Genomic DNA, 56,018 nt, shown 5'->3' with positions numbered 1-56,018 from the left:
ATCCGGTGATCTTCCTGCACCGGGTCCGCGACTTGCAGCAGATCGAGGACCGGGGGGACAGCCTGAAAATCGGCGCCGGGGTCAGCATCGCCCGGCTCTGGCCGTTGATGGCGGAACTCTATCCCAGCCTGGGCGAGCTGTTCCGCCGCTACGGCTCGGTCCAGGTACGCGAAGCCGCGACCCTCGGTGGCAATATCGCCAATGGCTCGCCCATCGGTGACAGCCCGCCGCCGCTGATCGCCCTCGGCGCCCGGCTGCACCTGCGCCGGGGCGAGGCCCGCCGCGACATCGCGCTCGAGGAGTTCTTTCTCGACTACGGCAAGCAGGACCGCGCGCCCGGCGAATTCGTCGAGGCGGTCACCCTGCCCAAACACCAGCCCGGCTTCCGCTGTTACAAGATCTCCAAACGCTTCGATCAGGATATCTCGGCGCTCTGTGCCGCCTTCAACCTCAGCATCGAGGCCGGCCGGATCACCGCCGTCCGCACCGGCTTTGGCGGCCTGGCCGGCATTCCGAAACGCGCGCGCGCCTTCGAGGCCGTGCTCACCGGCGCGCCCTGGTCGGAAGACAGCCTCCGGGCGGCCGCCGCCGCGCTGGAACAGGATTTCACGCCGCTCACCGACATGCGCGCCTCGGCCCGCTATCGCATGGAGGCGGCGAAAAACCTCGCCCTGCGCTATTTCCACGAGATCGAGGGCCGCGAAACCTCCGTCCTGAAGGTGCTGCCATGAGCGTCGCCAGACCCCTGCCGCATGACGCCGCCGCCCTGCATGTCACCGGCGCCGCGCGCTATGTCGATGACATTCCGACCCCGCGCGGCACGCTGCATCTGGCCTTCGGCCTGAGCCAGATCGCCCGCGGCCGCATCACCGCGATGGATCTGGCGCAGGTGCGCGCCCTGCCCGGCGTCATCGCCGTATTGTCGGCCGATGACCTGCCTTTCGCCAATGATGTCTCGCCGTCGATCCACGACGAGCCGCTGCTCTCGGATGGCCGCATCCATTACCTCGGCCAGCCGCTCTTTCTGGTGGTGGCGACAGAGCATCACATCGCCCGCCGCGCCGCCCGGCTGGGCCAAATCGAAACCGAGGAGGAGGCGCCGCTTCTGACCATCGAGCAGGCGCTCGCGGCCGACAGCCGTTTCGAGGACGGCCCGCGCATCTACAGCAAGGGCGACGCCGCCAGCGCCATCGCCGGCGCGCCGCATCTGCTGAAAGGCACGCTCACCATGGGCGGGCAGGAGCATTTCTACCTCGAAGGTCAGGCCGCGCTGGCGCTGCCGCAGGACAATGGCGACATGCTGGTGCACAGTTCCACCCAGCATCCGACCGAGATCCAGCACAAAGTGGCCGAGGCGATCGGCCGCCCGATGCACGCCGTCCGCGTCGAGACCCGGCGCATGGGCGGCGGATTCGGCGGCAAGGAGAGCCAGGGCAATGCGCTGGCCGTGGCCTGTGCCCTGGCGGCGCAGGTGACGGGCACAGCCTGCAAGATGCGCTACGACCGCGATGACGACATGGTTGTCACCGGCAAGCGGCATGATTTCCGCATCGACTACGAGGTCGGCTTCGATGACAGCGGCCGCATCGCGGGCATCGATTTCGTGCAATATGCCCGCTGCGGCTGGGCCCAGGATCTGTCGCTGCCGGTGGCCGACCGCGCCATGCTGCATGCCGACAATGCCTATCTGCTGGATCATGCCCGCATCGAGAGCCACCGGCTCAAGACCAACACCCAGAGCGCCACCGCCTTTCGCGGCTTTGGCGGGCCGCAGGGGATGCTGGGGATCGAGCGGGTGGTCGACCATATCGCGCATTACCTCGAGCGCGACCCGCTCGAGGTGCGCCGGGTGAACTATTACCACGCCCCAGCCGGGACCGGCCCCGGCAGCGGCCAGCCCTTTTCCGGCCCCAACGCGGGCAAGGGCCACCGCTACGCCGCACCGGGCCCCGCCACGGCGCCGCATGAGGATCTCGCCTCGCGCGGCGCGGCGGCGAATGTCGCCCCGCCCGAGGTGCCCGAGCCGCCCGAGGGCGCCCAGACCACGCCCTACGGCATGGAGGTCACCGATTTCATCCTGCACGAGATGACCGACCGGTTGGCAGAGCAGGCCGGTTACTCCGACCGCCGGGCGAAAGTGGCCGCATGGAACGCCGCCAATCCGATCCTGAAACGCGGGCTTGCGCTGACCCCGGTCAAGTTCGGCATTTCCTTCACCCTGACCCATCTCAACCAGGCCGGGGCGTTGGTGCATGTCTATCAGGACGGGTCGGTGCATCTCAATCACGGCGGCACCGAGATGGGACAGGGGCTGTTCCAGAAGGTGGCGCAGGTCGCCGCCAGCCGCTTTGGCCTGCCGCTCGAGTCGATCAAGATCACCGCCACCGACACCGCCAAGGTGCCCAACACCTCGGCCACCGCCGCCTCCTCCGGCTCGGATCTGAACGGCATGGCGGTCAAGGACGCCTGCGACACGATCCGCGCCCGGATCGCCGGCCACCTCGCCGAACTGCACCAGCAGCCGGTGGAATCGGTGCGCTTCGCCGACGGCGAGGTGCAGGTCGGCGCCGAAAGGATGAGTTTCGCCGCGGCCGCCAAGCTGACCTATGAGGCGCGCATCAGCCTCTCGGCCACCGGCTTCTACAAGACGCCCGATGTCGCCTGGGACCGGATCAAGGGGCGCGGCCGGCCGTTTTTCTACTTTGCCTATGGCGCCGCGCTCACCGAATGCGTGATCGACACGCTGACCGGAGAAAACCGCATCCTGCGCACCGATATCCTGCATGATGCCGGCGCCTCGCTGAACCCGGCCATCGACATCGGCCAGATCGAGGGCGGCTTTGTGCAGGGCGCCGGCTGGCTGACGATGGAAGAGCTGGTCTGGGACGACAAGGGCCGGCTGACCACCCATGCACCCTCGACCTACAAGATCCCCGCCTGCCCCGACACGCCCGACATCTTCAACGTCGCGCTCTGGGACGGCGAGAACCCGGCCGAGACGATCTATCGTTCCAAGGCGGTGGGTGAGCCGCCGCTCATGCTGGGCATGTCGGCCTTCTTTGCCCTGTCCGACGCGGTGGCCGCCTGCGGCCCGCACTACCCGGCGCTAAGGGCCCCGGCGACGCCGGAAGAGATCCTGCACGCGGTGCAAAGGGCGCGCGGATGAGCGACTGGATTCGCATCACCCTCACCGAGGCGCGCGGCTCGACCCCGCGCGAACCGGGCACCACGATGCGGGTCTGGGCCGATGCGCAAAAGGGCAGCATCGGCGGCGGCACGCTGGAATGGCAGGCGACGCAGATCGCCCGGGCGATGCTGGCCGAAGGCACCGCCGAGGCCCGACGCAAGATGGCGCTGGGCCCCGACATGGGCCAATGCTGCGGCGGCGTGGTCACCCTGAGCTTTGCCCGCAATGCCGCCGTCCGCACCGCCTTGGCCGCACCGCTCTGGATCTGGGGCGCGGGCCATGTCGGCCGCGCCATTGCCGCCACCATGGCGCCGTTGCAGGACCGCGAGATCACCCTGGTCGACACCAGCGCCGCGCGCCTGCCCGACCCGATCCCCGAGGGCGTCACCCCGCTTGTCGCCGCCGATCCGCTGCGCGCCGTCGCGCTGGCGCCGCCCGACGCCAGCCACATCATCGTCACCTATTCGCATGATCTCGATCTGCGGCTCTGCGACGCGCTGCTGCGCCATGGCTTCGGCGACTGCGGGCTGATCGGCTCGGCCACCAAATGGGCCCGCTTTCGCAAACGGCTGGCCGCGCTGGGCCATGCCACCGCTCAAATTTCCCGCATTGCCTGCCCGATCGGCGATCCGGCCCTGGGCAAGCACCCGCAGGCAATTGCGGTGGGCGTGGCGGCGGGCTATCTCGCCCGGGCCGCAGAGCCACCCGCCCTGAAGGAGAGACACGCGTGAGAGAAACCTTGTTGGAGATCAAGGGGCTGACCAAGGCCTATCCCGGCGTCATTGCCAATTCCGATGTCTCCTTTTCGATCGGCCGCGGCGAGGTGCATGCGCTTCTGGGCGAAAACGGCGCCGGCAAATCGACCCTGGTCAAGATGATCTACGGCCTGGTCAAGCCCGACAGCGGCAGCATGCGTCTCAACGGCAGCGCTTTTGCGCCGCAGGATCCGCATGCCGCCCGTGCCTCCGGCGTTGCTATGGTGTTCCAGCATTTCTCGTTGTTCGAGGCGCTGAGCGTGGCCGAGAATGTGGCGCTCGGCATGGAGAACCCGCCCAAGCCGCGCGATCTGGCGCGCCAGATCCGCGAGGTCTCGGAGACCTACGGCCTGCCGCTCGACCCCGACCGCACCGTCGGCGGGCTCTCGGCCGGGGAACGCCAGCGGGTCGAGATCATCCGCTGCCTGTTGCAGGAACCGAAACTGCTGATCATGGACGAGCCGACCTCGGTGCTGACCCCGCAGGAGGTGGAGATCCTGTTCCAGACCCTGCGCAAGCTCTCGGCCGAGGGCACCGCGATCCTCTATATCTCGCACAAGCTCGAGGAAATCCGCAGCCTTTGCGAAACCGCCACCATCCTGCGGCTGGGCAAGGTGGTCGAGACCTGCGATCCGCGCGACACCACCGCGCGGCAGCTGGCCGAACTGATGGTCGGCGCCTCGTTTGACGCCGTGACCCGCGAGGCGCGGGCCCCGGGCGCGGTGCGGCTGGCGGTGCACAACCTGTCGGCGCGTTCGCCCAATGCCTTTGGCACCGCGCTCAAGGACGTCTCCTTCGAGGTCCGCGCCGGCGAGGTGCTGGGCATCGGCGGGGTTGCCGGCAACGGCCAGGACGAGCTGCTCGCCGCGCTCTCGGGCGAGATCGTGACCAGGCCCGAGATGGTGGAATTCGACGGCACGCCGGTGGGGGGCCAGGGCCCCGAGGCACGGCGCACCGCCGGGCTGCTCTCGGCTCCCGAGGAGCGGCTGGGCCATGCCGCCGCCCCCGACATGAGCCTGACCGAGAACGCGATCCTGACCGCCGCCGCCCGCGAGGGGCTGATGAAGAACGGTTTTCTCGACTGGTCCGGCGCCCGCGGTTTTACCGAAAAGGTGATCAAGGCCTTCGACGTCCGCACCCCCGGCCCCGGCACCGCCGCCCGGGCGCTGTCGGGGGGCAACCTGCAAAAATTCGTCATCGGCCGCGAGGTGATGCAGCGCCCCGAGGTGCTTGTCGTCAACCAGCCCACCTGGGGGGTCGACGCCGCCGCCGCCGCCGCGATCCGCCAGGCGCTGCTGCATCTCGCAGGTGAGGGCGCGGCCGTCGTCGTCATCAGCCAGGATCTCGACGAGCTGATGGAGGTGGCCGACAGGTTTGCCGCACTGAACGAAGGCCGGCTGTCGGATATCCGCCCGGTGCAGGGCCTCACCGTCGAACAGATCGGCCTGATGATGGGCGGCGCACATGACATGGAGGTGGCCCATGTGGAGGCCTAGAGAAGCTGGCGGGGCGCGCCTGGCCGGCGTCGCGGAGCGTATTTTGCAAGAGAAGAAGCGCAGGACGGCGCAATTGGGGGGAGGTCGCGCATGATCCATCTCGTCAAGCGCCCGCAGCCGTCACGGGTCTGGACGGCGGTGACGCCGCTGCTGGCCGTTGTGCTGACCATGATCGTTGGCGGCATCATGTTCGCCGCGCTGGGCAAGCCACCGCTCGAGGCGATCCGCACGATCTTCTGGGATCCGCTGTTCCATCCGCAGTTCGCCGCCTATTCGCGGCCGCAGCTCTTGGTCAAGGCGGGGCCGCTGATCCTGATTGCAATCGGCCTGTCGATCGGCTTTCGCGCCGGCATCTGGAACATCGGCGCCGAAGGCCAGTACATCATGGGCGCGATCACCGGCGCCGCGGTCGGGCTGGCCTTCTACCCGCTCGACAGCTTCATCGTCTTTCCGCTGATGGTGATCGCCGGCGCGCTTGGCGGCTGGGCCTGGGGGATGATCCCGGCGCTGCTCAAGGTGAAATTCGGCACCAACGAGATCCTGGTCTCGCTGATGCTGGTCTATGTCGCCGAGGCCTGGCTGGCCTCGGTCTCCTCGGGCCTGCTGAAGAACCCGGAAGGCCGCGGCTTTCCCGGCTCGCGCAACTTTCAGCAATATGACGCCGGCGCCAATACCGAGGTGATCGCCGGCACCGGCATGCATTGGGGGGTGGTGGCGGCCTTTGTCGCGGTGATCTTTGCCTATGTGCTGCTCACCCGCCACATCCGCGGCTTCCACATCCGGCTGACCGGCGAGGCGCCGCGCGCCGCCCGTTTCGCCGGGGTCAACCCGGGCCGGGTGGTGATCTTCTGTCTCGGGCTCTCGGGCGCGCTGGCCGGCATGGCCGGGCTCTTCGAGGTGTCCGGCCCGGCCGGCCAGATCACCATTGATTTCAACTCGGGCTACGGCTTTACCGCGATCATCGTGGCCTTCCTCGGCCGGCTGCATCCGGTTGGCATCCTGTTGGCTGGCTTGCTGATGGCGCTGACCTATATCGGCGGCGAGCTGGCGCAGCTCATGCTAGGCTTGCCCGGCGCCTCGATCCAGCTGTTCCAGGGGATGCTGCTGTTCTTCCTGCTGGCGACGGATGTGTTCACCAATTACCGGCTGCAATTCGGACAGGGGGAAACCGCCTGATGGATCTCGGAACGATCAATCCCATCCTTCTGGTCGCCTCGCTGATGGTCTCGGCCACGCCGATCCTGCTGGCTGCCATCGGCGAGATGGTGGTGGAGAAATCCGGCGTGCTCAACCTCGGCGTCGAGGGCATGATGATCACCGGTGCGGTGGTGGGCTTTGCCGTGGCGGTCAACACCGGCAGCCCGGGTCTCGGCTTTGCCGCCGCGGCACTGGCCTCGGCGCTGCTGTCGCTCAGTTTCGGGGTGCTGACCCAGTTTCTGCTGTCCAACCAGGTGGCCACCGGCCTCGGGCTGACGCTGGTGGGCCTCGGGCTCTCGTCGCTGATCGGCAAGCCCTACGAGGGCATGAAATCCCCCACCCTGCCCGACCTGCCGCTGCCGCTGCTGGCCGATATGCCGGTCATCGGCCCGATGCTGTTTCAGCATGACCTGATGGTCTATCTCTCGATCGCGCTGGTGGCTGCCGTCTGGGCCGGGCTGAAATTCACCCGCGCCGGGCTGATCCTGCGGGCTGTCGGCGAAAGCCATGATGCCGCCCATGCCCTGGGCTACAAGGTGGTGCGCATCCGGCTCATGGCGATCTTCTTCGGCGGGGCCTGTTCCGGCCTCGGCGGCGCCTATCTCAGTCTTGTCCGGGTGCCGCAATGGACCGAGGGCATGACCGCCGGCGCCGGCTGGATCGCGCTTGCCATCGTGGTCTTTGCCAGCTGGAAGCCCTGGCGCGTGCTGATCGGTGCCTACCTTTTCGGCGGCGTCACCGTGCTGCAACTGAACCTTCAGGCGGCCGGCACAAGGCTGCCGGTCGAATACTTGTCGATGTCACCGTATCTGATAACAATTCTCGTGCTGGTCATCATTTCAGCACGGGGCTACCACGGCGCGCCGGCCTCGCTCGGCCGGCCGTTCCATGCCTCGCACTGAGGCCAAACCCAAAACAAGACAATCCAAAAGAAGACTCAGGGAGTATCCACATGAACCGCAGAACCCTTCTTGCCAGCGCCGCGCTGGCGCTTGGCCTCGCCGGAACGGCGATGGCGCAGGACGACACGACCAAGGTCGGCTTCATCTATGTCGGACCCGTCGGCGATGGCGGCTGGACCTATGAGCACGAACAGGGCCGCCTGGCCGTCGAAGAGCACTTCGGCGACAAGGTCGAAACCGTGTTCCAGGAAAGCGTGCCCGAGGGCGCCGACAGCGAACGCGCGATGACGCAGATGGCACTGTCCGGCGCCGACATCATCTTCACCACGTCCTTCGGCTACATGGACCCGACGATCAACGTCGCCAAGAAATTCCCCGACGTGAAGTTCGAACACGCCACCGGCTACAAGCGCGCCGACAACGTCTCGACCTATTCCGCCCGGTTCTACGAAGGCCGCGCCATCCAAGGCCTGATTGCGGGCCACATGACCGAGACCAACAAAATCGGCTATATCGCCTCCTTCCCGATCCCCGAGGTCATCCGCGGCATCAACTCGGCCTATCTGCACGCCAAGGAGGTGAACCCCGATGTCGAGTTCTCGATTGTCTGGGCCTACACCTGGTTCGACCCGGCGAAAGAGGCCGACGCCGCCAATGCGCTGATCGAACAGGGCGCCGACGTGATCCTGCAACACACCGATTCCACGGCGCCGCAGGCGGCCGCCGAAAAGGCCGGCAACGTGATCACATTCGGCCAGGCCTCGGACATGGGCGATTACGCGCCGATGCCGCGGGTCTCCTCGATCATCGACAACTGGGCGCCTTATTACATTGATCGCGTGCAGGCGGTGATGGATGGCACCTGGGAAAGCAAGGACACCTGGGACGGTATCGGGCCGGGCATGGTGGGCATCGGCGAAATCACCGACGCGGTGCCGGAAGAGGTCAAGGCCGAGGCGCTGGCGATGAAAGACGCGATTGCCGCGGGCGAGTATCACCCCTTCACCGGGCCGATCAACAAGCAGGACGGCACGCCCTGGCTGGCCGAAGGCGAAGTGGCCGATGACGGCACGCTCGCGGGCATGGATTTCTACGTCGAAGGGCTGACCGGCGAGATCCCGAACTGACCGCTGCCGACAGGCGACGGGAACCCTCGCCCCCGGGCGGGGGTTCTCTGTTTGTCGCGCCTGCCGAGAGGCGCCCTGACAAGAGGTTGACCATGCCCCGGACCCCCATCGTCTATCACATCCCGGTCTGTCCGTTCTCGCAACGGCTCGAGATCATGCTGGCGCTGAAAGGCGTGCGCGACGCCGTTTCCTTCCAGGTCGTCGACATCACCAGACCGCGCGACCCGGAACTGCTGGAAAAGACCCGTGGCACCACCGCGCTGCCGGTGCTCGAGATGCCGGGCGGAGAGATCCTCAAGGAAAGCCTGGTGATCCTGCGCTACCTTGACGAGACGGTGGGCGACACGCCGCTGCGCCGCGCCGATCCGCTGGAACATGCGACGGAAAGCATGCTGATCGCCAAGGAAGGCGCCTTCACCATGGCCGGCTACAGCTTCGTGATGAACCAGGATCCCGACCGGCGCGACACGCACGCCGAAAAGATGCGGGGCCTCTACCGCGAGATCGACGATTTCCTGCGCCATGAGGGCAAAGGCGAGGGGCCCTGGCTGTTCGAGGATTTCGGACTGGCCGAAACGGTCTTCACCCCGATGTTCATGCGCTTCTGGTTCCTCGAGTATTACGAGGGCTTCGACGTGCCGGCCACCGCCGAATATGCCCGCGTGCGCGCCTGGCGCGAAGCCTGTCTGGCCCATCCGGCGGCGCAGCAGGTGAGCCGCGAGGAGATCGTGAAACTCTATTACGACTACGCCCTCGGCGCCGGCAACGGCGCCCTGCCCGAGGATCGCAACGTCTCGAGCTTTGCTTTCGAGCCGGCTTGGCCGGACCGGCCCTGGCCGCCGCGCGACAAGTACCTGACCCATGCCAGCGACGCCGAACTGGGGCTGGTGGCGGCCTGACAACGGCCCGCGCCGCCGCTTCCTCTCGCCTTTTTCCGCCGTGCGGCTATCCTTGCGACAAGGAGGACCGACACATGCGCAAACTTCAGGTTCAGGGCGTGCATCACATCACGCTGACCGGGGCCGACCGGCAGACCAGCCTCGATTTCTGGGAGGGCGTGCTGGGCATGCCCTTCATCTTCGATCAGCCCAACCTCGACAATCCCGACGAGGGCCACCTTTATTTTGATCCCGGCGACGGGCGGTTGATCACCATCTTTACCAACGAGGCCCGCACGCCGGTTCACCGGCGCACGCCCACCGATCCCGGCTGCGTGCACCACCTGGCGTTCAACGTCTCCAAGGCGACCTTTTCGCAGACCATCGACCGGCTCGATGCGCGGGGGATCGGCCATTCCGGCGTCAAGGACCGGGGGTTCATGGATTCGATCTACTTCAAGGATCCCCTCGGATTGCTGATCGAGCTGGCCTGTTACCGGTTCGAACCGCCGATGGGCTGTTCCCATGCCGACGTGATGATCGAGGCGCATCGGCGGCGGGTGGCGCAGGGCGATCACCACATCGCCGAAGTGCACCTGGCCGACGCGATCGAAGCGCTGGTCGCGCGGCGCCAGCAGTCTCTGAGCGAGGACCGCTCGGCAAAAGACCCCTACGGCCGGGGCTGACCCCGTCCCCCGACTGACAGGCCCGGTTGCCTCGCCACCCGGTCCCCGCTTTCCCGGCCCGGCGGGCGTCGGCCGGCGGCCTGTCGGCTTATCTCTGCAACCGCTCCACCGCCCAGCGTGCGGCATCCGCGATCTGCGGATCGGCGTCCTCGCACAGCGCCTGCGCCGCCGGCAAGAGCCGCGCCTCGCCGGAATTGCCGATGGCGTAAAGCACGTTGCGCACGAAACGCCCGCGCCCGATCCGCTTGATCGGCGAGCCCGAGAACCGCGCCCGGAACGCCGCATCCTCCAACCCGGCCAGCTCCGCCAGATCCGGCGCCATCAGGTCGTCGCGGGCATGGTATTTCACCTCGGCCGCCCGTTCGGCGAACTTGTTCCAGGGGCAGACCGCAAGACAATCGTCGCAGCCATAGATCCGGTTGCCCAGCAGCGGCCGCAAAGCCGCGTCCACCGGCCCCTTGTGCTCGATCGTCAGGTAGGAAATGCAGCGCCGCGCATCGAGCTGATAGGGCGCCGGAAAGGCTGCGGTCGGACAGATATCGAGACACTTCCGGCACGAGCCGCAATGATCCACCTCGCCCGGGTCCACAGGCAGCTCCAGCGTGGTGAATACCGCTCCGAGAAAGAACCAGGACCCAAGCTGCCGGCTCACCAGGTTGGTGTGCTTGCCCTGCCAGCCCAGCCCCGCCGCCTGCCCCAGCGCCTTTTCCGGCACCGGCGCGGTATCGACAAAGACCTTCACCTCGGCCGGCGGATCGGTGTCGGCCTCGGCGATCAGCCAGCGCGCAAGCCGCTTCAGCCGCTTCTTCACCACGTCATGGTAATCGCGATGCTGCGCATAGACCGAGATCGCCGCCCGGTCGCTCTGCTCAAGCACCGCCAGCGGATCATGCGCCGGCCCGTAATTCTCCGCCAGCATGATCACCGAGCGCGCCTCGGGCCAGAGCGCCGCCGGATCGCCGCGCCAATGGCTGCGCTCGGCCAGCCAGGACATCTGCCCCTGATAGCCCGCCGCGAGAAACCCGGCCAGCCGCTCGGCCACCTCCGGCACCGCCTCCGGCCGACAGATTCGCGCCGCGGAAAACCCCTGGTCCCGCGCCTCGCGCAGCAGTCTGTCCTTCAGCGCATCCATGGCTTCTTCTGTTCAGAAATACCCGCGGGGGTCCGGGGGCAGAGCCCCCGAAACCGCCGAGGCCCGATCTCAGAAATCGAGGTCATTGTAATGCCGCGGCGGCGGAAATCCGGGCACCTGATCGGCCAGGATGCGGCGAAACGCCGGCCGCGACTTGATCTTGGCATACCAGTCCTTGACCACCGCCGACCGGTTCCAGTCGACGTCGGAGATATAGTCGAGCGACGACAGATGCGCCGCGGCGGCGAAATCCGCCAGCGTCATCACATCGCCGGCCAGCCAGCGCCGGTGGTCGAGCAGCCAGGTCATGTAATCCAGGTGATACTTGATCGCTTTGGCCCCGGCCTTGACGTTCTTGCTGTCGGGAAACCCCTGGCCCTGCACCTTCTTGTTGACCCGCTCGTAGAGCAGCTTCGAGGTCACCTCATGGTGGAACTTGTCGTCGAACCAGGCCACCAGCCGGCGCACCTCATAACGCGCATCGGCGGATTTCGGCATCAGGCTCGGCTCGGGGTACTTCTCCTCCAGCCATTCGCAGATCGCCGCGCTCTCGGCCATGGTCTTGCCGTCGATGCGCAGCACCGGCACCTTGGCGGCCGGATTGCGGCGCAGGAAATCCGGCTCCTGCTCCCAGTAGCGTTCCTCGACCAGCTCGCATTCGATCTTCTTCTCGGCAAGGCTGAGTCGCACCTTGCGGCAGAACGGCGAGAGGGGAACGTGATAAAGCTTGGCCATGAAGGGCAATGTCCTAAGGGGGAAGTGCCCAGCTTCTTTGCCGTGAAACCGGCGCCAGTTCAACCACCCCCGCCCGGATCGGCAACAGCCCGCGGCCCCGGCCGGTTCCCCTTGCGCGCCGAATCCGCTATGGCCGCCGCAGCCTTCACGCCGCAAGGACGCGCCATGATCCTGAGTGTTCTCGACTATGCATCGGTCCTTGTCTTTGCCCTGACCGGGGCGCTGGCGGCCTCGCGGGCGCAGCTCGATATCATCGGTTTCGCCTTTCTCGCCAGCCTGACGGCGGTGGGCGGCGGTACGCTGCGCGATCTGCTGCTCGATCGCAACCCGGTGTTCTGGATCGCCGATCCCGGCATCGTCCCGACCGCCTGCGGCGCGGCCCTGCTGGTGTTCTTCACCGCACACCGGATGGAAAGCCGGCTGCGCTGGCTGCTCTGGCTCGACAGCTTCGCGCTGGCGGTGGCGGTGGCCGCCGGCACCGGGGTGGCGCTGGCGCTGGATCAGCCACCGGTGATCGTGTTGATCATGGGGGTGGCGACGGGCTGTTTCGGCGGGCTGATGCGCGACGTGGTGGCCAACGAGGTGCCGGTGATCCTGCGCCAGGGCGAGCTTTACGCCACCGCCGCGCTGGCCGGTGCCGGCGCCGCGCTGGGGCTGCTGGAGCTGGGTCTCGGCCGCGACGTCGCGCTTCTGGGCTGCGCCGGCGTGACCTGGGCGTTGCGCGCCGGCAGCCTGCGCTGGGGCTGGATGCTGCCGGTCTACAAAAGCCGCCCGCCGCGCGAGAAATAGCGCCCCACCGTCCCGGACCCGATCCGGGACCTCTCCGCCGGTTCGTCGCCCCCGCCCTAAAACGGTTCCGGGCGAAACCCCTCCGGCACCCGGTCGCGACCCTCGAGCACCAGATCCGCCATCACCTCGCCCACCAGCGGCGCCATGCCGAAGCCGATCTTGAACCCGCCGTTGGCGATGAAGGTCCCCGGTCGAAGGGGATGCCCCCCGAGCAGCGGCGCCCGGCTGCGCGCCCGCGGCCGCACCCCGGCCCAGCGCGCCACCACCGGCGCCCCGGCCAGCACCGGAAAGGCCGCCACCGCCCGCGCGATCACCGCCTCGAGCTGATCGTCCACTGCCGCGCCATCGTCGTATTCGCGCTCCGAGGTCGAGCCCACGGCCACCGTGCCGTCGCCATGCGGCACGATATGCAGCGCATCGGCAAAAAGCTGCGGGCGGTCCTGCGCCGCGAATCGCAACAGCGCCGCCTGCCCCTTGACCCCGTTGCCGAGGCTGCGCCCCGCCGCCCGGCTCATCGCCGCGAGATCCTGCATCCCGGTGGCCCAGACCACGGCCCCCCGGTCTTCCCCCTCCGGGGTCACGGTGACCCCGCGCGCCGCCAGCGCCGCCACCAGCGCGGCACAGGCCCGGCGCGGATGCACCCGGGCGCTGAGGCTGTCCTCGACCAGCAATCCCGTCGGCGAGGCCGGGGCCCAATCGCCATAGCCCGCCGCATCGACCACGCGCCACACCGCCTTGCCTTGCCAGAGTTCGGCCGCCGTCCCGGCCCGCTGCCGGGCCAGGTCGACCGCGCGGTCATCGGCCAGGGGCTGCAACCGGCCCGAGCGCAGATAGCCGGGCTCGCGCCCGCCGGCCTCCGCCACCTCGGCCCAGAAACCCTCGGCCATCAGCAGGCTCTCGAACTGGAAGGCCTTCTTGGCGTTCCAGTTTTCCGGCACATGCGGCGCCAGCGCGCCGACGATGCCGCCGGAGGCGCCCGCCGCCGGGCCGAAGGGATCGATCACCCGCACCTTGGCGCCGCGCCGGGCGCAGGCCCAGGCCACTGACAGGCCGAACACGCCCGCCCCCCGCACTGTCACGTCGTCCATTGCATACCCCTCCGTCAGGCTTTAGGCCTCGGGGGAAACCCTTAAGGCAGCCGAAAATGACAGACCAGAGCGCAGAGCTGGAATGGCGCGACGGGCGCGTGCCTGTCTCGACCCGATTCGACGATCCCTATTACTCGCTCGACAATGGCCTGGCCGAGACGCGGCATGTCTTTCTGGCCGGTAACGACCTGCCGGCGCGTTTTGCCGATGGCTTTCACATCGCCGAACTGGGCTTCGGCACCGGGCTGAACCTGCTCTGCGCGCTTTCGGCCTTTCGCGCCGCCGGCCCGCCCGGCCGGCTGCATTTCACCAGTTTCGAGGCCTTCCCGATGCAGGCCGACGACATGATTGCCGCGCAGGCCGGTTTTCCCGAACTGGCCGCGATCGCGGCGGAGCTGGCACCGCAGTGGCAGGCCGGCGCGCGCCACTTCGAGACGCCCGACCTGACCTTCACCCTGGTCCAGGGCGATGCCCGCGAGACCCTGCCGCACTGGTCCGGCAAGGCGGATGCCTGGTTTCTCGACGGGTTTTCGCCGGCCAAAAACCCCGAACTCTGGGGCGAGGCCCTGATGATGCAGGTCGCGCGCCACACCGCCCCTGGCGGCACGGCGGCCACCTATACCGCGGCGGGCCATGTGCGCCGCGCGCTCGCCGCGGGCGGCTTTGCCGTCACCCGCATCCCCGGCTTCGGCCGCAAACGTCACATGACAAGGGCCACCCTATGACCCAGAACGATACGGTGCGCGGCATCTGGCTGATGGTGGCCACCACCTTTGTCTTTGCGGTGCAGGACGGGCTGAGCCGGCATCTCGCCTCGGAATACAATGTCTTCATGGTGGTGATGATCCGCTATTGGTTCTTTGCCGCCTTCGTGATCGCCCTGTCGGCGCGCAAGGCCGGCGGGCTGCGCGATGTGGCGCGCACCGATCAGCCGCTGGTGCAGATCTTCCGCAGCGTGCTGCTGGCGCTGGAGATCTGTGTCATGGTCGCCGCTTTCACCTATCTCGGGCTGGTCGAGAGCCATGCGGTCTTTGTCAGCTATCCGCTGCTGGTCGCCGCGCTCTCGGGCCCGGTGCTGGGCGAACAGGTCGGTTGGCGGCGCTGGTTGGCGATCGCAGTGGGCTTTGTCGGGGTGATGATCATCATCAATCCCGGCGCAGGGGTATTCTCGATCTATGCGCTGATCCCGCTGGCGGCGGCTTCGATGTTCGCGCTCTATTCGCTGCTCAACCGGTATGCCGCACGCCGCGACACCGCCGCCACGTCGTTTTTCTGGACCGGTACGGTGGGCTGCGTGGTGATGACGGCAATCGGCATCTGGTTCTGGGTGCCGATGACCGGGCCCGACTGGATCTGGATGGCAGCGCTCTGCGTGACCGGGGTGACCGGGCATTACACGATGATCAAATGCTACGAGGTTGCCGAAGCCAGCGCGGTGCAGCCCTTTGCCTATCTGCAAATGCCCTTTGCCGTGGCGATCGGCCTGCTGATCTTTGGCGAAAGCCTGCGGGCCTCGGTGGTGGTGGGCGCGGTGCTGATCGTGGGCGCCGGGCTCTTCACCCTGTGGCGCGAACGGCAGAGGATGCGGGTGGCCCGGCGGGTGGCGCCGGTATGAAGCGCGGGCGGTAGGTTGAAAACCCGCCTTACGGCGTTTGGTGCAGGATTGGCCCGGCCCGCGCAACTCGGGCCGCAACTTGCCGCCGAAGGCTCATTCGGGCAGCAGGGTCGATCCCACCAGCTCCTCCGAGAAGGGCACCGGATGCGGATCCTTGCCCAGCCGCGCGCGATAGACCGGCAGGCTCTCTGATACCCGCATGACGTAGTTGCGGGTCTCGTTGAAGGGGATCATCTCGATCCAGTCGACGATGTCGATATCGCCCCGGATCGGATCGCCATAGGCGTTCTTCCAGCTCCGCGGCCGCCCCGGCCCGGCATTGTAGCCGGCCGACATCATGATGACATTGCCGTCGAACTCCTCAGCCAGCCCGCGCAGGTAATCCGCGCCGAGACGGGAGTTGTACAGCCAATCGCCGGTCAGCCGGGACTGGCTGTAATCCAGCCCGACCCGCCGCGCCACGAGTTGCGCCGTCGCCGGCATCACCTGCATCAGCCCGCGCGCGCCGGCGTGGCTGACCACCGAATGGTCGAACTCACTCTCGCGGCGGGCGATGGCCAGCACCATCTCTGTCGGCACCGGATGATCGCGTTTTGCCACCGGATGCACCGCATAATAGGGCGCCGCGATCTCGTGCCCGGCCTGCGCCGCGCGTTTGCCCAGCAGCACGGCGATATGCGGCTGGCCCAGATCCTCGAGCATCTTGCCCATCAGGTGCAGGTTTTCCTCGTCCTGGCTCTCGGCCAGATGGGTCCAGAACCGCTTGGCCAGCCAGCCCTCGCCCGCCGCCAGAAGCAACAGCGCCGCCTCATGCACCCGGGATTTGGTGAATGCGGCCTCGCGCCAGTCCTCGACCGGGCGGAAACCGCCGAGATTGCTGTTGAACGGCAGGCCGCCGCGCTCGGCCGCCAGCAGCCCGTAGAAGCTGGTCTGATAGGCCGCGCCCAGCGCATAGGCGCCCTTGGCGGCATCCTCGTTTCCCAGTGCCTCATAGGCACGCCCCAGCCAATACCCGGCGCGGCCGAGCGAGATCGGCGTAAAGACGTCACCCTTGAAACGGGTGAAATGCGCCAGCGCCCGGCTCGGGTCCTTCTGGAACCGCAGGGCGAGATAGCCCGAGAGCCATTCCAGCTCGGCGAAATTGCGGCCGGTCACGGTGTAATGCGAGGCGGCGATGCGATAGGCCAGCACCGGATCGCCGTCGCGCATGGCGCGATGCGCCAGCGTGTGGCGTCGGCGCGCCCAGTGCTCGGGCTCACCCAGGCTCTCGGCACTGGTCGAACGGTCGAGCAGCAGTGAAATGGCACTGTCGCGCAGCCCCTTGGCCATCCGCCATTCAAACCGCTCATAGGCCAGACCCGGATCATCGGCCAGCACCGCCGGCACGGCGGCGATCAGCGGATCGGGATTGCCATTGCGCGCGCGCAGCGCCATCCGCGCGGTGGCGAGCTTTTGCCAGCCCTCGGAGACCAGGGGCAGCATCCGCGTGGCGTTGATCTCCCAGCCTTCCCAGAGCGCCCGGTCGAGACGCGCCTCGTGATGCGGCTTGAGCAGGCTGCCATATCGGTCGAGAAACCGCGCCTGTTCGCTGTCGGACAGCGCCAGGGTCAGCCACGCCTTGACGATGCCGGCCTGCGCCGCGCCGGTTTCGCCGCTGGCCTCCAGTGCCTCGGCATGGGCCAGCGCGCCGGTGCCGGTCTGGGGCTCCTGCTCCTTGAAAAAGGCGAGGCGCGCCGCGACCGAGGCCCCGGCCATGGCGTCTTCGGATTTCTCGCGCAGATAGGGCAGGCCGGGCCAGTCGCCGCTGCGGGCGAGAAATTCCATCACCTCGCCCGAGCTGCCGCTGCCGCTGCGCAGAAAGTGCCACATGATGACATCGCGCGCCGGCGAACCTTCGGGGCCGGCAAGGCGAAGGGCCTCGTCCCAGCGGCCATCGCGCATCGCGGCGAGCCCGGCCTTGAAGCCCGGATCGGCCGCAGGCACGCGCAGCCCGAGCGGCTCTGTATCCAGCCCCTTCGGCCTGACCCTGGGGCGCAGCCCGGCGAGGTCTTCTTCCAGCTCTTCCAGCGGCTCGGGCACGGCGGCATCCTCACCCGCCGCGATCGCTTCGGGTTCGGCGGCGGGCAGCCCGTCCTCGGCCTCGGCGGCGGGTTCGGCATCGCCCTGCGCACCAGAGCTTCTGGCCCGCGGGCGCAGGCTTGTCGTCAGGTCGACAGCGGCCCCGGTATCAGAGGTTTGCTGAGCGGGCACCGGCGAAGCGGCCAGTGCCAGAAGGCATAAAAGCGCACGCATCATCACTTGCAATTTCTGTTCTGAAAAGGAATAGACACGATCCAGAAGATAACCCGTCCGCCGCATCCTTCAACTCACGATGCTGACACTGGCGGACATGCGGCGCGCCCTCGGGGCGGGCCTGTTGACAGAAAAGGAGCGTCACCATGTTCAAAGGGTCCATGCCAGCCCTGGTCACGCCGTTCAAGAACGGCGCGGTCGATCTGGAGACGCTGCGAAAACTTGTGGACTGGCATGTCGATCAGGGCAGCCATGGTCTGGTCCCGGTCGGCACCACCGGCGAAAGCCCCACCCTGACCCATGGCGAGCACGAGCTGGTCGTGTCGGAAGTGGTCAAGGCCGCCGCCGGCCGCATCCCGGTGATTGCCGGCGCCGGATCGAACAACACCACCGAAGCGATTCGTCTGATGGCCCATGCCAAATCGGTCGGCGCCGATGCGGGCCTCGTGGTGACCCCCTATTACAACAAGCCGACGCAGGCCGGGCTGATCGCGCATTTCACCGCCATCACCGAGGCCGTCGACCTGCCGATCATCATCTACAACATCCCGCCGCGTTCGGTGATCGACATGCTGCCCGCTACCATGGGCGAGCTGGCGAAACTGAAGAACATCATCGGCGTCAAGGACGCCACCGGCGATCTCGCCCGGGTCTCGGCCCAGCGCATCACCTGTGGCGCCGATTTCCTTCAGATCTCGGGCGAGGATGCCACCGCGCATGGTTTCAACGCCCAGGGCGGCGTCGGTTGCATCTCGGTCACCGCCAATGTGGCGCCGGCGTTGTCCAGCGCCTTGCAGAACGCCTGTCTGGCCGGCGATTACGCCAAGGCGTTGGAAATCCAGGACCGACTGATGCCGCTGCACCAGGCAATCTTTGCCGAACCGGGGCTCTGCGGCGTGAAATACGCGATGTCGCGGCTTGGGCTCTGCGAAAACGAGGTGCGGCTGCCGCTCCTGCCGGTCAGCGAGCCGACCCGCGCCCTGATCGACGCCGGGCTGCGCCAAGCCGGTCTGACCGGCTGAGGCTCTGACCGCTGCGGAATTGAAAGGCCCGGCCGCGAGGGATCGCGCCGGGCCTTTTTCGTGCTGCAATACGGCCCCGGGGCCGCGCCGGTCATTGCGTCTCCAGCCCCTCGGGCTGGCCCACCACCACGAAATGCAGGGCCTCGGGGTCGTAAAGCTCGGCGGCCACCCGGTTGACCTCGTCCAGCGTGAGCGCCTCGACCAGCGCATTGCGCTCGGTCACATACTCCGGCCCCAGACCGTCCATCTGCATGCCGATCAGAATATTGGCGATCGGCCCGTTGCCATCAAAGCGCAGCGGATAGGCCCCGGTCAGATAGGTCTTGGCCGCTGCCAGCTCCTCGGCCGTCAGACCGTCCTGCCCCAGCTTGGCCCATTCCTCGCGGATCACCGCAATGGTCTCGGCGACGCGGTTGTTGGCCGAGGCGACCGAGCCCATCACCAGCGCCGCGTGATCCTTGGGCACCAGATAGGAATAGACGCCATAGGTCAGACCGCGCTTTTCACGCACCTCGGACATCAGCCGGCTGGTCAGCCCGCTGCCGCCGAAGACCTCGTTGATCACATAGGCGGCGAGGAAATCCGGGTGATCGCGTTCCAGCCCCCGGTGCCCGAAAAGAACCACCGATTGCGGCGTGTCGAAGGGCTCGACCGTCAAGCCGCCCTCGAGCAGGAAGGGCGCCGTGCCGGGCAGGGGCGCACCGGTTTCGGGCAAGTCACCCAACAGCTCATCGAGCAAGGCCGACAGCTCCTCGGCCGAGATGTCGCCCACCGCGCTGACATAGACCCGGTCGCGCGCAAAGGCCGCCGCATGCGCCGCGACGATATCCTCGCGGCTCAGCGCCATCACGCTGTCGCGGGTGCCATCAAGCGAGGTGGCATAGGGGTGATCGCCAAACGCCAGCCGGTCGAAAGTGCGGCCGGCAATCTTATCGGGGTCGGACAGGTCCGAGGCCAGCCCGGACAGCACCTGCGCCTTGACCCGGTCGATGGCCACCTGGTTGAACGCCGGCGCTACCAGAGAGCCGCGCAGCAGCGCCATGGCCGCGTCAGTGGTGTCGGTCAGGAACTTGGCCGACACCGAAATCGTGTCGTCGAACGTGTCGTAATCGAAGGACGCCGCCAGGCTTTCGAGTTCGCGGGCAAAGGCCCGCGCATCCATCTCGCCGGTGCCTTCCTCGAGCAGGCCGACCATCAGATTGGTCGCCCCGCGCTTGTCCGGCGCATCGAGCGAGCCGCCGCCCTTGAAGCGCAGTTCGAGCGCGACAAAGGGGATCGACGGCTCTTCGACCAGCCAGGCCGAGATGCCGCCGGGGGTGGTGACCTCCTGGATCTCGATCTCGGCACGGGCCGGCAGCGCGGCCATCACCAGCGCGGCGGCGGCAAAGGCCCATGTTTTCACCAGCGGGGCGTTGAAGAGCGCGGTCATTGGGTCACCTCCTGCGGGCGCATGAGCCAGCTTGTCACGCTGGCCTTGTCGTCGAACACCTCGCGCGCGGCGGCAAGGATATCCTCTTCGGTCACCGCCGCCACGATTTCTGGCCAGGCGTGCACATCCTCGACCGTCAGCCCCGAGGTCAGCGCCCGACCATATTGATTGGCCACCCGCTCGACATTGTCGCGGGCGTAGATCCGGCTGGCCTCGAACTGCCGCTTGATCCGGTCCAGCTGTTCGGTGTCGACGCCTTCCTCGAGAAACTCGGCCACCGCCGCATCAAGCGCCGTTTCCGCCGCCTCGAGGCTCACGCCCTCGACCGGCACCACAACCAGCGAGAACGTCGTGTCATCCAGCGAGACGCCGCCATATCCGGCACCCGCATAGACCACAAGCTTCTGGTCGAATTGCAGCTTTTCGTTCAGCACCGAGGTCTGGCCGCCGCCCAGCACTTCGGAGAGCAGCATCAGCGCCGCCGCCTTTTCCTGGGCGCCGGGGTCCCGTTCGGGCGCCAGGTAGGTGCGGATCACATAGGGCTGGGCCACCCGCGGGTCTTCGAACACCAACCGCCGCGGTGCGGTCTGCGGCGGCTCTTGCGGGCGGTCGCGCGGCGCCAGATCGGGATTGGCCGCAATCGGGCCGTAATGCTCTTTGGCCAGCGCCAGAACCTCGTCGGGCGTGACGTCGCCGGCCACGATCAGCAGCGCATTGTTGGGGGCGTAGTTGGTCTGGTAATACTCCAGCGCCGCCTCGAGATCGAGGCCCACCATCTCGTGCCGCCAGCCGATGATCGGCACGCCGTAGCGGTGATTGAGATATTGCGCCGCGCGGGCCTGCTCGCGCATCAGCGCCGCCGGGTCGTTCTCGGTGCGCATGTTGCGCTCTTCGATGATCACCTCGCGCTCGGTGCGGATTTCCTCGGGGCCAAGCTGAAGGTTGACCATCCGGTCGGCCTCCATCTGCATCATCAGCCCCAGCCGGTCGGCGGCGACGCGCTGGTAATATCCGGTCTGATCGTAGCTGGTAAAGGCATTGTCGGTGCCGCCGTTCTCGGCCACCACGCGGCTGAGCTCGCCCGGGGCCATGTTCTTGGTGCCCTGAAACAGCAGATGCTCGAGAAAATGCGCCACGCCAGAAACCCCCGGCGTCTCATCGGCGCTGCCGGCGCGATACCACAGCATGTGGACCACCACCGGCGCGCGGTGATCCTCGATCACCACCACCTCGAGGCCATTGTCCAGCGTCGCGGTGGTCACCTGATCTTCGATCGACGTCTGGGCCAATGCGGCCCCGGCCCAGAGCAGGGCGATCCCGGCGGCGAACGCGCGCAGGCTGGGGGTCAGTCGGTCAAACGGGGGTGCGGACATGTGGCTCTCCTGAATGGGTGTCAGGCCTTACTAATGGCCGCTCCCCCCCGGAGTTCAAGAAAAACCGCGTGACAGTTGCGTGAGCCGGCTCAGCCGCCCACGCGATTGTCGTTCCGCTCTTCCGTCGGATCGGCGGCGGGGGTTCTGACCCCGGCCCGGCGGAACAGGCGCAGCACCTCATAGGGGTCGATCGCAAAGCGTTCGTAGGCGTCGTAATACTTGTCTTCGCGCATCAGCTGCCAGGTGAACCGCGAGGCCCGCTTGCGAAACTCCAGGTCTTCGGCGGCAAGCTGGGCGCGGATCCCCGGCTGCACGCCGTTGCGGGCGGCATAGCTCACCAGCGCGCCATCGCCGGCTGCCGCGCCCGCGGCCCGCGGCGCCACGCGGGCGCCATCGCCGCCCAGCGCCGCGACGGCATCGGCCTCGGGCGTCGGATCGGTGCGGTTGGCCGCGCCCGGTGTCGGCGGCGGCAGCGCGTCAAAGCTCTCCGGCGTCTGCAACGGCTTGGGCGGGACGATGGCAAATTCTTCCGGGCCGTCGCCGCGCACCCGCAGCTCGTGCAGGGTGATGTCACGCTCGCCACATGCCGCCAGCCCGAGGGCCAACGCCAGCAAAACGCACCGCTTTGCAATTGGCGAGACTGTCATGCGTATTCACTCCACCTGCTCACGCGCCCAGACTTAACGGATTGTTCCAGAGAGGTCACGTGCCCTTTTTCCGCTTTGGCGAGCCCTTGCCGCTGCCCGATCCGGGAAACAGCACCAGCCCGAAGGCGCCGGCAAAGATCGCGATATCGGCGACGTTGAAGGCATAGGGATTCTCGATGCCACAACACGACATGTTGAGAAAATCCGCCACCGCGCCATACAGCACCCGGTCGAGCACATTGCCCAGCGCGCCGCCGATCAGGAGGCCGGCCGCAATCCGGCCGGTCCGTCCCGGAGGATCGCGCCAGACCCAGACCAGCACGAACCCGACGATCAGCAGCGCGATGGCGATGAGCACCATCCGCGCCGCATCGGAATGGCCGGAAAACAGGCCGAAATTGATGCCCGAATTCCACGCCATCCGCAGATTGACGAAGGGCGGCAGCACGTCGATCTCGCCCAGGGTGCGCAGATCGAGCAGATGCACGACAACGATCTTGCTGACCTGATCCAGCAGAAACACCCAGAAGGCTGCCCAGAACACCGTTCGCATCTGCCCGCTCCTGCCCTTAGTGCCGGAAGTGGCGCATGCCGGTAAAGACCATCGCCAGCCCGGCCTCGTCGGCCGCGGCGATCACCTCGTCATCGCGCATCGAGCCGCCCGGCTGGATCACGCAGGTCGCGCCCGCCGCCGCCGCTTCCATCAGCCCGTCGGGGAAGGGAAAGAAGGCATCCGACGCCACGGCGGAGCCCTGGGTCAGCGGCGTGTCGAGGCCCAGCGCCTCGGCCATGCGCTCGGCTTTCTTCGCTGCGATCAGCGCCGAATCCACCCGGCTCATCTGGCCGGCGCCAACCCCAACGGTGGCACCATCCTTGACATAGACGATGGCGTTCGACTTGACGTGTTTCGCCACTTTCCAGGCAAACAGCAGGTCGCGCATCTGTTCGTCGGTCGGCGCGACCTTGGTCACCACCTTGAGGTCATCGAGCCCGACAAAGCCCACGTCCTTGTCCTGCATCAGGAAGCCGCCGGCCACCTGCCGCAGGGTCTGGCCGCCGGCGCGCACATCCGGCAGGCCCTCGGTGGTCAGCAGACGCAGGTTCTTCTTCTCTTTGAAAATACGCATTGCGCCGTCCGAGGCGCCAGGCGCAATCACCACTTCGGTAAAGATGCCGGTGATTTCCCGTGCGGTCTCCTCGTCGAGCGGCCGGTTGAAGGCGACGATGCCGCCAAAGGCCGAGGTGCGGTCGCAGTCGAAGGCCGCCTTATAAGCTTCGAGCAGCGTCGCGCCCTTGGCCACGCCGCAGGGGTTGGCGTGCTTGATGATGGCGCAGGCCGCGCCGTCCTCGGGGGCGAACTCCGCCACCAGCTCGAAGGCCGCATCGGTATCGTTGATGTTGTTGTAGGACAGCTCCTTGCCCTGATGCTGCACGGCGGTGGCGACGCCGGGGCGGCCGGTGCCATCCGTGTAGAAAGCCGCCTGCTGGTGCGGGTTCTCGCCATAACGCAGGGTCTGCTTGACCTCGCCGGCCACCGCGCGGCGGCGTGGCGCGGCGGCGCCCAGCGCCCCGGCCATCCAGGAGGAAACGGCGGCATCATAGGCGCCGGTGCGGGCATAGGCGATCTGCGCCAGACGCTGGCGGAAACCATAGGAGGTCGCGCCGGAGTTGGCGTCCAGCTCTTGCAGCAGCCCTTCGTAATCCTGCACATCCACCACCGTGGTCACAAAACCGTGGTTCTTGGCCGCGGCGCGGATCATCGCCGGGCCGCCAATGTCGATGTTCTCGATGCAGGTGTCGTAATCGGCCCCCTTGGCCACGGTCTCCTCGAAGGGATAGAGGTTGACCACCAGCAGATCGATGCCGCCGATGCCATGCTCTTTCATTGCCGCCACGTGCGCGTCATTGTCGCGCAGCGCCAGCAACCCGCCATGCACCATCGGATGCAGCGTCTTTACCCGGCCATCCATCATCTCGGGGAAGCCGGTCACCTCGGCCACGTCGCGGACCTCGAGGCCGGCCTCGCGCAGCGCCCTGGCGGAGCCGCCGGTCGACAGAAGCTCGACCCCGCGTTCGGCAAGGGCACGCCCCAGATCGGTCAGGCCGGTCTTGTCGGAAACTGAGAGAAGCGCGCGCCGGATCGGCACGAGGCGGGTGTCATCGGTCATATCGTCAGGGTCCTGCGGTCAGCTGTCAAAATCGTAGTCTTCGTCGTCGGTGGTCAGGTCGCGCACCGCCACGGCAGTGTCATGCGCCTTGGCCAGAGACCAGCGAATGCGCGTCGCATACTCCATTGCCCGGTGAGATAAAACGATCTGTTTCGTCGCGCGGGGCCGCAAACGCCCCATTTCGAGATAGACCGAGGGTTCCAGCGTCATTTCCAGCCCGCCTTCGTGGCGAAACACCCAGACCTCGCCCGAGCGCAGCGCCAGCGAGACCGCCATGCCGCCCATGTCGACCTCGGCATCGACATCGGGATGCAGGTGAAACCGCACATGATAGGGAATGCCCGATTTGCCAGCCGCGTGACGCACCCGGTCGAATCGCTTCCGGTCGGAGGATTTCAGCGCCAGCAGCATGTCCTCGCCCACCAGCCCGCGGCCATCGAAGGTCAGCTCGAGGATGCGGGCATGGGTCAGGCCATGGGTGTCGACATAGCCGTCATGCCCGGCCTCGAGCTTGAGCCCGTCAGAGGCATGGCCGATCTCGACCGGCACCTCCTCCGGCGCATCTTCCAGCATCTCGCGTCGCGCGCCGGCCACCCGGCCCTCGCGGCCCAGCCGGGCGCTGGAATAGCCTTCGAGCGCCAGGGTGCTGTGCGACGGCGTGGCGCGGCCGGCGCGGCGCCAATCCTCTCCGAAATGCGCGCCAGAGCCGCAGGAGACAATCAGCGGCCGCCGCCCCGAGGTCAGCTCGAAGGCCAGCGTCGAGGCATGGGCGTTGAACGAGGCCGCGCCCTCGGGCGGCGGGCTGGCATCAACAATCACCGAGGTGCGGCCCGCCGAGAGCCGGGCAAAGCCCATCGCCAGCCCCTGCGCGCCCTTGCGCACCCCCGAGGCCGAAAGCGCCTGGTCGAGCCGCCCGTCCAGCCCCCGCCCGCCGCCATGAAACCGCGCCAGCCCGCCGTCGCTGTGGCGCAGGGCGCGCAGGGTGGGGGCGATGCGGGTGATCGCGGTCTGGTGCTCGGGGGCCACCGGATTGCCGGTCTCCTCCAGCGCCGCGGCGGCCCAGGTGAGCAGGGTGAAAACCTCGAGCAGCTCTTCGGGATTGCGGGTCGGAATGCCGCCCTGGTCGTCGATCTGCCCGGCGCATTCCCGCGCCAGCGCCGCCGTGGCCGATCCCACGTGGCGCTCCATCCCGCTCAGCGACAGCCCGGCATAGAGCAGCCCGGTCAGCGCCTCGAACCGCGGCAGCCCCGGCGCCGCCTTGTGCCAGCGCCGCCCGAGAAACCGGGTCTGATGCGCCAGCGACTGGAAATAGGCCGCCGACTGCGCCGGCTCCAGCGCGCGCAGCAGAAAGATCGCATGATGGGTCCAGCGGATCAGCCGGCGGCCGGTCAGATCCGGCGTCCAGCCCGGCCCGCTGCCGCGCCCGTAACGGTCGATCCAGCCCCAGAGCCAGTCCTGCGCCACCGTCCGCGCCCGCAGATCGCCCACCGCCGCCAGATCGTCGAGCCAGCCAAAGCCGTGGATCTGTTCGAGGAAGGCCTGATCGGGCGGGTCGAGATCCCAGAGCATGGCGCCCTTCGCCTCGATCAGATGGCCGGCGAACATCAGGTTGCCGGCGATCAGCTGCCGGCCCCGGTTGAAGCTGCCGATGGTGCGCGGTTCGGGCTGCGACACGAACGCCGTCGCCGCGCGCGCCCGCGCGGCCAGCCGCGCATGAACGCGGTGCATCAGGCGCGTCTGTCGCGCCGACCAGCTTTCGTACTCGGACATCTGCACTGCCTCTGGCGCACTTGGCGTGCGTTATATGAGGCCGAGCATAGCCGTGCCGCGGCACAAAGTCACCTTTGAAAACACCCGCCGCGACCGGCAGCGGCCGGGTTATCCCCGGGTCAGGCAGGCCATGTAGAACCCGTCCATGCCGCCGCGCTCGGCCCAGTAATCCGGCCGCAGCCGCAGCCCGCCGTCGTCGCTGCGCCAGTCCGGCGCCACCCCCGGCAGATCGAAGGCTCCGGGCATCACCCGCAGGCCCTCATGCCGCGCCAGCGCCGCCTCGATCTGGCATTCCCCCTCGTCGGGCAGCAGCGAACAGGTGCAATACAGCAGCCGCCCGCCCGGCTTCAGCAGGGTCAGCGCATGGTCCAGCAGCGCTGCCTGAAGCTCGATCAGCCCGCCGATCGCCTCGCCGCGCTGCACCAGCGGCAGATCGGGATGCCGCCGGATGGTGCCGGTGGCCGAACAGGGCGCATCAAGCACCACCGCATCGAACGGCCCGCCCGCGAAGGCCAGCGCATCCGCCGTCACCACCGCGGCGCTCAGCCCGGTGCGCGCCAAGTTCTCGTGCACCCGCGCCAGCCGCCCCTCGGAAATGTCCAGCGCCGTGACATCGGCGCCCCCGGCGGCCAGTTGCAGGGTCTTGCCCCCGGGGGCGGCGCACATGTCGAGCACGCTCAGCCCCGCAACCTCTCCCAGCCCCCGGACCGGCAGGGCGGCGGCGGCATCCTGCACCCACCAGTCGCCGCGCTCGAAGCCCGGCAGGGCCGAGACCTGCCCCGGCGCCGTCAGCCGGACCGAGCCGGTCGGCAGCAGCGCCCCGCCCAGCCGCGCGGCCCATTCCCGGGCGTCGGATTTCACCGTCAGATCGAGCGGCGCGCCGGCAAAATGCACCGCTTCCATCGCCGCCACGGTGGCGCCGCCCCAGGCCTCGGCCAGGGGCTGGCGCAACCACTTCGGCAGATGCGGCACCCGCAGCTCGGCCCATTTCGCCGGCCCCTCGAGCGCCACCTTGCGCAGCACCGCATTGACCATGCCGCCATAGGCCGCGGTCCGCTTGCCGCGCCGCACATGCGCCACCGCCTCGTTCACCACCCCATGGGCATCGCCGCCCTGGCAGAGCTCGACCGTGGCCAGCCGCAGCACGTTACGCACCGCCAGCGGCGGCATCTTGCGCAGATAGGGCTTCACGACGCGGTCCGCCTTTTCCAGCCCGCGCAGCGTTTCCAGCGCCAGCCGCTGCGCCCGCGCCCGCTCGGCCGGATCGAGCCGCAGATGCTGCGCCGTGCCGGTCAGTTCCGACAGAAGCCGCCCCTCGGCCAGAACCTGCCCCAGAAGCCAGAGCGCTCCCGCACGTGCCGTTGCTGCCATCCGCGACCTCCAGACCGCTTGCCCATGTGAAGCCCCGGCGTATATCTGGGAGGACGAAAAGAGGAAAGCCCGATGGACCAGACCGAAGCGCAACGCCGCGCCGCCCTGCCCGATGCCGCCCGCCGCGCCCTGGAAGAGGCCGATGCCCGCCGCATCGAACAGGCCGGCCGGACGCCCCTGCCCACCGAACTCGGCGGCCGCGACGGCCCCGAACCCGTGCGCTACGGCGACTGGGAGAAAAAGGGCCTCGCCATCGATTTCTGAGCCTGCGGGCTTCCTCTTGCCGGAAATACCCTCGGGGGAGGCGCCGCCAGGCGCCGGGGGCAGCGCCCCCTGCCCCGCGTCCGCCCGGCCGAACCGCCTAGTCCCGCAGCCCCAGCACGTCGATCATGTCGTATTCCCCCGGCGCCTTGTCCTGGCCCCAGAGCGCCGCCTTCAGCGCGCCACGGGCAAAGACCGAGCGGTCCGAGGCCACATGCCGCAGGGTGATCCGCTCGCCGGCGGCGGCGAACATCACGTCATGCTCGCCGACGATATCGCCGCCGCGAATCACCGCGAAACCGATGTCGCCCGTCTGCCGTGCGCCGGTGATGCCGTCGCGGCCGCGGTCGGCGACATCCGCCAGCGCGACGCCGCGGCCCCGGGCCGCCGCCTCGCCCAGCATCAGCGCGGTGCCAGAGGGCGCGTCGACCTTGCGGTTGTGATGCGCCTCGATCACCTCGATGTCATACTCCGCGTCCAGCGCCCGCGCCACCTTCTCCGTCAGCAGCGTCAGCAGGTTGACCCCGAGGCTCATGTTGCCGGCCCGCACGATCACCGCATGGCGCGCCGCCGCCTGGATCTTGGCCAGGTGCTGCTCTTCCATGCCGGTGGTGCCGATCACGTGGCACAGCCGCGCCTGCGCCGCCAGATGGGCGAATTCCACCGTCGCCGCCGGCGCGGTGAAATCGATCACCGCCTGGGCCTCGGCAAAGACCGAGAGCGCATCGTCGGTCACCGTCACCCCCAGCGCTGCGCCGCCCATGGCCTCGCCGACGTCGCGCCCCACCCAGTCGTGGCCCTTGCGTTCGACCGCGCCGGCCAGCCGCATCCGGTCGTTTTCGCTCACGCTGCGGATCAGCATCTGGCCCATCCGGCCGGATGCGCCGGTGATCACAATGCCGGGAAGGGGTGCGCTCATGTCTCTGATCTCCTGTGCTTGCCCCCACATACCGCCTGCCGCCCGACTTGGCAAAGCCCGCGCGAAAGCGTATCTGCCAGATATGGCTAAGAACAAGATACCAGACGGTCAGGGCGCCTCGCAGCGCCAGCTTCGGGTCGGCGAGCTGATCCGCCGGACCCTTTCCGAGCTTCTGATGCGCGGCGAGGTGCATGACCCCGATCTCAACCGCGTGTCGATCACCGTGGGCGAGGTGCGCATGTCACCCGACCTGCGCATCGCCACCGCCTATGTCTGCCCCTTGGGCGGCCAGGGCGGCGAGGACGTCGTGGCGCTTCTGGCGCGCAACAAGGGCGAGATTCGCCGGTTGGTCAACAAGCAGCTGACCATCAAGTTTTCGCCCGACCTGCGGTTCCGGCTGGATGACACCTTCGACCGGCTCGAAGACACCCGCCGGATGTTCGCCCAGGAAAACGTCCGGCGCGACCTGGACGAATGAGGCTGCGCGGCGGACTGACAGCCCTGCTGCTTCTGGTGGCGGCGCCGGCCATGGCGGTGACCTGTTCGGACGAGCGGTACGAAGGCAACCGGTTCACTGTCTGCAAGGTGAGCCCCGGCGAGGAGGAGTTGCGGCTCTACCGCGCCGATGAGGCCGGCGCGCCTTATGGCACCTTTGCCAATCTCGAACGCGCGGTGCAGGCCGAGGGCAAGCAGCTGCGCTTTGCCACCAACGGCGGCATGTACCACGACGACCGCGCCCCGGTGGGCCATTACATCGAGGAGGGCGAGGAAGAGATGCGGGTGATCGCCAACGAGGGCCCCGGCAATTTCGGCCTGCTGCCGAATGGCGTGCTCTGCCTGCGCCCGGGCCGCGCCGATGTGATCGAGACCCGCAGATATCTCGATCAGGCGCCCGATTGCCGCTATGCCACGCAATCCGGCCCGATGCTGGTGATCGATGGCGACTTGCACCCCGATTTCCTGCCCGACGGCACCTCGCGTTATATCCGCAACGGCGTCGGCACCTCCGGGGACGGGAAAACCGCCTATTTCGTGATTTCCAACAACACCGTGACCTTCTGGGAATTCGCCAGCTTCTTCCGCGACGTGCTCGGCGTGCCGCAGGCGCTGTTTCTCGATGGCAATGTCTCGCGGTTGCATGCCCCCGACATCGGCCGCAGCGATCTGGGCTTTCCGATGGGGCCGATCATCGCCGTGGTGGTGCCCGACCCCTGAGCTCCGAACCCGGGCGCCCGCGCCGGCCTAACGCAGCGCGGTCACCACATGGCCGCGGATCGGCGCCGTCACCGGCCCCGACCCGTAGCGCGCGGCAATCCGCGCCTGCGCCTGTGCCGTCGCCTCTTCGAGCCGTGACGGGTCGCGCGCCTCAATCTCGGTTCTCAGCGGCGTGCCCTGGCAAAAGGCCACCGCCGGCTCCCGGGCCGAGGCTGCCCGGCTCTCGCCGGCGATCGTGTCGACCGCGATATCGGCAAAACCCGCCGCCCGGAGATCGGATAGGATGCCGGCCGGATCGTGATAGCCATACGGCGTGCGGGCCAGGAAATCCGGCGGATCCTCGGGAAAGACCTCGGCCACCGCCTGGGCCACACAATCAGCGAAACCGTTTTCGGCGATTTTGTCCCAGGTGCTGAAGATATAGCGCCCGCCGGGCCGCAGCACACGGCGCGCCTCGCGGTGGCCGGCGATGCGGTCGGCGAAGAACATCACCCCGAACTGGCAGCAGACCACATCGAAGCTCGCGTCGCCGAAGGGCATGTCGAGCGCATCCGCCGGTTGCCAGTGCACACCCTTGCCCTCGGGCTGCCGCGCGGCGGCCCGCGCCAGCATCGGCGGGTTGAGATCGGAGGCGACATAACGTGTGGTCGCCGCCAGTTGCGGCGCCAGCACCCGCGTGACCACACCGCTGCCCGCCGCCGTCTCGAGCACGTCTTTCGGCGCCAGCGCCGCCACCCGCTGCGCCATGTCCTCGGCATGCGCCTCGAAGATCAGCGGCACCAGCCAGGCGTCGTAGATCTCGGGGATCGATCCGGCAAAATCCGTGTCACCTCCCGCCATCAGAGCCCTCGCAAATATGGCAGGGCTCCAATCTAGCACAGAACCGCCGCGCGCTCGGGTTTTTCTTGCGCCCTATTGACGGCTGCGCCGGCGTTTTCTATCCCGCCCGCTCTGATCACACATCGCGGGGACATCATGGCACGCAGACGCAAGGGGCGCGACATTTCCGGCTGGCTGGTGGTGGACAAGCCCGCGGGCCCCACTTCGACCGCCGTCGTCAACAAGGTGCGCTGGGCGTTTCAGGCCAAGAAGGCGGGCCACGCCGGCACGCTCGACCCCGAGGCGACCGGCCTGCTGGCGGTGGCGCTGGGCGAGGCCACCAAGACGGTTCCCTATGTCACCGACGCGATGAAGGCCTATGAATTTACCGTGCGCTGGGGGGCCGCAACCAACACCGATGACGCCGAGGGCGAGGTGATCGAGACCTCGGACAGCCGCCCCAGCGACGACGAGATCAAGGCCGCTCTGGGCCAGTTCGTCGGAGATATCGAGCAGGTGCCGCCAAAATTCTCGGCGGTGAAGATCGACGGCGAACGGGCCTACAAGCTGGCCCGCGACGGCGCGGATGTCGAAATCGCGGCGCGGCCCCTCTGGGTCGAGGAGCTGCTGCTGGTCGACCGACCGGATGCCGACACCGCGGTGCTGGAAATGACCTGCGGCAAGGGCGGCTATGTGCGCGCCATTGCCCGCGATCTGGGCCGGGTGCTGGGCTGTCTCGGCCATGTGGTCACCCTGCGGCGGATCTGGTCGGGGCCGTTCGATCTTGAAACTGCGGTGGCATTGGACCGGGTCGAGGAACTGGCACAGACGCCCGAGCTCGACGCCCTGCTGCTGCCCCTGGAAACCGGTCTTGGCGATCTGCCCGAGCTGCATTGCGGTGTCGAATCCGCCACCCGGCTGCGCAATGGCAACCCGGCCGAGGTGACCGGCGGCGGCGATGTCGAATTTGGCGAGACCGCCTGGGTCAGCCATCAGGGCACGCCGGTGGCCGTTGGCGAATACCGCGGCGGCAAGCTGCAACCCTCGCGCGTGTTTGTCACTGGCTAGGCCAATGCTCGTCACCAAAACGCATGAGACGCCCGATTGCCGCTCGGAAGCGATCTACAGCGAATGCGGGCTCTACCGCTACCGCCTGACGCGGGTCTGGAACGCGACGGCGGGGCGCATCGTCTTTGTCATGCTCAACCCTTCGACCGCCAGCGAAAAGGTCAACGATCCGACCATCGCGCGCTGCGAGAAACGCGCGCGGCTCCTGGGCTTCGGCGCGCTCGACGTGGTCAACCTCTTTGCCTTCCGCGCCACGGCGCCGGAGGATCTGCGCGCCGCCGAAGCGCCGGTCGGGCCGGAAAACGACGGCTTTCTCAGCCGCGCCTGCGACGAGGCCGACATGGTGCTGGCCGCCTGGGGCGTGCATGGCACCCACCGCGCCCGCGACACCGAGGCCCTGGCGCTGATGGCACCGGCGCAGGATCGGCTCTATGCGCTCGGGCTCACCCGGCACGGGCTGCCGCGTCATCCACTGTATGTCTCCTACGCGCAGAAACCACAGCATTTTGTGGTAAACGCCGGGTAAATACCTGAAACCGTTAACCATTTGATCCGATTTGGTTTGCCCTGCGGGCGCTGCGGCGGGATACTGCCCGCGGGACAAAGGGTGTGAAACCATGTTATTGATTGCGGGCCTTCTGGGCATGGCCGCTGTCGGCTCGGTCGTGATGATCGGCACGATTGGCGATGACGACGACGACCCGGGCGGCCGGACGACGGCGCCCGAGCTGACCGAGGACGACCTCGGCCCGCCCGGCATGATCGAACCCGCCGAAGAGCCCGACACGCAGACTGGCGGCGCGAGCGCCGACACGCTTGCCGGTGGCGAGGGCGTCTCCTTGATCTCCGGCGGTGGCGGCAGCGATGCGATCGATGGCCGGGGCGGCGATGATCTTTTGTCGGGCGGAGCCGGCGCGGATTGGATCTGGGGCGGTGCCGGCGACGATCTCTTGCACGGCGGCAGCGAGGACGACACCCTGCATGGCGAGGCCGGGGCAGATACGCTCTCGGGCGACGACGGCAATGACGCGCTTTATGGCCACGGCGGGCACGATCTGTCGCGGGGCGGGGCCGGCGACGACGTTCTGACCGATGGCCAGGGCAACGACACGCTGATCGGCGGCGCCGGCGATGACGGTCTTCTCGGCGGGCATGACGCCGATACGCTGATCGGCGGCCAGGGCAGCGATTCGCTGTTCGGCGGCGCCGGCGACGACCTGCTCGATGGCACCGAGGCGGGGGACGACGCGGTGGATTATCTCAACGGCAACGCCGGCGACGACCGAATCCTTGCCGACGATGGCGATGTCGTGACCGGCGGCGCCGGCGCCGATGACATCGTGCTGCGCGGCGATCCCGGGCAGCAGATCACGCTGATCGATTTCGAACCGGGCGAGGACCGGATCCTGCTGATTTCCGATGACCCGGCCGGCGGCGTCGATGTGACAATTGCGCCAGATGCCGACGATCCCGCCGTGCTGCGCATGTCGGTGGACGGCCAGGAGGTGGCGCTTCTGCGCGGCGCGGAAGACATGACCATGGCCGATATCCTGCTGGTTTCCGAGGCCGAGGCCGCCGCATGGGAGGTGCTTCCCCCTGCCGCATGAGGGCCGTGGCGCTCGGCCCTTTCCAAACCGCGAAAATTGCCCTATAGGGCGCTCTTGCCCCGGCTTCGCGGCCGGGGCGCACCATCTCCACGGGCCCTGCTGGACGACATCCCGGCTTGCGCCATAACCCTTTAGATTTCCGAAAGGAGACCCCGATGTCGATTACTGTGGAAGAAAAGAACCGCGTGATGAAGGAATTCGCCACCAAAGACGGCGACACCGGCTCGCCCGAAGTTCAGGTGGCCATCCTCACCTCGCGCATCCGCACGCTGACCGAGCACTTCAAGACCCACAAGAAGGACAACCACTCCCGCCGTGGCCTCCTGAAGCTCGTGGCTCAGCGCCGGAAACTGCTCGACTACCTCAAAGGCAAGGAAGAGGCACGCTATCAGGACCTGATCAAGCGTCTCGAAATCCGCCGCTAAGGTTTTTCGGATCCGCAAGGCTCCGTGACGCCCGCCAGTGCAAACTGGCGGGCGTTGTCATGTCTGCACCGATGCCGGGGCCGGCCCGCAGCCCGCCAGCATTGCCTCCTGCAACTGGCCCGAGGCCAGCGGCCGGTCGAACACCACGCCGCAATAATGCGTGTTGGCCCAGACCACCCGCCCCGCCGCCGCAAACGTGCCGGCCTCGATATCGACCGGCGCATCGCCGCTGCCCTCCATCCCCAGCTGAAGCTTGGCGCCCGCCTCGCTGATATCGACGATCCGGCTGTCATGGAGCCTGCCGCGCAGCCTGATGCGGCAGGGGATATCGCAGACAAAGCGCCGGTTCCGCCGCTTGCGCGAACGGGTCCGGTGTTCCAGCAGAAGCAGCCCGGCCAACGCCGCCGCCGCCAACAAAAGCGCGAGCCCGGCCGATCCGTCGAATGCCGGCCAGAGCCCGGTGCCACGACCTGCGCCCGGGGCCGTTCCGGCCCCTCGCGTCGCGCTTCGGGCGGACTCCTCGCTTGTCGCGGCGCAATCGATCCGGGCCACCGCCGCCAGCAGCCGCGCGCCGCTGCTGCCAAGCCGGCGCAACGCGGCGTCGCGGCCCGGGCTGCCCGGCGGGTTGGCCAGCAGAGCCCGGGCCGAGGCCACATGCCGGCCGGTCAGCGGCGCGAAATCGCCATAGCCTTCGCGCGCCATCGCGCGGCGCATCTCGGGCCGGTCAAACGCCGCAAGTGTCCGGGCAAGCCCGGCCTGCTGGCGCACCAGGCCGGGCTTGCCGGTCGCCGCCGCGTTGGTCTGATGCACCATTCGCAGCAGCCAGGCCTCGAAGATACAGGCCTCTTCGGCCGCGGCAGTCGCGACAGACACCGCCAGCATGAGGCCGGCCGCCAGAAGAGTTCTGAAATCGGACATTCGCACTGGTCCAGCCCCCTGTCGACGTGTCAAAGACTGCCGCCCGCCGGCAATTGCCTGCCTGACGCGGCGAGGACTAGCACAGCGGCTTTACGAAAGGCTTAAGCCCGCCCGCCCCGGCGGCCGCATCCGCCCGTGTACAAAGCTATCCACATCCCGTCTTTCCAAGTGGCGTGAAACCCTGTATTCCAGCCGGCATCTGAGACGTGACGCTCCGACCCCGGCGCATGAAATGATGAAAGGGGTCGGCGGCAATGGGGCCGCCATTCAAACGGGGACCCGGGATACGCCCGGGAGCGCCCCATACAGGATACGCAGATGTTCAATATTTCCAAGAAAAGCATGCAGTGGGGCGAAGAGACGCTCACGCTGGAAACCGGCAAGGTCGCCCGCCAGGCCGACGGCTCGGTCATCGCCACGCTGGGCGAGACCTCCGTCATGGCCAACGTGACCTTCGCCAAGGAGCCGAAGCCGGGTCAGGATTTCTTTCCCCTGACCGTGCACTACCAGGAAAAATACTACGCTGCCGGCAAAGTCCCCGGCGGCTTTTTCAAGCGCGAGGCGCGTCCGACCGAAAAAGAGACGCTGACCGCACGCCTGATCGACCGCCCGATCCGCCCGCTGTTCGTTGACGGCTTCAAGCATGAAGTCCTCGTCATGTGCACCGTGCTGAGCCACGATCTGGTCAACGACCCCGACATCGTGGCGATGATCGCCGCTTCGGCCGCGCTGACGATCTCCGGCGCGCCCTTCATGGGCCCGATCGCCGGCTGCCGCGTGGGGTACGTGGATGGCGACTACATCCTCAACCCCGAGGTCGAGGACATGCACGACCTGCGCCTCAACCCCGAACAGCGTCTGGACCTCGTCGTCGCCGGCACCAAGGACGCCGTGATGATGGTCGAATCGGAAGCCTACGAGCTGACCGAAGAGGAAATGCTCGGCGCGGTGACCTTTGCGCACGAACAGATCCAGCCGGTGATCGACCTGATCATCAGCCTGGCCGAAGAAGCGGCGAAAGAGCCCTTCGACTTCCAGCCGCCGGATTACTCCGCGCTCTTTGACGCGGTGAAAACCGCCGGTGAAGAGCAGATGCGCGCCGCATTCGCCATCACCGACAAGCAGGAGCGCACCGCCGCGGTCAACGCCGCGCGCACCGCGATCAAGGAAAAGCTGACCGAAGAGCAGCTCGAAGACGCCAATCTCGGCGCGGCACTCAAGAAACTCGAAGCCGGCATCCTGCGCGGCGACGTGGTCAAGGGCGGCAAGCGGATCGATGGCCGCGACACCAAGACCGTGCGCGGCATCGAATGCGAAACCGGCCTGCTGCCGCGGACCCACGGTTCGGCGCTGTTCACCCGGGGCGAGACCCAGGGTCTCGTGGTGACCACGCTGGGCACCGGCGATGACGAACAGTTCATCGACGCGCTGCACGGCAACTTCAAATCCAACTTCCTGCTGCACTACAACTTCCCGCCCTATTCGGTCGGTGAAGCCGGTCGCGTGGGCCCTCCGGGCCGTCGTGAAATCGGTCACGGCAAGCTGGCCTGGCGCGCGCTGCAAGCTGTCCTGCCGGCGCCGACCGATTTCCCCTACACCATCCGCGTGGTGTCGGAGATCACCGAATCGAACGGCTCGTCCTCGATGGCTTCGGTCTGCGGCGGCTCGCTGTCGATGATGGACGCCGGTGTGCCGCTGAAATCGGCCGTGGCCGGTGTGGCCATGGGCCTGATCCTGGAAGACGACGGCGATTATGCCATCCTGACCGACATCCTCGGCGACGAGGATCACCTCGGCGACATGGACTTCAAGGTCGCGGGCACCGAAAACGGCATCACCTCGCTGCAAATGGATATCAAGGTCGCGGGCATCACGCCCGAGATCATGAAGAACGCCCTGGCCCAGGCCAAGGACGGCCGGATGCACATCCTGGGCGAGATGAACAAGGCGCTGACCGGCGCCGCGGAATTCTCGATCCACGCGCCGCGCATCGAGACCATGCAGATCCCGACCGACAAGATCCGCGAAGTGATCGGCTCGGGCGGCAAGGTGATCCGCGAGATCGTCGAGCAGTCGGGGGCCAAGGTCGACATCAACGACGACGGCATCATCAAGATCGCCTCGCCGGACGGGGAAGCCATCCAGAAGGCCTATGACATGATCCACTCGATCGTGGCCGAGCCCGAGGAAGGCAAGATCTACAAGGGCAAGGTCGTGAAGATCGTCGATTTCGGCGCCTTCGTGAACTTCTTCGGCAAGCGTGACGGCCTGGTGCACGTCTCCCAGATCGAGAACCGCCGGTTGAACCATCCCTCGGATGTGCTCAAGGAAGGCCAGGAAGTCTGGGTCAAGCTGCTGGGCTTCGACGATCGCGGCAAGGTGCGCCTGTCGATGAAAGTCATCGATCAGGAGACCGGCGAAGAGGCCAAGAAGGAAGAGAGCGCGGAATAACCCGCGCCTCATGCGAGATACGAAGAGCCCCGGTGGAGACGCCGGGGCTTTTTTCATTGCGCTGCGACAGGTCAGACACGCGCCGCGCCCCGGACCCGATCCGGGGCCTCATGGCTGGCAGGGGGGGTGAGGTCCCGGATCGGGTCCGGGACGGGGATCGCGCCAGCGCCGCCGTCAGCGGTCGCCGAACATGTCGCCCAATCCGCCGAGGACCGAACCTTCGCCCTTGTTGCCGCCGATGCCCCCGGCTTGCAGCACCCGGTCGGCCAGCCGCGAGAACGGCAGGCTTTGCAGAAAGACCGTGCCGGGGCCGCGCAGGGTGGCGAGGAACAGGCCTTCGCCGCCGAAGACCATGCTCTTGAGGTTGCCGGCCCGGGCGATGGAATAATCGATCCCGGAGGTAAAGGCCGCGATACAGCCGGTGTCGACGCGCAGCACCTCGCCGGCCTGCAAATCGCGCCGGATCAACGTGCCGCCGGCATGCACAAAGGCCATGCCGTCACCGTTCAGCCGTTGCAGGATGAAGCCCTCGCCACCAAAGAACCCGACGCCCAGCTTCTTCTGAAAGGCGATGTCGGTGCGGGTGCCGAAGGCGGCGCAGAGAAAGGCATCCTTCTGGCAGATGATCTCGCCGCCGAGCTGCGCCATGTCCAGCGGCACGATCTTGCCCGGATACGGCGCGGCAAAGGCGACGCGGTGCTTGTCCCGGCCCTGGTTGGTGAAATGAGTGAGAAAGATCGATTCGCCGGTCAGTACCCGCTTGCCGACGTTCATCAGCGCGCCCATCACGCCGCTGGTGGGGGTGGAGCCGTCGCCCATGCGGCTTTCGAAGGTGATGCCGTCTTCCATGTAGTTCATGGCGCCGGCTTCGGCGATCACCGTCTCGCCGGGATCGAGCTCGACCTCGACGATCTGCATGTCGTCGCCAAAAACCTCGTAATCCACCTCGTGGCAACGCATGGCATGATCCCTTCCGTCCTGTCCCGCTGCCGAATGATAGCCCCCTGAGCGCGCTTGCGAAAAGGCAGGTTTTCCTGCCCTTACGTCAGATAATCTCGTCTTCGTCGAACAGCGGCGCGGCCTCGCGCTGGGCCGACATCTCGCCCACCACCGCCTCGGCCACCTTCTCCGACGGGGTCAGCGCGATGTGGAACAGCGCGTCGCCCTCATTGACCACCGGCATGTTGGTGCGGCCGATAATGATGCCTTCGATCTCGCTCAGCACCTCTTCCTCGACATCGCCGGTGGGATCGGCCACCACGCCCAGCACCTCGCCCTCGGTGACGTAATCGCCAATGGTGCGATAGGTGCGCAGCAGCCCGCCCAGGGGCGCGCGCAGCCAGCTCGAGCGTTCCGACAGCAGCGGCGGCGTCTTGACCTGCGGCACCCCGCGGGCGCCGATCATGCCAAGCTTATGCATCACCCGCAGTATCCCCGAGAGCCCGGCGCGGGCGGCGTATTCGTCAAACCGCAGCCCCTCGCCCGCCTCGTAGAGCAGCACGTCACACCCCATCTCTTCGGCGGCATGGCGCAGCGACCCGTCGCGCAGCCGCGATTGCAGCATCACCGGTGCGCCAAAGGCGCGGCCCAGCTCGGCCAGCCGTGCATTGCCGGGGGTCAGGCGGATCTGCGGCAGGTTCTCGCGCCGGATGGCGGCGGAATGCAGGTCGATGCCAAGGTCGGAGCGGGCGACAATCTCGGTCATGAAGATATGCGCCAGACGTGCCGCCAGCGAGCCCGAGGGATGCCCCGGAAAACAGCGGTTGAGATCGCGCCGGTCGGGCAGGTAGCGCGAATGGTTGATGAAGCCGAAGGAATTGACGATCGGCACCGCCAGCAGGGTGCCGGCCAGCCGCTCGATCGGCTTGGCGCGCAACAGGCGGCGGACCACCTCGACGCCGATCACCTCGTCGCCGTGGATCGCCGCCGAGACAAAGACCACCGGGCCGGGGCGTTTGCCGTGAAAGACATGCACCGCCATGGTGACCGGTGTGTGATCGGGCATCTGGCTGACCGGCAGTTCGACGATCCCGTCGCTGCCGGGTTCAAACGTCTTGCCGCCGATTTCAAATGCCGCCCGTTTCGTCATCTTCGTCTTCCGACCCTCTCCTGTCTGTCGCGTCGCGGGATTAGGAGGCATCCGGGTGAGATTGTCCATGGCCGGCGTTCCGCGCCGGCCATGCATAATGCCGGAATGTGTCGCTTGGGGATGTTGGGGCGAAGGTCGGCGCAGAGGTCCCGGCGCGGGGGCCGGGACGGGGTGGTTTCGGGGGCCGCGCCCCGGCCGCCGCGCCGGGGCCTCGACCTTGAGGCCGAAGGGGCCAAGGGAGGGCGACGCGGGGCCGCCTTCCCGAAGCTAGATGGCTTGGTTCAGGCCGGCGCCTTGGTCTTGCGCAGATAGGGCAGAACGGTCTCGAATTCGCCGAACTTTTCCTTGGCCGCCTCGTCGTTGACGGCGGTCGGGATGATCACGTCCTGGCCAACCTGCCAGTTGGCCGGGGTGGCGACACCGTGTTTGGCGGCGGTTTGCAGCCCGTCGAGCGCGCGCAGCACCTCGGCGAAGTTGCGGCCGACATTCATCGGATAGGTCATCGACAGCTTGAGCTGCTTGTCCGGCCCGATGATATAGACCACGCGCACCGTGGCACTGTCGTTCGGTGTCGGATTGTCGGGCAGGTAGTATTCGGCCGGCAGCATGTCAAAGGCCTTGGACACCGCCAGCCCGTTGTCGGCAATGATCGGGAACCCCGCCTTGGTGCCGGCAACAAGCTCGATGTCCTTTTTCCAGCCCTTGTGATCCTCGACGCCGTCGACGGAAATGCCGAGCACCTTGGTGCCGCGCTTTTCCCATTCATCGGCAAGCTGCGCCACCGCGCCGAACTCGGTGGTGCAGACCGGGGTGAAATCCTTGGGGTGCGAGAACAGGATCGCCCAGTTGTCACCGATCCAGTCGTGGAACGTGATGCTGCCCTGGTCCGTCTCGGCGGTAAAATTCGGCACGGTGTCGTTGATGCGCAGTCCCATGGTAACTCCTCTGGTTTGCCCTTCCGGCGGCGCCGAAAGATTTGATCAAATTTCGCGTTCGGTCTCTTGTGACCCCACTGATGTGGTGACACAGTGCCGCTAATCCAAGGGAGGTCAACCAATGATCGAGAAACGCCAGTTCTACATCGACGGTGCCTGGGTGAACCCGGCCGCGCCGCGCGATCTTGACGTCATCGACCCGTCCACAGAAGAGCCCTGCGCGGTGATCTCGCTCGGCGATCAGGCCGACACCGATGCCGCCGTCGCCGCCGCGCGCGCCGCCTTTGACGGCTGGGCCGCGACGCCGCCGGAAGACCGTGTGGCGCTGCTGCGCAAACTCTACGAGATCTACAAATCCCGCGCCGCCGAGATGGGTTCCGCGATCAGCAAGGAGATGGGCGCGCCCATCGACTATGCCAACGCCAACCAGGTCGGCGCCGGCATCTGGCACATGGGCGGCTTCTTCAAGGCGCTCGAGGGGTTCCGCTTCGAAAGCGACTTCACCGCCACCGAAAAGCACCTGAAAGAGCCGATCGGCGTCTGCGGGCTGATCACGCCGTGGAACTGGCCGATGAACCAGGTGGTGCTCAAGGTCTTTCCGGCGCTGGCCGCCGGCTGCACCGTGGTGCTGAAGCCCTCCGAGGTGGCGCCGCTGTCGTCGCTGCTCTTTGCCGAATTCGTCGATCAGGCGGGGTTTCCCAAGGGGGTTTTCAACCTCGTCAATGGCGACGGGTCGGGCGTGGGCACGCAGCTTTCGAAGCACCGGGATGTCGACATGATTTCCTTTACCGGCTCCACCCGGGCCGGGATCGCCATCTCCAAGGCCGCCGCCGATACGCTCAAGCGGGTCTCACTCGAATTGGGCGGCAAGGGCGCCAACATCATCTTTGCCGATGCCGATGAAGATGCGGTCAAACGCGGTGCGCGGCATTGCTTTGCCAATTCGGGCCAATCCTGCAACGCGCCGACGCGCATGCTGGTGGAACGCTCGCGCTATGACGCGGCGATCGAGACCGCGGTGCAGGTGGCCGAGGCAACCCGGGTCGGCCCGGCCTCGGAGGCGGGCAAATTCATCGGACCGGTTGTCTCGGAAGTGCAGTTCGACAAGATCCAGAAATTGATCGAGACCGGCATGCAGGAGGCACGGCTGGTGGCCGGCGGGCCCGGGCGGCCCGAGGGGCTCAATCGCGGCTATTTCGTGCGCCCGACGGTCTTTGCCGATGTCAGCAACGACATGACCATCGCGCAGGAAGAGATCTTTGGCCCGGTGCTGTCGATCCAGCCTTTCGACAGCGAGGACGAGGCGGTGGCGATCGCCAATGACACGCCTTATGGCCTCGCCGATTATGTCCAGACCCGGGATGACGACAAGCGCCGCCGAGTGGCACGGCGTCTGCGCGCCGGGATGATCGAGACCAACGGCCAGGGCTTTGCCCAGGGCTCGCCCTTCGGCGGCTACAAGCAGTCGGGCAACGGCCGCGAAGGCGGAGCGCATGGCCTCGATGAGTTCCTCGAGGTCAAGGCGGTGTCGGGCTGGGCGGCGGAATAGCCGCGCTCAGATCCGGGGCACCGGCAAGGCCGGCTGAAACGAGGCGTCCATCAGGGACGCCTCGAAGGGAAATTCCGACAGCAGTTCGATGCCGGTCTCGGTGATCAGCACCTGCTGTTCCAGCTTCACGCCTTCGGGCCCGCCCTCTTCTCCGATGTAGCTTTCGACACAGATCGTCATCCCCGGTTCGATCACCCCGTCATACCCCGCATCGGGAAAATCCGCGCGGTGGTAGAGATAGGGATATTCGCCGGTCATGCCGCAGCCATGCGACGACAGGTAATAGCGGTTGGCGAAATAGCGGTCCGGGATCTCCCAGGCGGCCTCGGCATACTTGCGAAAGCTCAGGCCCGGGCGCAGGATCTCCATGTTGTGATAGACCTGTTCGAGCGCGGTCTGATAGAGCGTTTTCTGCGCGCCCGTGGGCCTGCCCGGCCCGGCGTGAAAGGTACGCGAGAAATCCGAATAATAGCCGTGGCAGCCGACCACATCGGTGTCGAGCGCCACCAGATCGCCTGCGCCGATCACATGATGCGCGCTTTCCTGAAACCAGGGGTTGGTCCGGGCGCCCGCATTGAGCAGCCGGGTCTCGCAGTAATCGCCATTGCCGGCGATCACCGCCTGATGCATCACCGCCCAGAGCTGGTTCTCGGTCATCCCCGGCCGCAGGGCCGCGCGCAACTCGCCCACTGCCGCCTCGGTCGCGCGCAGGCTGGCGCGGACGCATTTCATCTCTTCCGCCGATTTGATCGCGCGGGCCATTTCCACCGGCGCCTGCGCGTCCGCCACCGTGAACCCCTGTTCGCCAAGCGCAATTGCCGTGCCGGCGTTCAGCCGCTCCATGCCCACCTTGGCGCCGCGGCCGACAAGCCCGGCAATCAGATCGCCCATTTCCGCCGCCCAGGCCTTTTCGCGCGCGGCGATCTCTGGCCCGGCGGCAACGAAACTGGCGGTGCGCGCCGGGCGCACCTCGTCGATGGTGTCGAAGCCATCGGCCAGATGCAGGCAGCCGGTGAATTCGAACAGGATCGCGCGGTCGGCGGTCAGCAACAGATAACGCGACGGCGCATTGCGCATCGAAAACACCTGCATGTTGCGGGTGCCGGTGGCGTAGCGGATGTTGACCGGGTCCGAGAGGATCACCGCGCCGAACCCGCGTGCCGCCATCTCGTGGCGCAGCCGGTCGCGGCGATAGTGATAGACCGCGCGCAGGTCGATGGCGGCACTTTCCGGCGCGCGGTCGAGCAGCGCAATGGCGGTCAAATCGCTGCGCTCGGCGTGCCAGTCGAAATTTGCCATGGCTGATGTCTCCCTTTACCTGCGGGGACGCTAGAAGCTGTCCGGCGCGGCGCGAGGTCCAATTGCGACGGGACTGTCCCGGAAACGGCACGATTGCCCCCGGTATGCGCCAGACGCAAACCGGGTATGCAGGCGATTCATTGATTTTGAACAGAGAGCGCTTGTTCGACTCAGATGGTTGGCCTACCTGCGATTCATGGCCAAGCGCCATTGGATGCCAACCGCTCAATACCCGAGGAGTGGACCAATGATGACACGTGACGAAATCATCCGCGATGCGCGCACCCGCGCCGGCACTTTGCCGGCAGTGTTTGTCGTCTATGGCATTCTGCTGGCCACGATGGTGGCCACCGGAATGGCAATGACCTGACGCCGTCGCGGCCTTCTAACCCCTTTTGCAATCAGCTTCAATCCGGTTCTTCATGGACCGGACAGGTTTTCGCGTTCGCGCCCCGGAAGGTCAGACGTCGGCCGCCTCGCCGACGTTGTCGACGCCGCGCTCTTCCAGCAGGGTGGTCAGCCAGTTCGGGTCCATCTCGGGCACCGAACTGAGCAGCAGGTCGGTATAGGGGTGATGCGGCGGGGTGAACATCTTGTCCTTGGGCCCCTGCTCCACCACCTTGCCATGCTGCATCACCACCACCTCATCGGCGATCGACCGCACGGTCGCCAGATCGTGGGTGATGAACATATAGGCCAGGTCCAGCTCGTTTTGCAGCCGGTCCAGCAACTTGAGAATCCCCTCGGCCACAAGCTGATCGAGCGCCGAAGTGACCTCGTCGCAGATGATGAAGCTGGGCTCAGCCGCCAGCGCCCGGGCAATGCCGATGCGTTGTTTCTGTCCGCCGGACAGCTCTGGCGGATAGCGGTTGTAGAACTTGGAGGGATCAAGCTCGATCAGGTCGAGCAGCTCGTCCACCCGGTGTTTCAGCTCCGTGCCCGAGAGGCCGGAATAGAACTGCGCCGGGCGACCGATGATCTCGGAGATCCGCACCTTGGGATTGAGCGCGGTATCGGCCATCTGATAGATCATCTGCGCCTGCCGCAACTGATCCTTGGTCCGGTCCTGATAGCGCGGCGGCAGCGGCTCGCCCTGAAACAGGACCTGGCCGTTCGACGGCGGCAAGAGCCCGGTGATCACCCGCGCGGTGGTGGATTTGCCGGAGCCGGATTCGCCCACGACCGCGACGGTCATCCCCTTGTGGATGTCGAAGGAGACGCCATCGAGCACCTTGTCGCCGCCGGTATAAGAGGCATCGACATCCTGCACCGAGATCAGCGGCGTCTCGCCCTCGGGCCGCGATTTCTGCGGCCGTTCAAAGCTGCGCACCGCCCAGAGCGACTTGGTGTAATCCTCCTGCGGATTGTCCAGCATCTCCTCGGTCGGCTGCTGCTCGACCTCTTCGCCCTTGAGCAGCACCTTGATGGTGTCGGCCATCTGCGCCACCACGGCGAGGTCATGGGTAATGTAGATCGCCGCCGTGTTGAACTGATCCACGATGTCGCGGATCGCCGCCAGCACCTCGATCTGGGTGGTCACGTCGAGCGCGGTGGTCGGCTCGTCAAAGATGATCAGGTCGGGCCGGCAGGACATCGCCATCGCCGTCATTGCCCGCTGGAGCTGCCCGCCCGAGACCTGGTGCGGATAGCGGAAGCCGATTTCCTTGGGGTTCGGCAGGCGCAGACGCTCGTAGAGGTCCATCGCATCCTCTTGCGCCTCCATCCGCTTCTGGATGCGGTAGTGCAGCGGCGCTTCGGTGTGTTGGTCGATGATCTTGTGCGCCGGGTTGAAAGACGCCGCCGCCGATTGCGCCACATAGGCGATGCGCGAGCCGCGCAGCGCGCGTCGCTCGCCTTCGGTGGCGGTGGTCAGCTCCATGCCGTCGAACTCGATCTTGGAGCCTTCGACAATGCGCGTGCCGTCGCGGGCATAGCCCATGGCGGCGGCGCCGATGGTGGATTTTCCGGCCCCGGATTCGCCGATCAGGCCCATCACCTCGCCGCGGTGCAGGGTCAGGTCGACGCCCTTGATGATCGGCACCCAGACCTCGCCGGTGTAGCCTTCGATCCTGAGATCCTTGATCTCGAGCAGAACGGATTTGTCGTGTACCATCTAGGTTACTCCTTCAGGCCGGAGGACCGGAACAGCATCCAGTCGACAACGAAGTTGACCGCCACGGTCAGCAAGGCGATCGCCGCCGCCGGGATCAGCGGGGTGATGTCGCCGAACGAGATCAGCGTCGCGTTTTCGCGCACCATCGAGCCCCAGTCCGCGGTTGGCGGCTGAATGCCCAGGCCGAGGAACGACAACCCCGCCACCAGCAGGAAGACAAAGCAGAACTCGAGCCCGAACTCGGCGATCAGCGGCGCCGTGGAATTGGGCAGGATCTCCCTGCGGATCAGATAGCTGTCCTTCTCGCCGCGCAGCTTGGCAGCTTCGATATAGTCCATCACCACCACGTTGCCAGCCACCGCCCGCGTCAGGCGGAAGACCCGCGGCGCATAGATGATGGCGACGGCGACGATGATCACGAAAACCTGCGGCCCGAAGATCGACAGCATCAACAGGGCAAAGATCAACGAGGGGATCGACATGATCACATCGGCGAAGCGGCCCATGAACTGATCGAACCAGCCGCCCTTGGTGGCCGCCAGAAGCCCGGCCGCCGCGCCCAGGAAGAAGGCCGCGATGGTCGCCGCCAGCGCCAGACCCACCGAGTTGCGCGCGCCGTAGATGATCCGGCTGAACATGTCGCGGCCAAGCTGATCGGCGCCCAGAAGCATGTTTTCGTCCGCCGGAGCAAAGGACGAGGCGATGACCTCGCTTTCGCCGTAAGGCGCGATCCAAGGCGCAAAGATCGCGGCGATGGCATAGGTGAAGATCACGAACAAGCCGAAGGCGGCGGTCAGCGGCGCGGTTTTCAGCTCCTTGCCGATCTTGGTGGGCAGCAGCACCACCAGGAACTCGCGGAAGCAGAAGGCGACCCCGGCGGCAAAGGCCAGCACCGCGGCCGCGATGGCGACAAAGCGCAGCGCACCGGTGCCGCCGACGATGCCGAGGATGAAGCTGACGAGGGTCAGCGAGAACAGCAGGATAAACGGCCCGCGCTTTTCATAGAAGGCCGCCAGGCATGATGCGATGATCAGGCAGGCGAAGTAAAGAACGACAAATACGCTCATGATCTCTCTCCCTTACTTCGGATGCCGCAGGCGCGGGTTGGTGAGAATGGCGCCGACATCCGCCGCCAGGTTGAGCAGGATGAAGGTCGCGGCGAAGATCAGGCAACAGGCCTGGACGATCGGGAAATCGCGTTTGGACACCGCGTCGACCAGCGCCTGGCCGATGCCGGGATAGACAAACACCACCTCGACCAGCACGACGCCGGTGATCAGATAGGCCAGGTTCAGCGCGATGACGTTGATGATCGGCGCCCAGGCGTTGGGCAGCGCGTGTTTCACGATCACCTTCCACGGCGGCGTGCCCTTGAGCCGCGCCATTTCGATATAGGGCGAGGCCAGCAGGTTGATGATCGCGGCGCGGGTCATCCGCATCATATGCGCGGTGACCACCAGCACCAGCGTCAGCGCCGGCAGGAAGGTGCGATGCAGCAGATCGGCAAAGGACATGTCGGCCCGCAGGCTGGAAATGGCGGGGAACATGCCGGTCTTGACCGAGAGATAGAGGATCAGGATGTAGCCGAGAAAGAACTCTGGGCTGGAGATCGAGGTCAGCGTCAGCACATTGGCCACCCGGTCGAACAGCGTGTTGCGCAGCAGCGCCACGATCACGCCCAGGGTGATGGCAAAGGGCACAGCGATCACCGCGGCATAGGCGGCCAGGAACAGCGTGTTGATGAAACGTTCGGTGATCAGCGTGCTGACCCGTTCGCCCGAGACGACCGAATTGCCGAAATCTCCGACGACGGCACCGCCGAGCCATTCGAAATATCGCACGAAGGCGGGCTTGTTCAGCCCCATTTCCTCGCGCAGGGCGGCGAGGTTTTCCGGTGTCGCACCTTGGCCCAGAACCGCTTCGGCGATGTCGCCGGGCAGCAGTTCGACCATGAAAAAGATGATGATCGAAATGATCAGAAGCGTGATGAGGCCAAAGCCCAGACGCTTCAGGACGAGGCCGAGAATGTCCCCCATGAGGCTCTCCCTTTGCTTTTATGCCGCGGGGTGCGCGGGTTCTTGGGCCCGGTCAGAGGCCGGTGCGGCGGCCCGGGAACACCCCGGACCGCCACGGCTGATTGCACGGCTTAGCCGTCGAACCACCAGCGGCTGGCGGCGCGGCAGCCGTCCATTTCCCAGCTTGCGGCAAGCTCGCCGGTGTTCTGGACGTTGGAGCGGCGGCCGTAGACGAAGTTGCGGAAGAACGGGATGATCGTGCCGCCATCGTCGCGGGCGATCTGGGCCATTTCGCGATAGATTTCCGACCGTTTGGCATCGTCCAGCTCGGACTTGCCCTGCAAAAGCAGCTCGTTGAAGCGCTCGTTGACCCAGAAGCTTTCGTTCCAGGCGGCATCCGCCTTGTAGGCCAGGGTGTACATCACGTCGGGCGTCGGGCGCGCGCCCCAGGCCACGGCGCAGAACGGCTTTTTCAGCCAGACGTCGGAATAATAACCGTCGTTGGGCTCGCGCACGACAGTGATGTCGATCCCCGCCGCCTTGGCCTGCTCGGAATAAAGCACGCACATGTCGACCGCGCCCGAGAAGATCGATTCCGCCGAGGACAGGTTGATCTTGAGGTTCTCGTGACCGGCCTTCTTGAGCAATGCCCTGGCCTGGTCGGGGTCATAGCTGAGCTGGTCGAGCCCCTCGGGATAATAGGGCTGGGCCGGCGAATGGTGGAAATCGTTGCCGGCGGTGCCCGCACCAAAGGCGATCTTTTCGACGATCTCTTCGCGGTTCATCGCCAGTTTCAGCGCCATGCGCACATCGACATCGTCATAAGGCGCGGTGTTGGTGTGCATCGGCATGGTGATCGCCGAGGCCGAGGGCACATTGTCCACGATCAGCTGCGGATTGCGCTGCATCAGCGCCATGGTCTTGAGGTCGATGGCCGAGACCGCATCGACGTCACCGGTGACAAGCGCGGTCTGGCGGGCATTGGGATCGTTGATCGCGATCATCTCGACCGCGTCGAAATAGGCGCCTTCGCCGTGCCAGCCGTCATGGCGCTCGAGCTTGAAGCCGACGCCGAATTCGCCATCGACGATCTTGTAGGGGCCGCAGCCGATGCCGTTGCGCCATTCGATGCCGTCCTCGCTCGCCGGCTGGATGGTCAGGTGATAGTCGGTCATCAGCCAGGGCAGATCGGCGTTCGGGCCGGTAAGCGTGAACACAACGGTGAGGTCGTCGGTCTTGGTGATATCCGCGACATCGGCCAGAAGCGCCTTGGCGGCCGAGGTCGAGGCCTCGCCGCGGTGAAAGTTCATCGAGGCGATGACGTCATCGGCGGTGCATTTGCGGCCATCGTGGAACGTCACGTTGTCGCGCAGCTTGAAGGTCCATTCCGAGGCATCCTCGGAGCCGGACCAATCCTCGGCCACGTCGCCGCCCAGGGTCTGGTCGGTGTTGATCAGGGTCAGATAGGCGCGGTGGGTGTGGGCCAGGAAAATCTGCTGGATCGACAGATAGGTGCCCGGGTTGTGGGTGTCCGAGGTGTTGTTGTCGTGGATCGCGACGCGGAAGGTGCCGCCGGATTTGGGCTGCGCCTTGGCTTCGGATGTCCACAGGCCGGTGGCGGCGGCGGCGGTCAGGCCGGCGGCGGCCGAATGGCGCATGAAATCGCGGCGCGACAGGCGGCCGAGACGCGCCTCGTGGGACAGCCTGTCGATCAGGCTCAGGTCTTTTTTGTTACGCATGGTCTGTGTCTCCCTGTTGTCATGCGAATGCCCGCCCTTGAGGTGCGGGTCATGCCGTGGCCCCTGCGGGGGCACATCGACCGAAGGTCATGTCTGTCTGTCCACTCACGCGGCAGGACGGGTCTGTCGATCGACGCATTCTGAAATGCTCATCCCTATGTTCCTGTGTGGCATCCGCACAGGCGCGCGCGCTCTCGAACCGGTTTGGCAACGCCAGCCCCCGGTGCCGGATGCGTCGTTCCTCTGCGGGAAAACGACACCACCATCGAAACATGATCGTCGGCGCTAATCCACTCAAAATGTCGAAATCTCTTGCCTTTTTCGCAAACTGGCCTCTTGTGACGATTGCAGCAGGAGTGTCAAAAGCGACAGAGGTGTCGTTTTCGCACGGCCTGTTCTGGCTTGCAACCATGGGCCTCAGCTCTCCCCGGCGCGGGCGGCGGCGGCCGGTCGTTCCGCGGCGGATTCGGCAACGGGCGGGGCGGTCTCTGGTCCGCCGGTCCCGCATTCTGGCCGATCACTGCGCGTTGCTGTCACATCCGGTCTCCTCGTCGGAGGAGTGTGGGACGGAATTTGACGGCCACAGGTACGAAAACCGATCTTTCCGGGCCCGATTCCGACCTTTTGGCCAGCCAAAGCCCGCTCCGGCCGTGCCGCGACCGGCGCAATCCGCCCCGACGGCGCCGGACCCCCGGCTCAGAAACGCCCGGCTCCGGGGGCTGCCATGCCGGCTTGCGGGGCAAGCGTCAGCCCCCGGAGCCGGGGCGTGCGGCGCATGTGGCCTGAGCCGACATCGCGCAGGGGGCCGGTGGCCAGGGTAAGGCGCGCGGTCAGCCTGGGCGAGACATCCGCGAGCCAGACGTCGCTGTGCGGCAGCCCGAGACCGGCGATGACGATATCCGCGCCGCTCGCATTGATCGCCGCGACGGTTTCGGTCTCGTTCTCGATGCCGCCCAGACCGTCGCGGGTGCCGACAATCCGCAGGCCGGGAATGGCCAGGCAGAGCCGGTTGGCCACCCGCTCCGCCACGCCGGGCGGGCCACCCACCAGAAAGACCTTGCGCCCGGCCCGCGCCGCCCGCGCGAGCAGACGCGGGAGGAATGCGGGGCCGCTGTGGCGCGCCACACGTGCGGCCAGCGGCACGCAGCGGCCGCCCGGCAGGATCAGATCGGCCGAAGTCAGCGCCGCCCGGTATTCGCCATCGCACAGCGCGAGATTGGCGCAATCGGCATTGAAAAAGGTCAGCCGCTGCGGCTGCTGCACCACCATCAGCGCATCGACCACCATGGCGGGCGAGGCATTGACGAGGTCGAGACCGAACAGCCGCACCCGCGGCAGCGTCGGCGCGGCGGCGGCACAAAGGGCGCGGATGAAGTCGGGCGAAAGAGGGGCGAAACTCATACCGGTTTTCCTGAAGTGGCAACTGAACGCCCGAAGAGGTGCGCCGACCGCAGGGGGATTCTCAACTGTGCGGATGGTGCCCCCCAGCACCGGCCGCGCCGCCGCCTGCCCCTTCGCTCAGGTGCCGCATCCATTGGGCAGAGACGCCCCATCCATCCGGTCAGGCCAATGTCGCCCGGCTTTTCCCCTTGGGCCACAGCGCATCCTGCGGCAAGATCGCCTGACACGCCTTACAATTGCCCGCGCTGACACGGTGGGCCGTTCGATCAGGCGCCGCGTGCAGGATGGGAAAGGCAGGAGCAATCAAAATGATGCGGGTGCTGATCGCCGACGATCACGATCTTCTGCGGGATACGCTCAAGGCCTTTCTCGACGCCGAGGGCAGTTTCGAGACCGTCACCGCCGCTAGCCTGCCCGATGCCGAAGCCAAGCTGCGCGCCGGCGCGGCCTTTGACCTGATCCTGCTGGATTACGACATGCCCGGGATGAACGGGCTCGACGGGCTGGCCAGGATGATGGCGCAGGACGGCGCGCAGCGGGTCGCGATCATCTCGGGCACCGCCAACCGCTCGGTCGCCGAGACGGCGCTGGCCAAGGGCGCCGCCGGCTTCCTGCCCAAGACGCTTTCGGGAAAATCGCTGGTCAATGCGGTGCGCTTCATGGCGGTGGGCGAGCAATACGCCCCGCTCGACTTCATGCGCGCGGCCGAAGAGGACGAGGCCCACCCGCTGACCGACAAGCTCTCTCCGCGCGAACTCGAGGTGCTCGAAGGCCTGACGCAGGGCAAATCCAACAAGGAGATCGCCCGCGACCTCGACATTCGCGAGCCGACGGTGAAGCTGCACATGAAGACGCTATATCGCAAGATCGGCGTGTCGAACCGCACGCAGGCGGCCATTGTGGCCAAGGATGCCGGGCTGTTCTGACAGCCCCCGGACGACGGCCCGATCCTCGGAGCGTTCGGAATTCCGGCCATATCTGCAAGGGGAATTGGTGCCCAGGAGAGGCAGGGATGAGGAACAATCGGTTTTTCCCTGTTTGCACAGATGAACCCAAGTTTTCAGGGCGAAACCGCTCCATCCGGATCTGGATGGGGTTTCTGAAAACCGACTCCTTTGTGGGGCAGAATGTGGAGCAGATTCTGTGGCAACCTCCACCGCCGATTACCTCGAACTCCGGGGAAAAACCTACTACCTTCGCATGCGCGTTCCGGCCGAGTTCGCGGACGTCGAACCTCTTCTCGAGATCAATAGGTCGCTGAAGACCCGTGACCGGGTGGACGCCGAAGCGAAATGCGCGAACGCCAGAGCGGCGCTGTTCGCGGAGTGGCGCGCGAGACGGGCCGGAAAAGCGGCCGACACCCGCGCGATCTTCGATACCTCCATCGAGCTTCTAAAGGGCTGGGGGCTGACGTTTAGGCCGCTGGACGATCTGCTGACGGGACCGATAGACGACCTTCTCTCGCGCATCGAGCTTATCGCCAGCATGGATCTGAATTCCGCGGCGGTTCCCGCTGCGCTTGGGACGCTCGATCTACCGGATGCGACGCTCGCCGAGATGGCGGAGCGAATGCCGGATTTGAAAGAGGCCGAGATTCGCGCGAAGAACCCCCGCCAGCTCCGCGAGTGGTGTGGGAACTATAAGCGGGCGGCAAAGGATTTCACCGCAGTGATCGGAAAGCGGACCGTTCTCAAGATCTCCGAGCAGGACGCGACTGACTACGAGGACTTCTGGAAGAAGCGCGCCAAGTCTGGTCAAGTAACGACGAATTATGCCAACAAGCAGGTCCGGTATGTTCGCCAGATGATCAACGCACACTTCGATGATATCCGGTTGGCGAAGAGCAAGCGGGTCAACTTTTTCGAAGGGCTGGGCGTCGCGAAGCTATCCTACGACCCCTCTGACGATGAGCGGAAAAAGCTCCCGTTGCCTGAGAAGTGGATATGCGGGCGGCTGATCGGGGACAGGGTGCTCGAGGGCCTCAACCAACAGGCGTCAGACATCTCGATTATCGCGGCGATATGCGGCTGCCGGGCGTCTGAAATCTATGACATTCCAGAAGAAGACATCCATTTGGACGCCCCGATTCCCCACATCATGCTGCGTGTCGTTCTGGAAGGGGAAGACAGGCGCGAGCTAAAGAGGGGCTCCACATCACGAGCTGTGGTGCTGCTCGGTCCCGCCCTCGCGGCCATGCGCAGGCATCCAAGGGGTTTTGCGAGGTATCGCGGAAAGGCGTCCTTCTCAGGCGAAGTGAATGGATACCTCCGCGACAACGGCCTCTTCCCGCCGCTGCCTCAGGGGACATCCGGGCGCTACGTCATCAGCGGCCTCCGCCATTCCTTCGAGGACCGAATGGATGCGGCCGAGTTGAGCAACGAGGAACGAGCGCATCTCATGGGGCATTCGATCGGCAAGCTCCGGGGCCGCCCTGTTTACGGCAGTGATTTAGAGCTGCGTGTCCGCGCTCTTCTTCAGGAGCTCGTCGGTATTGAGGGAGACGGTTGGAAACCACGGCCGAGGAAGGCAATCAGGGCAGAGTTGGATCGATTGCGCGAAGAAGCGGGCTTTCGGTTGGAGTAGATATGCCCTGGGACCAAGAATACCCTAAAACCGCGCAAGACGGGGTGCGGCAAGTCGGTCAAGGGCGCGCCAGCCTTAGCAGCAGAAAGAGTGGATGCCGGCACGCCTGCCCCCGGTGATCCGGCCGGTGGCTTGGCCCTGAGGCCCTCAAGGTGCAGCGCCCGATGAGGGGCGCTGCATGGGATCAGAAGCTCATGAGCTTGCCGGCGTCCCGCATGCTCCGAACGGCGCAGGTAGATGCGACCACGGCTTCATGCAGAACCACGAGCTCGCTCACCGCGCGCCGAAAGTCGTCAACACCGGGTTCGCGAAAGACCTCCTCGTATCCGCCGCGACAGTGGTATTCGTCGCCATGCCAGTAAACGTGAGTCCCGGCCTCGATCTCGGCCTCCAGCGAAGCGATTAGGTTGCTCAGGTCGGCGGCAAAACCCTTCTCGAAGACAAGGTCTCCATCCATCCTCTCAGCCACCCGGAGCGGAAAGCCCCGTTTCAGCGGGTGAAGTCGAGGGACGACGTTGTCCATCAGTTCTGTGTAGGCAATATGCGACTGCCAGTAGGCGATTGTGACGAGGCGGACGACGATCTCCGATGTCATCTCGACGCCGTCGATCAGGGTGGTGAGTGGAGGCATATCGCCGAGTAGTTTGCTCATGCTGCCACCTGGACCGGCTTACTGCTGGCGTCGTTAAGGTAGTCCTCGAGGATGTCGTGGAACTCATCGGCGAGCAGGCAGATGTCTTCGACGACCGGCCATGCAGGATCGAGAAGCGCGAAGCGCTCGGCCTCGACGCGCGCCGGGTCATGCACGTGCTCGAGCATCAGAAGTTCGAGCAACTCGCGGCACGCCGTGAGAGTCCGCTCAGTTGGCGTTTGGGGCCGACGGAGGCCGTCGATGACGGTATGCGCGAGGCGCAGCCCATCGGGCCCGCCGAGTTGCTCAGCAGCATCGAGCAGGCCGTCATGCTGGTTCTCGACGAAGGCCTGCAACTCGGTGCGCGGTGAGGTGAATTTGGGATGGTGGTCGAACATGTTGTCTCCTGGTTTTCCGGAGTGTCCGGCTCATGGCCGGGTCAAGTTCGTTCGACTGTCAGTTCCTCCGCGCTGCGTCTGCTTGGCCACGGCTCTCGCAGAGAGGAGCCGGGGCCCAGCGGACGCAGCGCTGTTCACTCCCGGGATCACCCAGTGAACGCATCGTCGCGCCATGCAATTTCAGAACTGCCCGCCGCCAACAGGCCGGGGCGCGACGGTGCGGACGAGATATCCAGCTGCCTACTTATCCCCTCGACGACAAGCATGCGCTCATGGTTCGACATCCGACCAAGAACCTCAAGCAATTCGATTAGCGCCACGGTGTAGATCTCTGCGACTTCATCGCTGCTGCCCGGTTCAGTCGGCGTCACAGCCCCCAGGTAGACGCTTCCACAGTAGGCTTCGAGATCACGTGTTGCGAGGCACTGGATTATCGTCAGAAAGGGGATGGCCCGGCACTGACGCTTGGGGTGGCCTATTGCGCTAATGGCCAGATGGGGGCCGATGTCACGATCGTTACCTCCCCCGCTTGGTCGATCTGTCATGGCAAACCTCCTATCGCCCATCTCCTTCCCGCAGAGGAGATGGGCGGCAGGAGGTCGAGGCACGGCACCGCACTGAGAACCTGGATCGATGCTTCCGCCTCGGAGAAGCCGATGGTCATGATGGGAGAGGTCGAGGAGAGGGCCTGCCCTTTCATCGCCGGGGCCGGGGAGGCCCGAGCAGCGGGGAGGTGTCGGAGGGGAGAGTGCGGAACGACTTCCCTCTGACCCGCCGGAGGCGCTGGAGTGCAGGGGTGGCGAACGCCCTGCCGCTGTCCGCGTAGGACCGCCTCCCCGGCGCAAGGGGCCTCGCCGGAGGCGCGGGGTTCCGGGGCAGCGCCCTGGGCGAAGGAGGAAAATCGAACGCAGGCGCAGCCGGAGTGCGAGTTTCCTACTGAGTATTCATTCTGCGCCCGTCAGGAGCGGCCACAGGGATAAGGCGCGATCTCCCCACCGGATGGTGAGGAGATAGGTCCATGTCAGAGAAGAAGCACCCGATCGTTTTTCGGCTTGCCAGTTTGTTCCCTGCGGCGCTTGCGCGCATCGAGATGCACGCCAAGCGCAGCGGCGGCCCCCTTGAGAATATTGAGCTTCAGTTCTCGCATCGCAACAAGGTTTATGTCGGCCAGACCTTTGCAGAAGGGATGCGCGAGGAGATCCGCGCAATGAAACAGCTGAACCTCGACGAAGAGATAGCGGCATGTATGGCGCGAAAGCGCAAGAAGGAAGCCGCGTTGCGCAAGGAGGCTGGGCTTATCAAGCCATGGTATGGCAATTCTCAAGGTCCCATCCGCGAAGCGATCGTGACCGCAAACTGCGAGTATTTCGAGGCCGAAGACCGATCAGACCCCGAAGACCTGCTGGTGACCTACGGTGTCGACAAAGACGGCGGGGAGGTGGTGCACATCCTGAGCAAGACGAAAATTGCGGCGTTCGAAGAAGCAACTCTGGAGTTCTTCGAGCAGAATTTCCCGGGATCAGTGCGCCACCTGCGCTTGGATCTCGACGAAGAAGTTCCACATTTTCATGCAGTCATTTTCGTGACCGCAGAGAAGACAAACAAAACGCGCGGAACACAGCGGCTCATCCAGCCCTCGGCGAACCCCCTGCTGGCCGACTACGAGTTGTTGCAGGACGTCGCAGGAGAGCACTACTGCGTGTTCCAGCTGATGTTGGGCAGGTTTTCCACGGGATGATGGGCACGCATTCCGCGTGATCTTGGGCACGGATTCCAGACGATCGTGGGCAGGTCAGACCGGCGTTCTGACCTTAGGAGTTCTCTCCGGAAATTGGAGGGACCCGAATGCCAACGAAACGATTGCTGATGCGCCGTATACGAGATGTCTTGAGGCTGAAGCTGACCAAAGGGATGAGCGACCGTG

General features: G+C 66.4%; 51 protein-coding genes (1 of these 51 running past the window's edge). 25 read left to right on the top strand and 26 right to left on the bottom strand.

Annotated features, from left to right (window positions below; translation table 11 throughout):
• The 9 genes from xdhA to BMW90_RS21590 form a co-directional block, all read left to right on the top strand.
• Window positions 1–731, top strand: the 3' portion of a protein-coding gene (xdhA, locus tag BMW90_RS21630) for a xanthine dehydrogenase small subunit (RefSeq protein ID WP_074839209.1). 658 nt of this gene lie to the left of the window's left edge; 731 of the gene's 1,389 nt are visible here — the last part of the coding sequence; the start codon falls outside the window, past its left edge; its stop codon occupies window positions 729–731.
• Entirely contained in the window at window positions 728–3,166 is a 2,439-nt protein-coding gene (gene xdhB, locus BMW90_RS21625) for a xanthine dehydrogenase molybdopterin binding subunit (RefSeq protein ID WP_074839131.1), read from the top strand. Before xdhA ends, xdhB begins: the two co-directional genes overlap by 4 nt.
• Complete coding sequence (xdhC, locus tag BMW90_RS21620; RefSeq protein WP_074839129.1) at window positions 3,163–3,918, top strand: xanthine dehydrogenase accessory protein XdhC; 756 nt, start codon at window positions 3,163–3,165, stop codon at window positions 3,916–3,918. The genes xdhB and xdhC overlap by 4 nt, the downstream gene beginning before the upstream one ends.
• Window positions 3,915–5,438, top strand: coding sequence for an ABC transporter ATP-binding protein (locus tag BMW90_RS21615; protein ID WP_074839126.1), 1,524 nt, complete (start codon window positions 3,915–3,917; stop codon window positions 5,436–5,438). Before xdhC ends, BMW90_RS21615 begins: the two co-directional genes overlap by 4 nt.
• 90 nt (window positions 5,439–5,528) lie before the next feature.
• Complete coding sequence (locus tag BMW90_RS21610; RefSeq protein ID WP_048533398.1) at window positions 5,529–6,614, top strand: ABC transporter permease; 1,086 nt, start codon at window positions 5,529–5,531, stop codon at window positions 6,612–6,614.
• The gene (locus BMW90_RS21605; protein ID WP_170850602.1) at window positions 6,614–7,537 is read left to right on the top strand and encodes an ABC transporter permease; all 924 of its coding nucleotides are present in this window, start codon (window positions 6,614–6,616) and stop codon (window positions 7,535–7,537) included. The genes BMW90_RS21610 and BMW90_RS21605 overlap by 1 nt, the downstream gene beginning before the upstream one ends.
• A gap of 50 nt (window positions 7,538–7,587) precedes the next feature.
• Window positions 7,588–8,664 carry a BMP family ABC transporter substrate-binding protein gene (locus tag BMW90_RS21600; RefSeq protein ID WP_048533399.1) on the top strand — a complete coding sequence of 359 codons (1,077 nt, stop codon included), beginning with the start codon at window positions 7,588–7,590 and terminating at the stop codon, window positions 8,662–8,664.
• Between the two features lie 92 nt (window positions 8,665–8,756).
• Window positions 8,757–9,563 carry a glutathione S-transferase family protein gene (locus BMW90_RS21595; RefSeq protein WP_074839123.1) on the top strand — a complete coding sequence of 269 codons (807 nt, stop codon included), beginning with the start codon at window positions 8,757–8,759 and terminating at the stop codon, window positions 9,561–9,563.
• Window positions 9,564–9,637: 74 nt separating this feature from the next.
• Entirely contained in the window at window positions 9,638–10,228 is a 591-nt protein-coding gene (locus BMW90_RS21590; RefSeq protein ID WP_074839121.1) for a VOC family protein, read from the top strand.
• An 88-nt stretch (window positions 10,229–10,316) separates the two neighbouring features.
• Here the strand turns inward: BMW90_RS21590 and queG are convergent, their stop codons facing one another.
• Together queG and fzlA are read right to left on the bottom strand one after the other, a co-directional pair.
• Window positions 10,317–11,360, bottom strand: coding sequence for a tRNA epoxyqueuosine(34) reductase QueG (queG, locus tag BMW90_RS21585; protein ID WP_074839118.1), 1,044 nt, complete (start codon window positions 11,358–11,360; stop codon window positions 10,317–10,319).
• A gap of 69 nt (window positions 11,361–11,429) precedes the next feature.
• Entirely contained in the window at window positions 11,430–12,095 is a 666-nt protein-coding gene (gene fzlA, locus BMW90_RS21580) for an FtsZ-binding protein FzlA (protein ID WP_048533403.1), read from the bottom strand.
• Between the two features lie 165 nt (window positions 12,096–12,260).
• On the opposite strand from fzlA, the gene BMW90_RS21575 reads away from it, so the two are divergent.
• Window positions 12,261–12,884 (top strand): trimeric intracellular cation channel family protein, encoded by a 624-nt coding sequence (locus BMW90_RS21575; protein ID WP_048533404.1) that lies wholly within the window; start codon window positions 12,261–12,263, stop codon window positions 12,882–12,884.
• Window positions 12,885–12,940: 56 nt separating this feature from the next.
• Here the strand turns inward: BMW90_RS21575 and BMW90_RS21570 are convergent, their stop codons facing one another.
• Complete coding sequence (locus tag BMW90_RS21570; RefSeq protein WP_074839116.1) at window positions 12,941–13,972, bottom strand: NAD(P)/FAD-dependent oxidoreductase; 1,032 nt, start codon at window positions 13,970–13,972, stop codon at window positions 12,941–12,943.
• Between the two features lie 56 nt (window positions 13,973–14,028).
• Between BMW90_RS21570 and mnmD the strand changes: the two genes are divergently transcribed.
• Window positions 14,029–14,697, top strand: coding sequence for a tRNA (5-methylaminomethyl-2-thiouridine)(34)-methyltransferase MnmC2 (gene mnmD / locus BMW90_RS21565; RefSeq protein ID WP_074839114.1), 669 nt, complete (start codon window positions 14,029–14,031; stop codon window positions 14,695–14,697).
• On the top strand, window positions 14,694–15,587 hold the full coding sequence (locus BMW90_RS21560) for a DMT family transporter (protein WP_074839112.1): 894 nt from the start codon (window positions 14,694–14,696) through the stop codon (window positions 15,585–15,587). Before mnmD ends, BMW90_RS21560 begins: the two co-directional genes overlap by 4 nt.
• 93 nt (window positions 15,588–15,680) lie before the next feature.
• On the opposite strand, the gene BMW90_RS21555 is transcribed toward BMW90_RS21560, so the two are convergent.
• The gene (locus tag BMW90_RS21555; RefSeq protein WP_244526571.1) at window positions 15,681–17,882 is read right to left on the bottom strand and encodes a lytic transglycosylase domain-containing protein; all 2,202 of its coding nucleotides are present in this window, start codon (window positions 17,880–17,882) and stop codon (window positions 15,681–15,683) included.
• A gap of 143 nt (window positions 17,883–18,025) precedes the next feature.
• Here BMW90_RS21555 and dapA point away from each other — a divergent pair, with 143 nt between their 5' ends.
• Window positions 18,026–18,901: a 4-hydroxy-tetrahydrodipicolinate synthase gene (gene dapA, locus BMW90_RS21550; RefSeq protein ID WP_074839109.1), complete on the top strand. Its 876-nt coding sequence runs from the start codon at window positions 18,026–18,028 to the stop codon at window positions 18,899–18,901.
• Window positions 18,902–18,992: 91 nt separating this feature from the next.
• On the opposite strand, the gene BMW90_RS21545 is transcribed toward dapA, so the two are convergent.
• The 7 genes from BMW90_RS21545 to BMW90_RS21515 form a co-directional block, all read right to left on the bottom strand.
• Window positions 18,993–20,330: a M16 family metallopeptidase gene (locus tag BMW90_RS21545; RefSeq protein ID WP_074839106.1), complete on the bottom strand. Its 1,338-nt coding sequence runs from the start codon at window positions 20,328–20,330 to the stop codon at window positions 18,993–18,995.
• Entirely contained in the window at window positions 20,327–21,703 is a 1,377-nt protein-coding gene (locus tag BMW90_RS21540; protein ID WP_074839104.1) for a M16 family metallopeptidase, read from the bottom strand. The genes BMW90_RS21545 and BMW90_RS21540 overlap by 4 nt, the downstream gene beginning before the upstream one ends.
• An 89-nt stretch (window positions 21,704–21,792) precedes the next feature.
• Window positions 21,793–22,350: a DUF3035 domain-containing protein gene (locus tag BMW90_RS21535; protein WP_074839102.1), complete on the bottom strand. Its 558-nt coding sequence runs from the start codon at window positions 22,348–22,350 to the stop codon at window positions 21,793–21,795.
• Between the two features lie 55 nt (window positions 22,351–22,405).
• A complete protein-coding gene (gene lspA, locus BMW90_RS21530) occupies window positions 22,406–22,903 on the bottom strand; it encodes a signal peptidase II (RefSeq protein ID WP_074839099.1) in 498 nt (165 codons plus the stop codon).
• Window positions 22,904–22,919: 16 nt separating this feature from the next.
• The gene (purH, locus tag BMW90_RS21525; RefSeq protein WP_048533412.1) at window positions 22,920–24,518 is read right to left on the bottom strand and encodes a bifunctional phosphoribosylaminoimidazolecarboxamide formyltransferase/IMP cyclohydrolase; all 1,599 of its coding nucleotides are present in this window, start codon (window positions 24,516–24,518) and stop codon (window positions 22,920–22,922) included.
• An 18-nt stretch (window positions 24,519–24,536) separates the two neighbouring features.
• Window positions 24,537–26,288 (bottom strand): heparinase II/III family protein, encoded by a 1,752-nt coding sequence (locus BMW90_RS21520; RefSeq protein WP_048533413.1) that lies wholly within the window; start codon window positions 26,286–26,288, stop codon window positions 24,537–24,539.
• A gap of 108 nt (window positions 26,289–26,396) precedes the next feature.
• Entirely contained in the window at window positions 26,397–27,659 is a 1,263-nt protein-coding gene (locus BMW90_RS21515; protein WP_074839097.1) for an RsmB/NOP family class I SAM-dependent RNA methyltransferase, read from the bottom strand.
• A 72-nt stretch (window positions 27,660–27,731) separates the two neighbouring features.
• Here BMW90_RS21515 and BMW90_RS21510 point away from each other — a divergent pair, with 72 nt between their 5' ends.
• The gene (locus tag BMW90_RS21510; protein WP_074839094.1) at window positions 27,732–27,923 is read left to right on the top strand and encodes a DUF1674 domain-containing protein; all 192 of its coding nucleotides are present in this window, start codon (window positions 27,732–27,734) and stop codon (window positions 27,921–27,923) included.
• A 97-nt stretch (window positions 27,924–28,020) separates the two neighbouring features.
• Here BMW90_RS21510 and dapB read toward each other — a convergent pair whose 3' ends face one another.
• Complete coding sequence (gene dapB, locus BMW90_RS21505; protein WP_074839090.1) at window positions 28,021–28,839, bottom strand: 4-hydroxy-tetrahydrodipicolinate reductase; 819 nt, start codon at window positions 28,837–28,839, stop codon at window positions 28,021–28,023.
• Window positions 28,840–28,921: 82 nt separating this feature from the next.
• On the opposite strand from dapB, the gene rbfA reads away from it, so the two are divergent.
• Window positions 28,922–29,317, top strand: a complete 396-nt coding sequence (rbfA, locus tag BMW90_RS21500; RefSeq protein ID WP_074839088.1) for a 30S ribosome-binding factor RbfA — start codon at window positions 28,922–28,924, stop codon at window positions 29,315–29,317.
• Window positions 29,314–30,054 carry a phosphodiester glycosidase family protein gene (locus BMW90_RS21495; RefSeq protein WP_074839085.1) on the top strand — a complete coding sequence of 247 codons (741 nt, stop codon included), beginning with the start codon at window positions 29,314–29,316 and terminating at the stop codon, window positions 30,052–30,054. The genes rbfA and BMW90_RS21495 overlap by 4 nt, the downstream gene beginning before the upstream one ends.
• A gap of 27 nt (window positions 30,055–30,081) precedes the next feature.
• Here the strand turns inward: BMW90_RS21495 and BMW90_RS21490 are convergent, their stop codons facing one another.
• Window positions 30,082–30,894, bottom strand: a complete 813-nt coding sequence (locus tag BMW90_RS21490; RefSeq protein ID WP_074839082.1) for a class I SAM-dependent methyltransferase — start codon at window positions 30,892–30,894, stop codon at window positions 30,082–30,084.
• A 135-nt stretch (window positions 30,895–31,029) separates the two neighbouring features.
• On the opposite strand from BMW90_RS21490, the gene truB reads away from it, so the two are divergent.
• The 4 genes from truB to rpsO all read left to right on the top strand — a co-directional run bounded on the left by truB (window position 31,030) and on the right by rpsO (window position 33,973).
• On the top strand, window positions 31,030–31,941 hold the full coding sequence (gene truB / locus BMW90_RS21485) for a tRNA pseudouridine(55) synthase TruB (protein ID WP_074839079.1): 912 nt from the start codon (window positions 31,030–31,032) through the stop codon (window positions 31,939–31,941).
• 4 nt (window positions 31,942–31,945) lie between these two features.
• Window positions 31,946–32,467: a DUF1643 domain-containing protein gene (locus BMW90_RS21480; protein WP_074839077.1), complete on the top strand. Its 522-nt coding sequence runs from the start codon at window positions 31,946–31,948 to the stop codon at window positions 32,465–32,467.
• Between the two features lie 91 nt (window positions 32,468–32,558).
• Window positions 32,559–33,548, top strand: coding sequence for a calcium-binding protein (locus tag BMW90_RS21475; protein WP_074839074.1), 990 nt, complete (start codon window positions 32,559–32,561; stop codon window positions 33,546–33,548).
• Window positions 33,549–33,703: 155 nt separating this feature from the next.
• The gene (gene rpsO / locus BMW90_RS21470; protein ID WP_048533422.1) at window positions 33,704–33,973 is read left to right on the top strand and encodes a 30S ribosomal protein S15; all 270 of its coding nucleotides are present in this window, start codon (window positions 33,704–33,706) and stop codon (window positions 33,971–33,973) included.
• 57 nt (window positions 33,974–34,030) lie between these two features.
• Here rpsO and BMW90_RS21465 read toward each other — a convergent pair whose 3' ends face one another.
• Window positions 34,031–34,891, bottom strand: coding sequence for a PilZ domain-containing protein (locus BMW90_RS21465; RefSeq protein WP_074839071.1), 861 nt, complete (start codon window positions 34,889–34,891; stop codon window positions 34,031–34,033).
• A 318-nt stretch (window positions 34,892–35,209) separates the two neighbouring features.
• Here BMW90_RS21465 and pnp point away from each other — a divergent pair, with 318 nt between their 5' ends.
• Window positions 35,210–37,342: a polyribonucleotide nucleotidyltransferase gene (gene pnp / locus BMW90_RS21460; RefSeq protein ID WP_074839068.1), complete on the top strand. Its 2,133-nt coding sequence runs from the start codon at window positions 35,210–35,212 to the stop codon at window positions 37,340–37,342.
• A gap of 174 nt (window positions 37,343–37,516) precedes the next feature.
• Here the strand turns inward: pnp and BMW90_RS21455 are convergent, their stop codons facing one another.
• The 3 genes from BMW90_RS21455 to BMW90_RS21445 form a co-directional block, all read right to left on the bottom strand.
• Window positions 37,517–38,302, bottom strand: coding sequence for a TIGR00266 family protein (locus BMW90_RS21455; RefSeq protein WP_074839066.1), 786 nt, complete (start codon window positions 38,300–38,302; stop codon window positions 37,517–37,519).
• Between the two features lie 85 nt (window positions 38,303–38,387).
• Window positions 38,388–39,431 carry a succinylglutamate desuccinylase/aspartoacylase family protein gene (locus BMW90_RS21450; protein WP_048533426.1) on the bottom strand — a complete coding sequence of 348 codons (1,044 nt, stop codon included), beginning with the start codon at window positions 39,429–39,431 and terminating at the stop codon, window positions 38,388–38,390.
• Window positions 39,432–39,712: 281 nt separating this feature from the next.
• The gene (locus tag BMW90_RS21445; protein ID WP_048533427.1) at window positions 39,713–40,366 is read right to left on the bottom strand and encodes a peroxiredoxin; all 654 of its coding nucleotides are present in this window, start codon (window positions 40,364–40,366) and stop codon (window positions 39,713–39,715) included.
• A 121-nt stretch (window positions 40,367–40,487) separates the two neighbouring features.
• Here BMW90_RS21445 and BMW90_RS21440 point away from each other — a divergent pair, with 121 nt between their 5' ends.
• Window positions 40,488–41,915, top strand: coding sequence for an aldehyde dehydrogenase family protein (locus tag BMW90_RS21440; RefSeq protein WP_074839063.1), 1,428 nt, complete (start codon window positions 40,488–40,490; stop codon window positions 41,913–41,915).
• Between the two features lie 6 nt (window positions 41,916–41,921).
• Here the strand turns inward: BMW90_RS21440 and BMW90_RS21435 are convergent, their stop codons facing one another.
• The 6 genes from BMW90_RS21435 to BMW90_RS21410 form a co-directional block, all read right to left on the bottom strand.
• Window positions 41,922–43,214 (bottom strand): M24 family metallopeptidase, encoded by a 1,293-nt coding sequence (locus BMW90_RS21435; RefSeq protein ID WP_074839061.1) that lies wholly within the window; start codon window positions 43,212–43,214, stop codon window positions 41,922–41,924.
• A 460-nt stretch (window positions 43,215–43,674) separates the two neighbouring features.
• Window positions 43,675–45,327, bottom strand: a complete 1,653-nt coding sequence (locus BMW90_RS21430) for an ABC transporter ATP-binding protein (RefSeq protein ID WP_048533430.1) — start codon at window positions 45,325–45,327, stop codon at window positions 43,675–43,677.
• Between the two features lie 5 nt (window positions 45,328–45,332).
• A complete protein-coding gene (locus BMW90_RS21425) occupies window positions 45,333–46,394 on the bottom strand; it encodes an ABC transporter permease (protein WP_074839059.1) in 1,062 nt (353 codons plus the stop codon).
• A gap of 12 nt (window positions 46,395–46,406) precedes the next feature.
• On the bottom strand, window positions 46,407–47,363 hold the full coding sequence (locus BMW90_RS21420; RefSeq protein WP_048533432.1) for an ABC transporter permease: 957 nt from the start codon (window positions 47,361–47,363) through the stop codon (window positions 46,407–46,409).
• 110 nt (window positions 47,364–47,473) lie between these two features.
• Window positions 47,474–49,081: an ABC transporter substrate-binding protein gene (locus BMW90_RS21415; RefSeq protein WP_048533433.1), complete on the bottom strand. Its 1,608-nt coding sequence runs from the start codon at window positions 49,079–49,081 to the stop codon at window positions 47,474–47,476.
• A gap of 696 nt (window positions 49,082–49,777) precedes the next feature.
• Window positions 49,778–50,482: a WecB/TagA/CpsF family glycosyltransferase gene (locus BMW90_RS21410; protein WP_074839058.1), complete on the bottom strand. Its 705-nt coding sequence runs from the start codon at window positions 50,480–50,482 to the stop codon at window positions 49,778–49,780.
• 311 nt (window positions 50,483–50,793) lie between these two features.
• Here BMW90_RS21410 and BMW90_RS21405 point away from each other — a divergent pair, with 311 nt between their 5' ends.
• Together BMW90_RS21405 and BMW90_RS21400 are read left to right on the top strand one after the other, a co-directional pair.
• On the top strand, window positions 50,794–51,408 hold the full coding sequence (locus tag BMW90_RS21405) for a response regulator transcription factor (RefSeq protein ID WP_074839200.1): 615 nt from the start codon (window positions 50,794–50,796) through the stop codon (window positions 51,406–51,408).
• Between the two features lie 217 nt (window positions 51,409–51,625).
• On the top strand, window positions 51,626–53,065 hold the full coding sequence (locus BMW90_RS21400) for a DUF6538 domain-containing protein (protein ID WP_074839055.1): 1,440 nt from the start codon (window positions 51,626–51,628) through the stop codon (window positions 53,063–53,065).
• A gap of 184 nt (window positions 53,066–53,249) precedes the next feature.
• On the opposite strand, the gene BMW90_RS21395 is transcribed toward BMW90_RS21400, so the two are convergent.
• The 3 genes from BMW90_RS21395 to BMW90_RS21385 all read right to left on the bottom strand — a co-directional run bounded on the left by BMW90_RS21395 (window position 53,250) and on the right by BMW90_RS21385 (window position 54,639).
• Window positions 53,250–53,717, bottom strand: coding sequence for a hypothetical protein (locus BMW90_RS21395; protein WP_139211510.1), 468 nt, complete (start codon window positions 53,715–53,717; stop codon window positions 53,250–53,252).
• Window positions 53,714–54,094, bottom strand: coding sequence for a hypothetical protein (locus tag BMW90_RS21390; protein WP_074839048.1), 381 nt, complete (start codon window positions 54,092–54,094; stop codon window positions 53,714–53,716). The genes BMW90_RS21395 and BMW90_RS21390 overlap by 4 nt, the downstream gene beginning before the upstream one ends.
• A gap of 146 nt (window positions 54,095–54,240) precedes the next feature.
• Window positions 54,241–54,639, bottom strand: a complete 399-nt coding sequence (locus BMW90_RS21385; RefSeq protein WP_139211508.1) for a hypothetical protein — start codon at window positions 54,637–54,639, stop codon at window positions 54,241–54,243.
• Window positions 54,640–55,112: 473 nt separating this feature from the next.
• On the opposite strand from BMW90_RS21385, the gene BMW90_RS21375 reads away from it, so the two are divergent.
• Window positions 55,113–55,832, top strand: coding sequence for a plasmid recombination protein (locus tag BMW90_RS21375; protein ID WP_074839042.1), 720 nt, complete (start codon window positions 55,113–55,115; stop codon window positions 55,830–55,832).
• Window positions 55,833–56,018: the final 186 nt, after the last annotated feature.

Source organism: Marinovum algicola (assembly GCF_900109145.1).
Lineage (GTDB): Bacteria > Pseudomonadota > Alphaproteobacteria > Rhodobacterales > Rhodobacteraceae > Marinovum > Marinovum algicola.
Note: the sequence above shows the minus strand (reverse complement) of the source record. Positions and strands in the feature narration are given on the sequence as shown.

What these genes read in the sequence shown, in the direction of transcription:
- mnmD (WP_074839114.1), top strand. Translation starts at nt 14,029, where the DNA reads ATGACAGACCAGAGCGCAGAGCTGGAATGGCGCGACGGGCGCGTGCCT.
- BMW90_RS21480 (WP_074839077.1), top strand. Translation starts at nt 31,946, where the DNA reads ATGCTCGTCACCAAAACGCATGAGACGCCCGATTGCCGCTCGGAAGCG.
- BMW90_RS21590 (WP_074839121.1), top strand. Translation starts at nt 9,638, where the DNA reads ATGCGCAAACTTCAGGTTCAGGGCGTGCATCACATCACGCTGACCGGG.
- BMW90_RS21450 (WP_048533426.1), bottom strand. Translation starts at nt 39,431, where the DNA reads ATGACGAAACGGGCGGCATTTGAAATCGGCGGCAAGACGTTTGAACCC.
- BMW90_RS21375 (WP_074839042.1), top strand. Translation starts at nt 55,113, where the DNA reads ATGTCAGAGAAGAAGCACCCGATCGTTTTTCGGCTTGCCAGTTTGTTC.
- BMW90_RS21420 (WP_048533432.1), bottom strand. Translation starts at nt 47,363, where the DNA reads ATGGGGGACATTCTCGGCCTCGTCCTGAAGCGTCTGGGCTTTGGCCTC.
- BMW90_RS21395 (WP_139211510.1), bottom strand. Translation starts at nt 53,717, where the DNA reads ATGAGCAAACTACTCGGCGATATGCCTCCACTCACCACCCTGATCGAC.
- BMW90_RS21575 (WP_048533404.1), top strand. Translation starts at nt 12,261, where the DNA reads ATGATCCTGAGTGTTCTCGACTATGCATCGGTCCTTGTCTTTGCCCTG.
- fzlA (WP_048533403.1), bottom strand. Translation starts at nt 12,095, where the DNA reads ATGGCCAAGCTTTATCACGTTCCCCTCTCGCCGTTCTGCCGCAAGGTG.
- BMW90_RS21435 (WP_074839061.1), bottom strand. Translation starts at nt 43,214, where the DNA reads ATGGCAAATTTCGACTGGCACGCCGAGCGCAGCGATTTGACCGCCATT.
- BMW90_RS21440 (WP_074839063.1), top strand. Translation starts at nt 40,488, where the DNA reads ATGATCGAGAAACGCCAGTTCTACATCGACGGTGCCTGGGTGAACCCG.
- BMW90_RS21515 (WP_074839097.1), bottom strand. Translation starts at nt 27,659, where the DNA reads ATGGCAGCAACGGCACGTGCGGGAGCGCTCTGGCTTCTGGGGCAGGTT.
- BMW90_RS21520 (WP_048533413.1), bottom strand. Translation starts at nt 26,288, where the DNA reads ATGTCCGAGTACGAAAGCTGGTCGGCGCGACAGACGCGCCTGATGCAC.
- BMW90_RS21405 (WP_074839200.1), top strand. Translation starts at nt 50,794, where the DNA reads ATGCGGGTGCTGATCGCCGACGATCACGATCTTCTGCGGGATACGCTC.
- BMW90_RS21555 (WP_244526571.1), bottom strand. Translation starts at nt 17,882, where the DNA reads ATGATGCGTGCGCTTTTATGCCTTCTGGCACTGGCCGCTTCGCCGGTG.
- dapA (WP_074839109.1), top strand. Translation starts at nt 18,026, where the DNA reads ATGTTCAAAGGGTCCATGCCAGCCCTGGTCACGCCGTTCAAGAACGGC.
- BMW90_RS21610 (WP_048533398.1), top strand. Translation starts at nt 5,529, where the DNA reads ATGATCCATCTCGTCAAGCGCCCGCAGCCGTCACGGGTCTGGACGGCG.
- BMW90_RS21455 (WP_074839066.1), bottom strand. Translation starts at nt 38,302, where the DNA reads ATGCGTTGCCACGAGGTGGATTACGAGGTTTTTGGCGACGACATGCAG.
- BMW90_RS21540 (WP_074839104.1), bottom strand. Translation starts at nt 21,703, where the DNA reads ATGTCCGCACCCCCGTTTGACCGACTGACCCCCAGCCTGCGCGCGTTC.
- purH (WP_048533412.1), bottom strand. Translation starts at nt 24,518, where the DNA reads ATGACCGATGACACCCGCCTCGTGCCGATCCGGCGCGCGCTTCTCTCA.
- BMW90_RS21490 (WP_074839082.1), bottom strand. Translation starts at nt 30,894, where the DNA reads ATGGCGGGAGGTGACACGGATTTTGCCGGATCGATCCCCGAGATCTAC.
- truB (WP_074839079.1), top strand. Translation starts at nt 31,030, where the DNA reads ATGGCACGCAGACGCAAGGGGCGCGACATTTCCGGCTGGCTGGTGGTG.
- rbfA (WP_074839088.1), top strand. Translation starts at nt 28,922, where the DNA reads ATGGCTAAGAACAAGATACCAGACGGTCAGGGCGCCTCGCAGCGCCAG.
- BMW90_RS21560 (WP_074839112.1), top strand. Translation starts at nt 14,694, where the DNA reads ATGACCCAGAACGATACGGTGCGCGGCATCTGGCTGATGGTGGCCACC.
- rpsO (WP_048533422.1), top strand. Translation starts at nt 33,704, where the DNA reads ATGTCGATTACTGTGGAAGAAAAGAACCGCGTGATGAAGGAATTCGCC.
- BMW90_RS21475 (WP_074839074.1), top strand. Translation starts at nt 32,559, where the DNA reads ATGTTATTGATTGCGGGCCTTCTGGGCATGGCCGCTGTCGGCTCGGTC.
- BMW90_RS21465 (WP_074839071.1), bottom strand. Translation starts at nt 34,891, where the DNA reads ATGTCCGATTTCAGAACTCTTCTGGCGGCCGGCCTCATGCTGGCGGTG.
- lspA (WP_074839099.1), bottom strand. Translation starts at nt 22,903, where the DNA reads ATGCGAACGGTGTTCTGGGCAGCCTTCTGGGTGTTTCTGCTGGATCAG.
- BMW90_RS21570 (WP_074839116.1), bottom strand. Translation starts at nt 13,972, where the DNA reads ATGGACGACGTGACAGTGCGGGGGGCGGGCGTGTTCGGCCTGTCAGTG.
- BMW90_RS21510 (WP_074839094.1), top strand. Translation starts at nt 27,732, where the DNA reads ATGGACCAGACCGAAGCGCAACGCCGCGCCGCCCTGCCCGATGCCGCC.
- BMW90_RS21390 (WP_074839048.1), bottom strand. Translation starts at nt 54,094, where the DNA reads ATGTTCGACCACCATCCCAAATTCACCTCACCGCGCACCGAGTTGCAG.
- BMW90_RS21535 (WP_074839102.1), bottom strand. Translation starts at nt 22,350, where the DNA reads ATGACAGTCTCGCCAATTGCAAAGCGGTGCGTTTTGCTGGCGTTGGCC.
- BMW90_RS21385 (WP_139211508.1), bottom strand. Translation starts at nt 54,639, where the DNA reads ATGACAGATCGACCAAGCGGGGGAGGTAACGATCGTGACATCGGCCCC.
- BMW90_RS21605 (WP_170850602.1), top strand. Translation starts at nt 6,614, where the DNA reads ATGGATCTCGGAACGATCAATCCCATCCTTCTGGTCGCCTCGCTGATG.
- BMW90_RS21600 (WP_048533399.1), top strand. Translation starts at nt 7,588, where the DNA reads ATGAACCGCAGAACCCTTCTTGCCAGCGCCGCGCTGGCGCTTGGCCTC.
- BMW90_RS21415 (WP_048533433.1), bottom strand. Translation starts at nt 49,081, where the DNA reads ATGCGTAACAAAAAAGACCTGAGCCTGATCGACAGGCTGTCCCACGAG.
- BMW90_RS21495 (WP_074839085.1), top strand. Translation starts at nt 29,314, where the DNA reads ATGAGGCTGCGCGGCGGACTGACAGCCCTGCTGCTTCTGGTGGCGGCG.
- BMW90_RS21445 (WP_048533427.1), bottom strand. Translation starts at nt 40,366, where the DNA reads ATGGGACTGCGCATCAACGACACCGTGCCGAATTTTACCGCCGAGACG.
- BMW90_RS21595 (WP_074839123.1), top strand. Translation starts at nt 8,757, where the DNA reads ATGCCCCGGACCCCCATCGTCTATCACATCCCGGTCTGTCCGTTCTCG.
- queG (WP_074839118.1), bottom strand. Translation starts at nt 11,360, where the DNA reads ATGGATGCGCTGAAGGACAGACTGCTGCGCGAGGCGCGGGACCAGGGG.
- BMW90_RS21410 (WP_074839058.1), bottom strand. Translation starts at nt 50,482, where the DNA reads ATGAGTTTCGCCCCTCTTTCGCCCGACTTCATCCGCGCCCTTTGTGCC.
- xdhC (WP_074839129.1), top strand. Translation starts at nt 3,163, where the DNA reads ATGAGCGACTGGATTCGCATCACCCTCACCGAGGCGCGCGGCTCGACC.
- BMW90_RS21545 (WP_074839106.1), bottom strand. Translation starts at nt 20,330, where the DNA reads ATGACCGCGCTCTTCAACGCCCCGCTGGTGAAAACATGGGCCTTTGCC.
- dapB (WP_074839090.1), bottom strand. Translation starts at nt 28,839, where the DNA reads ATGAGCGCACCCCTTCCCGGCATTGTGATCACCGGCGCATCCGGCCGG.
- BMW90_RS21425 (WP_074839059.1), bottom strand. Translation starts at nt 46,394, where the DNA reads ATGAGCGTATTTGTCGTTCTTTACTTCGCCTGCCTGATCATCGCATCA.
- pnp (WP_074839068.1), top strand. Translation starts at nt 35,210, where the DNA reads ATGTTCAATATTTCCAAGAAAAGCATGCAGTGGGGCGAAGAGACGCTC.
- xdhB (WP_074839131.1), top strand. Translation starts at nt 728, where the DNA reads ATGAGCGTCGCCAGACCCCTGCCGCATGACGCCGCCGCCCTGCATGTC.
- BMW90_RS21430 (WP_048533430.1), bottom strand. Translation starts at nt 45,327, where the DNA reads ATGGTACACGACAAATCCGTTCTGCTCGAGATCAAGGATCTCAGGATC.